The 57,671-nt window shown below is 41.1% G+C and carries 47 protein-coding genes (1 of these 47 running past the window's edge); 37 read left to right on the top strand and 10 right to left on the bottom strand.

Annotation, left to right across the window (positions count from 1 at the left end):
- Together DD649_RS17130 and arnT are read left to right on the top strand one after the other, a co-directional pair.
- Positions 1 to 259, top strand: partial view of a bifunctional O-acetylhomoserine aminocarboxypropyltransferase/cysteine synthase gene (locus tag DD649_RS17130; RefSeq protein ID WP_294109801.1) — the 3' end only. The gene continues 1,016 nt to the left of window position 1, outside the view; 259 of the gene's 1,275 nt are visible here — the last part of the coding sequence; its start codon lies off the left edge, out of view; the stop codon is at positions 257 to 259.
- Between the two features lie 465 nt (positions 260 to 724).
- Positions 725 to 2,371 carry a lipid IV(A) 4-amino-4-deoxy-L-arabinosyltransferase gene (arnT, locus tag DD649_RS17125; RefSeq protein ID WP_336430994.1) on the top strand — a complete coding sequence of 549 codons (1,647 nt, stop codon included), beginning with the start codon at positions 725 to 727 and terminating at the stop codon, positions 2,369 to 2,371.
- 62 nt (positions 2,372 to 2,433) lie between these two features.
- Here arnT and DD649_RS17120 read toward each other — a convergent pair whose 3' ends face one another.
- From DD649_RS17120 to DD649_RS17110, 3 genes are read right to left on the bottom strand one after another with little or no spacing between them, the layout of a single operon-like run.
- Complete coding sequence (locus DD649_RS17120) at positions 2,434 to 2,610, bottom strand: hypothetical protein (protein ID WP_294109797.1); 177 nt, start codon at positions 2,608 to 2,610, stop codon at positions 2,434 to 2,436.
- Positions 2,610 to 5,711: a MexW/MexI family multidrug efflux RND transporter permease subunit gene (locus DD649_RS17115; protein ID WP_294109795.1), complete on the bottom strand. Its 3,102-nt coding sequence runs from the start codon at positions 5,709 to 5,711 to the stop codon at positions 2,610 to 2,612. The genes DD649_RS17120 and DD649_RS17115 overlap by 1 nt, the downstream gene beginning before the upstream one ends.
- Positions 5,712 to 5,721: 10 nt before the next feature.
- Complete coding sequence (locus DD649_RS17110) at positions 5,722 to 6,831, bottom strand: efflux RND transporter periplasmic adaptor subunit (protein WP_294109851.1); 1,110 nt, start codon at positions 6,829 to 6,831, stop codon at positions 5,722 to 5,724.
- A 331-nt stretch (positions 6,832 to 7,162) separates the two neighbouring features.
- Here DD649_RS17110 and soxR point away from each other — a divergent pair, with 331 nt between their 5' ends.
- From soxR to DD649_RS17080, 7 genes are all read left to right on the top strand, one after another.
- Positions 7,163 to 7,660 carry a redox-sensitive transcriptional activator SoxR gene (soxR, locus tag DD649_RS17105; protein ID WP_294109793.1) on the top strand — a complete coding sequence of 166 codons (498 nt, stop codon included), beginning with the start codon at positions 7,163 to 7,165 and terminating at the stop codon, positions 7,658 to 7,660.
- A 198-nt stretch (positions 7,661 to 7,858) separates the two neighbouring features.
- Positions 7,859 to 8,698, top strand: a complete 840-nt coding sequence (locus tag DD649_RS17100; protein WP_294109791.1) for an SDR family oxidoreductase — start codon at positions 7,859 to 7,861, stop codon at positions 8,696 to 8,698.
- Positions 8,699 to 8,733: 35 nt separating this feature from the next.
- Entirely contained in the window at positions 8,734 to 9,978 is a 1,245-nt protein-coding gene (locus DD649_RS17095) for a styrene monooxygenase/indole monooxygenase family protein (RefSeq protein ID WP_294109789.1), read from the top strand.
- A 15-nt stretch (positions 9,979 to 9,993) separates the two neighbouring features.
- Positions 9,994 to 10,530, top strand: coding sequence for a flavin reductase family protein (locus DD649_RS17090; protein WP_294109787.1), 537 nt, complete (start codon positions 9,994 to 9,996; stop codon positions 10,528 to 10,530).
- Between the two features lie 14 nt (positions 10,531 to 10,544).
- Positions 10,545 to 11,327 (top strand): cyclase family protein, encoded by a 783-nt coding sequence (locus tag DD649_RS20160; RefSeq protein WP_336430993.1) that lies wholly within the window; start codon positions 10,545 to 10,547, stop codon positions 11,325 to 11,327.
- Positions 11,328 to 11,330: 3 nt separating this feature from the next.
- Positions 11,331 to 12,944 carry an NAD(P)/FAD-dependent oxidoreductase gene (locus tag DD649_RS17085; RefSeq protein ID WP_336430992.1) on the top strand — a complete coding sequence of 538 codons (1,614 nt, stop codon included), beginning with the start codon at positions 11,331 to 11,333 and terminating at the stop codon, positions 12,942 to 12,944.
- A 75-nt stretch (positions 12,945 to 13,019) separates the two neighbouring features.
- Entirely contained in the window at positions 13,020 to 13,913 is an 894-nt protein-coding gene (locus DD649_RS17080) for a transporter (RefSeq protein WP_294109782.1), read from the top strand.
- A 153-nt stretch (positions 13,914 to 14,066) separates the two neighbouring features.
- Here DD649_RS17080 and DD649_RS17075 read toward each other — a convergent pair whose 3' ends face one another.
- Complete coding sequence (locus tag DD649_RS17075; protein WP_294109780.1) at positions 14,067 to 15,056, bottom strand: AraC family transcriptional regulator; 990 nt, start codon at positions 15,054 to 15,056, stop codon at positions 14,067 to 14,069.
- 858 nt (positions 15,057 to 15,914) lie between these two features.
- On the opposite strand from DD649_RS17075, the gene DD649_RS17070 reads away from it, so the two are divergent.
- The 11 genes from DD649_RS17070 (at position 15,915) to DD649_RS17020 (ending at position 30,012) form a co-directional block, all read left to right on the top strand.
- Positions 15,915 to 18,113, top strand: coding sequence for an indolepyruvate ferredoxin oxidoreductase subunit alpha (locus DD649_RS17070; protein ID WP_336430998.1), 2,199 nt, complete (start codon positions 15,915 to 15,917; stop codon positions 18,111 to 18,113).
- Positions 18,114 to 18,123: 10 nt separating this feature from the next.
- A complete protein-coding gene (locus tag DD649_RS17065) occupies positions 18,124 to 19,683 on the top strand; it encodes an indolepyruvate oxidoreductase subunit beta family protein (protein WP_294109776.1) in 1,560 nt (519 codons plus the stop codon).
- A gap of 10 nt (positions 19,684 to 19,693) precedes the next feature.
- On the top strand, positions 19,694 to 20,113 hold the full coding sequence (locus tag DD649_RS17060; protein WP_294109774.1) for a thioesterase family protein: 420 nt from the start codon (positions 19,694 to 19,696) through the stop codon (positions 20,111 to 20,113).
- Positions 20,114 to 20,141: 28 nt separating this feature from the next.
- Complete coding sequence (locus tag DD649_RS17055; protein WP_294109770.1) at positions 20,142 to 22,451, top strand: bifunctional salicylyl-CoA 5-hydroxylase/oxidoreductase; 2,310 nt, start codon at positions 20,142 to 20,144, stop codon at positions 22,449 to 22,451.
- 29 nt (positions 22,452 to 22,480) lie between these two features.
- A complete protein-coding gene (locus DD649_RS17050; protein WP_336430991.1) occupies positions 22,481 to 23,608 on the top strand; it encodes a cupin domain-containing protein in 1,128 nt (375 codons plus the stop codon).
- A gap of 138 nt (positions 23,609 to 23,746) precedes the next feature.
- Positions 23,747 to 24,658 carry a fumarylacetoacetate hydrolase family protein gene (locus DD649_RS17045; RefSeq protein WP_294109766.1) on the top strand — a complete coding sequence of 304 codons (912 nt, stop codon included), beginning with the start codon at positions 23,747 to 23,749 and terminating at the stop codon, positions 24,656 to 24,658.
- Positions 24,659 to 24,688: 30 nt separating this feature from the next.
- Entirely contained in the window at positions 24,689 to 25,720 is a 1,032-nt protein-coding gene (locus DD649_RS17040) for a carbon-nitrogen hydrolase family protein (RefSeq protein ID WP_336430990.1), read from the top strand.
- Positions 25,717 to 26,472, top strand: coding sequence for an Asp/Glu racemase (locus DD649_RS17035; protein ID WP_294109762.1), 756 nt, complete (start codon positions 25,717 to 25,719; stop codon positions 26,470 to 26,472). The genes DD649_RS17040 and DD649_RS17035 overlap by 4 nt, the downstream gene beginning before the upstream one ends.
- Before the next feature lie 85 nt (positions 26,473 to 26,557).
- Positions 26,558 to 27,049 carry a MarR family transcriptional regulator gene (locus DD649_RS17030; protein ID WP_294109758.1) on the top strand — a complete coding sequence of 164 codons (492 nt, stop codon included), beginning with the start codon at positions 26,558 to 26,560 and terminating at the stop codon, positions 27,047 to 27,049.
- 285 nt (positions 27,050 to 27,334) lie between these two features.
- Positions 27,335 to 28,981 (top strand): Na+/H+ antiporter, encoded by a 1,647-nt coding sequence (locus DD649_RS17025; RefSeq protein ID WP_294109756.1) that lies wholly within the window; start codon positions 27,335 to 27,337, stop codon positions 28,979 to 28,981.
- 461 nt (positions 28,982 to 29,442) lie between these two features.
- Positions 29,443 to 30,012 carry an ATP-binding protein gene (locus DD649_RS17020; RefSeq protein WP_294109755.1) on the top strand — a complete coding sequence of 190 codons (570 nt, stop codon included), beginning with the start codon at positions 29,443 to 29,445 and terminating at the stop codon, positions 30,010 to 30,012.
- A gap of 77 nt (positions 30,013 to 30,089) precedes the next feature.
- Here DD649_RS17020 and DD649_RS17015 read toward each other — a convergent pair whose 3' ends face one another.
- Entirely contained in the window at positions 30,090 to 30,710 is a 621-nt protein-coding gene (locus DD649_RS17015; RefSeq protein ID WP_294109754.1) for a flavin reductase family protein, read from the bottom strand.
- 690 nt (positions 30,711 to 31,400) lie between these two features.
- On the opposite strand from DD649_RS17015, the gene DD649_RS17010 reads away from it, so the two are divergent.
- From DD649_RS17010 to DD649_RS16970, 9 genes are all read left to right on the top strand, one after another.
- Positions 31,401 to 31,688, top strand: a complete 288-nt coding sequence (locus DD649_RS17010) for a helix-turn-helix transcriptional regulator (RefSeq protein WP_294109752.1) — start codon at positions 31,401 to 31,403, stop codon at positions 31,686 to 31,688.
- Positions 31,689 to 31,862: 174 nt separating this feature from the next.
- Positions 31,863 to 32,414, top strand: coding sequence for a fimbrial protein (locus DD649_RS17005; protein WP_294109750.1), 552 nt, complete (start codon positions 31,863 to 31,865; stop codon positions 32,412 to 32,414).
- 61 nt (positions 32,415 to 32,475) lie between these two features.
- Positions 32,476 to 33,057 carry a fimbrial protein gene (locus DD649_RS17000; RefSeq protein WP_294109748.1) on the top strand — a complete coding sequence of 194 codons (582 nt, stop codon included), beginning with the start codon at positions 32,476 to 32,478 and terminating at the stop codon, positions 33,055 to 33,057.
- Positions 33,058 to 33,130: 73 nt separating this feature from the next.
- On the top strand, positions 33,131 to 35,713 hold the full coding sequence (locus tag DD649_RS16995; RefSeq protein WP_294109746.1) for a fimbria/pilus outer membrane usher protein: 2,583 nt from the start codon (positions 33,131 to 33,133) through the stop codon (positions 35,711 to 35,713).
- 52 nt (positions 35,714 to 35,765) lie between these two features.
- On the top strand, positions 35,766 to 36,521 hold the full coding sequence (locus DD649_RS16990) for a fimbria/pilus periplasmic chaperone (RefSeq protein ID WP_294109744.1): 756 nt from the start codon (positions 35,766 to 35,768) through the stop codon (positions 36,519 to 36,521).
- A gap of 56 nt (positions 36,522 to 36,577) precedes the next feature.
- Entirely contained in the window at positions 36,578 to 36,982 is a 405-nt protein-coding gene (locus DD649_RS16985; RefSeq protein WP_294109742.1) for a fimbrial protein, read from the top strand.
- A complete protein-coding gene (locus DD649_RS16980) occupies positions 36,975 to 37,502 on the top strand; it encodes a fimbrial protein (protein WP_294109740.1) in 528 nt (175 codons plus the stop codon). Before DD649_RS16985 ends, DD649_RS16980 begins: the two co-directional genes overlap by 8 nt.
- Complete coding sequence (locus tag DD649_RS16975) at positions 37,502 to 38,032, top strand: fimbrial protein (RefSeq protein WP_294109737.1); 531 nt, start codon at positions 37,502 to 37,504, stop codon at positions 38,030 to 38,032. Before DD649_RS16980 ends, DD649_RS16975 begins: the two co-directional genes overlap by 1 nt.
- Before the next feature lie 14 nt (positions 38,033 to 38,046).
- Complete coding sequence (locus tag DD649_RS16970; RefSeq protein WP_294109735.1) at positions 38,047 to 39,129, top strand: adhesin; 1,083 nt, start codon at positions 38,047 to 38,049, stop codon at positions 39,127 to 39,129.
- A 7-nt stretch (positions 39,130 to 39,136) separates the two neighbouring features.
- Here DD649_RS16970 and DD649_RS16965 read toward each other — a convergent pair whose 3' ends face one another.
- A complete protein-coding gene (locus DD649_RS16965) occupies positions 39,137 to 39,910 on the bottom strand; it encodes a helix-turn-helix transcriptional regulator (RefSeq protein WP_294109733.1) in 774 nt (257 codons plus the stop codon).
- Between the two features lie 192 nt (positions 39,911 to 40,102).
- On the opposite strand from DD649_RS16965, the gene DD649_RS16960 reads away from it, so the two are divergent.
- The 7 genes from DD649_RS16960 to DD649_RS16930 all read left to right on the top strand — a co-directional run bounded on the left by DD649_RS16960 (position 40,103) and on the right by DD649_RS16930 (position 46,213).
- The gene (locus DD649_RS16960; RefSeq protein WP_336430989.1) at positions 40,103 to 42,523 is read left to right on the top strand and encodes a DMSO/selenate family reductase complex A subunit; all 2,421 of its coding nucleotides are present in this window, start codon (positions 40,103 to 40,105) and stop codon (positions 42,521 to 42,523) included.
- Entirely contained in the window at positions 42,520 to 43,161 is a 642-nt protein-coding gene (locus DD649_RS16955) for a DMSO/selenate family reductase complex B subunit (RefSeq protein ID WP_336430988.1), read from the top strand. Before DD649_RS16960 ends, DD649_RS16955 begins: the two co-directional genes overlap by 4 nt.
- A complete protein-coding gene (locus DD649_RS16950; protein WP_294109729.1) occupies positions 43,158 to 44,036 on the top strand; it encodes a DmsC/YnfH family molybdoenzyme membrane anchor subunit in 879 nt (292 codons plus the stop codon). Before DD649_RS16955 ends, DD649_RS16950 begins: the two co-directional genes overlap by 4 nt.
- A 178-nt stretch (positions 44,037 to 44,214) precedes the next feature.
- Positions 44,215 to 44,784, top strand: a complete 570-nt coding sequence (locus DD649_RS16945) for a molecular chaperone TorD family protein (protein ID WP_294109727.1) — start codon at positions 44,215 to 44,217, stop codon at positions 44,782 to 44,784.
- Positions 44,785 to 45,013: 229 nt separating this feature from the next.
- Positions 45,014 to 45,433: a DoxX family protein gene (locus DD649_RS16940; RefSeq protein WP_294109725.1), complete on the top strand. Its 420-nt coding sequence runs from the start codon at positions 45,014 to 45,016 to the stop codon at positions 45,431 to 45,433.
- Positions 45,434 to 45,647: 214 nt separating this feature from the next.
- Positions 45,648 to 45,917: a type II toxin-antitoxin system Phd/YefM family antitoxin gene (locus tag DD649_RS16935; RefSeq protein WP_294109723.1), complete on the top strand. Its 270-nt coding sequence runs from the start codon at positions 45,648 to 45,650 to the stop codon at positions 45,915 to 45,917.
- 2 nt (positions 45,918 to 45,919) lie between these two features.
- Positions 45,920 to 46,213 carry a type II toxin-antitoxin system RelE/ParE family toxin gene (locus DD649_RS16930; protein ID WP_294109721.1) on the top strand — a complete coding sequence of 98 codons (294 nt, stop codon included), beginning with the start codon at positions 45,920 to 45,922 and terminating at the stop codon, positions 46,211 to 46,213.
- 101 nt (positions 46,214 to 46,314) lie between these two features.
- Here DD649_RS16930 and DD649_RS16925 read toward each other — a convergent pair whose 3' ends face one another.
- Genes DD649_RS16925 through DD649_RS16915 form a run of 3 tightly spaced genes read right to left on the bottom strand, consistent with a single transcriptional unit; the run spans position 46,315 to position 49,483 of the window.
- Positions 46,315 to 47,109, bottom strand: a complete 795-nt coding sequence (locus tag DD649_RS16925; protein ID WP_294109719.1) for a nucleotidyltransferase domain-containing protein — start codon at positions 47,107 to 47,109, stop codon at positions 46,315 to 46,317.
- A 25-nt stretch (positions 47,110 to 47,134) separates the two neighbouring features.
- Positions 47,135 to 48,361 carry an RtcB family protein gene (locus tag DD649_RS16920; RefSeq protein WP_294109717.1) on the bottom strand — a complete coding sequence of 409 codons (1,227 nt, stop codon included), beginning with the start codon at positions 48,359 to 48,361 and terminating at the stop codon, positions 47,135 to 47,137.
- A gap of 3 nt (positions 48,362 to 48,364) precedes the next feature.
- Positions 48,365 to 49,483: a slipin family protein gene (locus DD649_RS16915; protein WP_294109715.1), complete on the bottom strand. Its 1,119-nt coding sequence runs from the start codon at positions 49,481 to 49,483 to the stop codon at positions 48,365 to 48,367.
- A gap of 490 nt (positions 49,484 to 49,973) precedes the next feature.
- Between DD649_RS16915 and rtcR the strand changes: the two genes are divergently transcribed.
- Positions 49,974 to 51,557, top strand: coding sequence for an RNA repair transcriptional activator RtcR (rtcR, locus tag DD649_RS16910; RefSeq protein ID WP_336430987.1), 1,584 nt, complete (start codon positions 49,974 to 49,976; stop codon positions 51,555 to 51,557).
- A gap of 60 nt (positions 51,558 to 51,617) precedes the next feature.
- Here rtcR and DD649_RS16905 read toward each other — a convergent pair.
- Positions 51,618 to 57,671, bottom strand: a 6,054-nt coding sequence (locus DD649_RS16905) for an invasin domain 3-containing protein (RefSeq protein ID WP_294109710.1), incomplete at its 5' end; no start/stop codon positions are given.

The raw sequence follows: 57,671 nt of genomic DNA, 5'->3' as shown, positions 1-57,671 counted from the left end.
TTTGTCATTTGGTATTAAAGGTGGACAAGAGGCTGGTGGGCGTTTCATTGATGCACTAAAATTAATTGTGCGTTTGGTTAATATAGGTGATGCCAAGTCTTTGGCTTGTCATCCAGCGTCAACTACGCATCGTCAGTTGAATGATGCCGAGTTAGCACAAGCGGGTGTTTCGCGGGATATGATTCGTTTATCGATTGGTATTGAGCATATTGATGATATTTTAGCCGATTTAGCACAAGCGTTAGATGCTGCTAAATAAAGATTAAGCTCAAAATTTAGTTGGTTTTTCATTTTAAACCATCAATTAAACAACTGCTATTAGATGATTTTTATTATCAATAGCAGTTTTTTATGGGCACTATTATATGGGGCTTAGGTGTTTAACGCTTATTTTGACTATGTATGACAACTAATATGATATTCATATGACATAGAAATGAGCATTTATATGAATTGAGTGAAAATAGCAGCAGGAGCGCTGAACTATTTTTTTTAGGTTGAGTCTGATATGTTGATTCTTATCTTCATCTTATCGAAGTAAATGTTGTTTTCATTTATTGATTGTTTATACACAGCAAGATTACTAAAAATAAATTGTTGATTTGTTTATATGGGGTTTAGTAAAGCCAACGATAATGGAAATGATTGGAAGATCATGAGCATTAATCTTGTGTTAAAGCGTCCCTAATTATTAGATATTCATAAAAAGAATGGTTGAGATGAGATGATTATGGCAAATAATAAAATTGCCTATTTAAAATGGTGTCTGTTATTTGGATTTGTACTAGTAACTTATTTTATCCCACTTAATGGCCGGTTGCTTTGGCAGCCAGACGAACTACGTTACGCAGAAATAAGTCGTGAATTGATCCGTAGTTATAATTGGAGTGTACCGGAACTGCTTGATATACGTTACTTTGAAAAACCTATTTTTGGTTATTGGGTTGGTGCCGTATTTCAAATGTTGTTTGGTGAAAATAATGTCTCAGTACGGCTAGGTGCGGTATTTAGTACATTATTAAGTGGTTTTTTTGTCTACCTCAGTGCAAAAATGGCTTGGAAAAAAGAAAATATCGCTTTTAATGCCGTTTTTATTTATCTCTCTATGTTAATGGTATTCACCATTGGCACTTATAATATCCTAGACCCCATCGTAACAGCATTTATTACGATGATTATCTTCTTTTTTCAATGGGGATTAACCACAAAGTACTTTTCTCATAAACTTATCGCCTTTATTTTTATTGGTATTGCGTGTGGCTTAGGGGTATTAACCAAAGGTTTTTTAGTTTTAGTATTACCTACATTGGTATGTTCGGTTGCGGCTATTTATTTTAAACAGTTTAAAGAAATATTTTTCTTTTCATTTGTCGCTATATTTACGGCTTTTCTAATCTGCTTACCTTGGGCTTTTGTTATCGCGAGCCGTGAGCCTGATTATTGGCATTATTTTTTCTGGGTTGAACATGTACAGCGTTTCATGTCTAACGACGCTCAAAATAAATCGCCAATCTGGTTTTACATCCCTATCTTATTAGCCGCTGTTATTCCTTGGTTAGGATACTTATTTGCTTCCATTGCTCATGCATGGCGCCAAAAAGGCATTCATCTGTATTTTCTGCTCTGGCTAGTCATACCTTTCCTCTTTTTCAGTATTACAAAAGGAAAGTTACTTACCTATATTTTACCCTGCATTGCACCTATTGCTATTTTAATGGCAGCTTATATTGATAGTGCTTTTTGGCAGAAAAAAGTGGGTACTGTGCGTCTTAATGCCTGTATCAATATCGTATTTGGCCTGATAGCCACTATTGCCATTATTGCTTCACCATATTTCCCTAAAATTAATGTTTATCAAATAGATGAAAGCAATAAGCTATGGTTAGCCGCAGGTGCATTTATATTTTGGACGCTTGTGGCTTTGGTGTCGTTTAAACCAAAGTTTTGGTATCTCGCCGCCGCGTGCACTTTGGTGCTGAGCTTGAGTGTTGGTCATGTTATTCCAAAGTATATTGAAAGTAACAATACTCCGCAAAATGTGATTGCTAAGTACCAAGACAAGCTGTCGAAAAGAGCTGTTCTGTTGACAAACAATGTGGGACTTGGGACGTCATTAGCATGGGTATTAAAACGTAGTGATATTACGATGCTTCATCAAACGGGTGAGTTAGGTTATGGATTGAAGTATCCTGATGCGGTAAATCGTTTTTATCGCTTAGATCAACTGACTAAGTTATTGGAAGACAATCATTATCGTGATGTTGCTGTCGTGGTTGATAGCTCTCAAGATACGATACTTGATGCATTACCCGGCAATCCAATTCTTATCAAAGAAGGTAAACTGGTTTTTGCTTTCTACGAAGGGCTTTAAATAGAAAACCGCATAATAAATTATTATGCGGTTTCTAACCTAACTACATCGACGTAGTTAGACTAGCGAACTATTTTTTGTATGCTATTTTCATTTCTGTCTGCAAGTTGTTTATTCTTTGTTGGCGCAGCAGGACCATGATAAATAAATAGCATTGCCATACTATTACTCATCTCATTGACGTCGATTTCATTGATGATGCGGTTATCCCTTTGATGACTTGTTAAAGAACTTCTCATTAAGATATCTCCTCAGTGTGTTTAATCAGACGATTGGCTTCTGCAAGCTCATAACGCCTTGGTGTCAGTGCGGTTGTACTGTGATTACGGGCAAGTAGTGAATAAATGGTTGGTAAAACAAATAGCGTGAACAAAGTACCCACTAACATCCCGGTTACAATAACGAGGCCTAATCCAAAGCGGCTATTGGCTCCGGCACCAGTTGCAAACAGTAAAGGCACTAAACCGATAACCATTGCCGCAGTGGTCATTAAGATAGGGCGTAACCTAATTTGTGCTGCTTTTAAGATAGCTTGGCGTCGGTCTAACCCTTCATGGGCTTGTAATTCATTGGCAAATTCCACCATCAAAATGCCGTGTTTACTAATAAGTCCTATTAGAGTGACCAATCCTATTTGAGTATAAATATTCAAGGTGGCATAACCCAAAGCGAGTGGGATCAAGGCGCCACAAATGGACAGTGGGACGGTAATCAAAATAATCAGTGGGTCGACTAAGCTTTCATATTGTGCTGCTAAAACTAAATAAATGATAAGAAGCGCCGCCATAAAGGCAAAGGCGAGGGTGTTTCCTTCTTGTTTATATTGGCGCGAATCGGATTGCCAGTCGTGGCTAAATCCTGCGGGTAATTCATTTGCGATAGTATCAAGGTAGCTAACAGCTTCCCCTAGAGTAACGCCTGGTGCAGGAATTGCTTGGAAAATGGCTGCGTTTTGTTGATTAAACTGAGTAAGTTTATTGGGTTCAACTTGTGTATTGATATCCACAACCGTTGAAAGCGGGATCATGGTGTCATTTTGAGCTTTTACATAGTGGCGTGATAGTGCTTCCGGTGTTAGGCGTTGGCTGCGAATACTCTGTGGAATAACATCATAAGAACGGCCATCCATACCAAAGCGGTTAATATAGTTTTCACCAACTAATAAGTTGAGTGATTCATCAATATTTTGCATGCTAATGCCTAGGCTATTTGCTTTGGCTCGATTAATACGGATCTCAACTACTGGATTGTTGTAGTCAAGGTCACTATCGACCACCATAAATAGGCCACTTTTCCGAGCTTGTTGTTTAATCTCCTCCATTGTCTTATATAACACTGGATAGTCTTGCGGGCTCCTTAATACCATTTGAATCGGTAATCCCCCTGTGGAGCCAGGTAAGGCCGGTAATTGAAAGACAAAAATACTGCTTCCTTCAACATCCCCTACCATACCCTGTAAATCGGACTGAATTGCGGATGCTGGGCGTTCACGCTTTTCCCATGACGACAAATTTGTGCCCCCAAAACTTGACGATGGGCCATCGGTACCATTAATGATCCAAGTGCTTTCGGTCTCGGGTAATTGGATGAAAACATCATGTAATTTGTGAGAGAAGCGTTCAACATATTCAAGATTGGCATGTTGCGGTGATTTAATTGCAGTGAGTACACTGGATTGGTCTTCAACGGGCGCAAGTTCGCGAGGGGCTGATTGATAAAGTAATGGCAAACTGATTACGACAGCAATCGCCAGAATACCCGTTATCCAACGATTATTGAGGGAAAAATTAAGTACAACAGTGTAATAGCGAGCAAGCGTAGCAAAGAATTTTTCTGCTATTCGTGCCATTCGGCCTTCATTTTGCTGTGAATTCAACATAAATGAGCTCATGACGGGGGAAAGCGTTAATGCCACGATACCGGAAACGATGACGGCACCGGCTAAAGTCAGTGCAAACTCTTTAAATAAAGCGCCTGTTAAACCCGACATCAAGCCAATGGGCGCATAGACCGCCGCTAATGTAATTGTCATGGCAATTACCGGCCCTGAGACCTCTCGGGCACCTATCAATGCCGCAAGTACAGGTGATTTCCCTTCTTCAATATGGCGATGTACATTTTCGACCACTACAATAGCGTCATCCACAACTAGCCCAATGGCTAGAACCATCGCAAGTAGCGTTAACAAATTGATACTAAAGCCGAAAGCCATCATTAGAGCTGCGGCACCGAGCATGGACAAGGGAATTGCTAAAATAGGAATAATGACACTGCGAATTGAACCCAGACATAGATAAATGACTACAATAACAATAAGTAATGCTTCAATTAAGGTATTGACCACTTGGCTTATGGAGGCCTTGATAAAGCGAGATGTTTCGAATGCCATCTCAATTTTCACTTCGGGTGGTAATGTTTTGATGATATCAGGCATTAATTTATTCATACCATCAACAATGACAAGGGGGTTTCCTGTTGGGGTGGCAAATAATCCTAAGTAAATCGCGGGTTCACCATTCATCAAACCACTGGTTTCGGTTGAAGATGCACCGAGTTCAATCGTGCCAACATCTTTTAAACGTACCAGACCATTGCCATCATTGCGTATGACGAGATCGCGAAATTCGTTAACGTTAGTTAAATCCGTATTAACGTAAACGTTAGAAAGCACGTATTCGCCTTTTACTTTACCGGGAGCGGCTTGGTAGTTGTTTTTGCGTACCGCCTCAGCAACATCAGCGGCAGAAAGTCCTCGGCCAGCAAGTTTATCGGCATCTAACCACAAACGCATTGCGAGTTGTTGCCCACCAAAAACTTGTACTTTAGCAACGCCTTCAATAGAGGAATACATTGGCTCGACGACGCGAGAAATGTAATCTGTTAAGGCTGGAATGGATAAATTGGTACTGGAAAAACCAATGTAGGCCACAGCAGTTGATTCTCCTGAGGAGAGTTCAATTACAGGGTCATAGGCTTCTTTTGGTAATTTATAACGGACCTGGTTCACTTTCGCCATGACTTGAGTAAGCGCTTGTGTTGAATCACGGTTTAGCGCCATACGTACAGTAACAAGGCTGCTTCCTTGTACTGATGAAGAAGATAAATAATCAATGCCTTCAACAGAAGAGACCGCTTGAGCAATAGGTTGAGTGACAAATCCCTGCATAAGTTTTGCTGAAGCACCAGGATATTGAGTTGTAATGGTAACAGTGGCACTTTCTAACTGTGGATATTGGCGAATAGGTAATTTACTTAATGCAAATAACCCGAGTAAAACAATTAATGCACTGACCACGAGTGCTAAAACAGGTCGACGAACAAAAATATCAGTAAATTTCATAGCGTCTTCCTTATGAACCTTGAGCCGTATCTATCATCGGTTGAGATAATGTATCTTGCGCTATAGGCGTGATTGGCGAACCATCATTTAGACGTAATTGCCCTGAAGTGACGACTTGATCATTTGCTTTTAAACCTTGTTCTATCTCGATTTTTCCATTCCAGCGTTGACCGGTTTTGACTGAAATTCGTTTTGCAGTCATGGCATTACCACTCCCCTTTGTAATAAAAACAGTGTCACCGTAAGCGGTATACGTTACTGCTGTTTCAGGGATCGTCAGCACTTCATTACTCACTTGGCGAACAACATTAACATTGGCATACATGCCAGATTTTAATGTGCCATCGCTATTATTTAATGTGGCTTGTAGGGCGATAGTCCGTGATTTGCCAATGAGTGGGTCAATAGCGGTAATGCGAGCGGGAAAGACTTTTCCGGGGTAAGCATCGACAGAAATATCAACAAGTTGTCCTTGGTGTAGTTCAGGTGAAGCTTGTTCGTCTAATGAAAAATTGAGCTTTAATGTTTGAGTATCAACGAGGCTAGCAATGGCTTCCCCAGGGCTTAAATATTGTCCATCATGCACTTGACGAATACCAATGACGCCATCAAAAGGGGCGTGAATAGCTTTTTGGGCGATCAAGGCATGGGTTTGTAAAATAAGTCCTTGGGCGATATCTCGTTCTGCTCGGGTACTATCAACTTGAGCCTCTGCTACTAAGTGCTGAGTTGCTAGTGAGCGTGTTCTATCATACAAGCGTGTTGCATTGCGCATTTGTGCTTGATAGCGAGTCAAATCAGCTTGTTCGACGGCATCATTGAGTTGAACTAAAAGTTGGCCTTTTTTAACTTGCTGACCAGATTCAAAATAGATTTTAGTAATACGACCTTGAGTTTCCGCGGCAACAAAAACTTGGTTGCCAGCTTCTAATTCGCCTACGCCATAAAATGTACGAGGGGCACTCGCTAAAGTGACGGGTGCTAAGGCTACTTTGACAGAAGGATATTGATAAGCGGTTTGTTTATTTTCATCATGTTGTGCATAAGTCGAATAGATGGCTGCGCCACTACCTATTGTGAGTAATATTACACAGAAGGTTATTATTGTTTTTTTATTCATATTTTTTTTAGTCATTCTAGTTTCCTACTACTTTTACGCAGTTTGCGTGAAATACAGACGCCGAAAATGTTCAGTAATAGCCACCACTATTAACTCACCCATAAGTGCACATGTTCGATTGCCCAAAATATTGTGATTTTGGCTAAGCTGGTTGAAGCAAATAAAACTAAGATCAACACCTGAGTAATAATCCACACTTGTTGCTCTCTAAAATTTTGTTGATTATCGATGACATAGTGCCTCCCCCTTAAAAATAACTTTAATTGACAAGTGCAGAGTGGGGCACTATAAAACCTTAAGTTAAGTTGAGGTCAAGCAAAGGTGTATGAAAATGGAAAACAAAGACACAAAAACGATAAAAATAAGGGAAGTCAAAGAAGAACCCATTGATTTTAGTAGGGCTTTAACGGTAGGTGAGGTTGCGAGTCGTTCTGGAGTGGCGGTATCCACGGTGCATTTTTATGAGTCAAAAGGATTGATTCAAAGTACCCGAACACAAGGAAATCAGCGACGTTTTCCACCCATTGTGCTGCGTTATATCGCTATTATTAAAGTCGCTCAAAGTACAGGTATCCCTTTGAAGGAGATTCAAGATGCGCTGGGACGTTTTCCGGCTAACAGTAAGCTAACTTCTGAGCAATGGAAAGAGATGTCAACGCAATGGAAAACATCTTTAGATCGACGAATCAAACAGTTAACTCGTTTACGTAATGAGTTAGATCACTGTATTGGCTGTGGCTGTCTCTCACTCAGCGATTGTCCATTGCGCAACCCTGAGGATTTTTTAGGAAGTCGAGGCCCAGGAGCACAAATTTTAGAACGTCCATAAAGCGATTATGGCGCAATATTTTATCCCTTTTTCTTTTCATAGTGGTAACTCACACTTTTCATTTTTTGGATAGCCACTGCTTAATGTGGCTATTTGTCTAATTATATCATCACTTTATTTCTCAAATTGCCGCGCTGATTGGATAATCTTTGCGTATAGCGGCTACCGATTTTTCCTTTTTTTGCGCAATGATAAGTCATGTTAATTATTTGTGAGTGCATTGTTTCGAATGAGCAAGAAGAGGGCACAAAAATGAAAGGTTTGCAGGGGAAAGTTGCAATTGTCACCGGAGGCGCAACTAAGATTGGCGCAACAGTGGCGAAAATATTGAGCTCTTATGGTGTTAAAGTCACCATTTTTGATATCGATAGAATTAATGGCGAAAAAGTCGCTCAGTCTGAGCCTAGTATCGATTTTTTAGCGGTTGATATTACTGATGATCAACAGCTTAAACAAGGTATTGATAGAGTTGCGCAAAAATATGGTCAACTCGATTTTTTAGTTAATCTGGCTGCCACTTATCTTGATGAAGGCCAGTCATCCACAAGGCAGGATTGGCTCACTGCTTTGAATATTAACGTTGTTAGTGCTGTCATGGCGGCACAATTTGCTAAAGCGCATTTTGTAAAAGCAGGCAAAGGCGCGATTGTTAATTTTACCAGTATTTCATCTTCTGTCGCCCAGACAGGCCGTTGGCTTTATCCCGCATCAAAATCAACCTTACTTGAAGTGACACGCAGCCAAGCGATGGATTATGCCGCCGAGGGAATACGAGTGAATTCGGTATCTCCCGGTTGGACATGGTCTCGAGTGATGGATGAAATTACGGGTGGCGATCGTCAAAAAACAGACCGCGTTGCGGCTGATTATCACCTATTAAAACGTGTTGGCGACCCTGAAGAAATTGCTCAGGTGGTGGCTTTCCTACTTTCTGATCTGGCAAGTTTTGTTACTGGCGCAGATTACGCTGTCGATGGCGGTTACTCCGCTATGGGGCCTGAACAGGCTAAACCCGCAATTCCCCGTCTTGCTGAATAAGACATCATCATTTTAATTTCATTGAGGAATAAACTATGCGTCGTATTGCAATCGTAGGTGGTGGTCAAGCGGGTATGCCATTGGCTTTAGGCCTCTTGAACAAAGGTTATGAAGTCACCGTCGCCACTAACCGTACACCGGATGATGTCAAAAATGGTCGCGTGATGTCTAGCCAATGTATGTTTGATATTTCACTGCAATTTGAGCGTGACCTTGGAATTAACTTTTGGGAAGACGAATGCCCACCCGTTGAAGGTATTGGCTTTACCGTTCCCCACCCAGAAAAACCGGGTGAAAAAGCGATCACATGGCGTTCTCGCTTAGATAACTATGCACAGGCAGTTGATCAACGAATCAAAATGCCTTACTGGATGGAGCTATTTGCCGCTCGTGGCGGTAATTTGCGCATCGAAGATGTGGGTGTTGCTGAGCTTGAGCGTTTAGCTGAAACTCATGATTTAGTGATACTGGCAGGTGGTAAAGGCGAGATAGTCAAACTTCTCGAGCGTGATGCATCTCGCTCACCCTATGATAAGCCACAGCGCGCATTAGCGCTGACTTATGTTCATGGCATGTTACCAACGCCAGAATATTCACAAGTCTCCTTTAATTTGATCCCCGGTATTGGCGAATATTTTGTGTTTCCCTCACTTACTAATAGTGGCGATTGTCACATCATGGTATTTGAAGGCGTTCCGGGGGGGCCGATGGATCAATGGAATGAAGCGCGTACTCCACAAGAACATTTGGCTTATAGCAAAAAGATCCTCAACACATATTTACCTTGGGAAGCGGATCGTTGCCGCAATATCGAGTTGACCGATGATAACGGTATTCTGGCGGGTCGTTTTGCACCAACGGTACGTAAACCTGTTCTGACATTGCCATCGGGCAAGGTAGTGTTCGGATTAGGGGATGCATTAGTGACCAATGATCCACTCACAGGACAAGGTTCTAACAATGCCACCAAAGCGTGCAAAGTCTATTATGACGCGATTTTAGCGCATGGAGACAAGGCTTATACCGCGGAGTGGATGACTGAAACATTCGAGCAATTCTGGAAATACGGCCGCAATGTTGTGGAATGGACTAATTCGTTATTAGCCCCGCCAGAGCCTCATATTTTGCACTTATTAGGTGCGGCGCAACAATTGCCATCACTCGCCCATACTATCGCGAATGCTTTTAACTATCCGCCAGTATTATTCCCATGGTGGAAAGATGGGCAAGCCTGCGAAGCCTATATTCAATCTCAAATGATGGAAGAAGCCCGCGCTTAACGGGAAGGAATCAGTATGTCTATGATTGCAGAGGATACGCTAATGTGTGACAGCCAATGGGGTCATACCGAATTTGAATCAAAAACGTTGCGCAATTTACTTGGTTGCTACCCGACAGGGGTGGCAATCGTCACGACGCGTACTGCGGATGGTCGTGATGTTGGGTTGACCATTAACTCATTTGCATCCCTTTCACTCGATCCTCCGCTAGTGTTATGGAGTTTAGTTAACCATTCGCCGAACTTAGCAGCATTTCGTGATTGCCAGCATTTCACTATTAATATTTTGGGTAAGGATCACCAAGAGCTAGCCATGCGTTTTGCGAATCCTCGTATTGAAAATAAATTTGAGAATGTTGCCATTCATATTACGCCAGAAGGTTTACCTGCATTACATGGGGCTATCGTCACTTTAGTTTGTGAAAATCACAAACAGGATCACATTGGTGACCATCTATTAATGGTTGGACATGTTCGCCGTATCGGCAGTGAAACGGGTAAACCTTTAGTTTTTCATAGCGGTGCTTTTACTGCTTTACATGACGCGCTCTAGGCGCAGGAGACACTATGGATCAGCAATTATTAATGTCATTTGCCACGCAATTACAACAAGGCAATATTCAGGTTATCGACCTGACACAGACGCTATCACCGTCTTTTCCTGCGCTGCAACTGCCGGAGCAATTCGGACAGGTATGGTCATTTAGTATGGAGCAAATCTCCCGCTATGATGACAATGGCCCTGCATGGTATTGGAATAATTTTAGTTGTGGTGAACATACTGGCACCCACTTTGACGCCCCGATTCATTGGATAAGTGGTAAAGATCAAGCCAATAACACCGTTGATACCATCCCTGTGCACCACTTTGTTGCCCCAGCTGTGGTTGTTGATGCGAGTAAAGAAGTGGCACAAAATTCGGATTGGGTACTGACTGTCGATTTCTTACAACAGTGGGAAGTTAAACACGGAAAAATTCCATCAAATGCTTGGGTTTTGTTTAGAACTGATTGGTCGAAAAAATCAGATAATCCAGAAGCGTATGTCAATATGCGTGAAGACGGCGCTCATACGCCGGGGCCTTCTCAAGAGGCGGTCGAGTGGCTTATTCATCAGCGTGATGTAAAAGGTTTTGGTGTTGAAACTATCAATACCGACGCAGGGCAATCCTACGCTTGGCCTGTGCCTTATCCATGCCACACTTTAATGCATGGCAATAACAAATATGGCCTGCAATGTTTGAAAAATCTCGATCAACTGCCTGCAACAGGAGTGGTAATTGTGGCTGCGCCTTTGAAAATTGAAGGCGGTTCTGGTAGTCCTTTACGTGTACTCGCACTTGTGGGGTGAGTTATGGCAACATTCTCCGATCCACAAGTCATTGTTGTTGGCAGTGGAATGAACTCATTAATGTGTGCCGCTTTATTGGCAGTACGCGGAAAATCGGTTTTAGTGCTTGAGCGAAATGAAAGCTTAGGTGGCTGTATTCGTACAGAAAATTTATTTGAAGGCTATACCCATGACCTGCTTTCTTGCTGGTATTCCTTATTTGTGGGCAGTCCTGGTTATCAAGAGCTCGAACCCTATTTAAAAAAACAGGGTTTGGAATTTGCGCAATGTGATTATTCAACCGGATTGGTTCAACCGGATGGTAAATCAATTGCTTTAAAACGTGATATTGCTGAAGCGGCTAAGCAACTCGATAGTATTGCTCCTGGTGATGGTTTGGTCTTTCGTCGGATGGCCGATAAATTATTTACAGAAGATGCGGCGCTAACTTTTGGTTTGTTAGGACAGAATCCGTATAGCGGTGGCATGTTAAAGCTATTGTTTTCCGAGTGGCGTAAACGTGGCGTTGATGGGTTGCTTGATTTCGCTAAGTCGGGTGTTGAAAGTTTTCGTCGTTGGTCTGAACGTGAATTACAGCATGATTTTAGTCGCGCGCTGATGGCTCCATGGGTGTTGCACACTGGACTCGGGCCTGATGAAGCTAGTTCAGCGTTGATTGGTAAGCTTACTTTTGCCGCGGTTGTTGCAGGTGGAATGCCGGTTGTTAAAGGGGGAAGTTTCCGTATTGTCGAGGCTTTTGCCAAAGTCATTGAAGAGCACGGCGGTCAATTACAAACGGGAATGCATGTTGAGAAAATTATCACTCAAGGCAGTGGAAAAAATAGTCGAGCGACGGGTGTCATTGCAAATGGTGAAGTGTTCAATGCCACTGAAAGTGTGGTGTGCAATGTGACGCCGACTCAGTTGTATGGCTCATTGCTTGATGATGTTTCTCCCCAAGTGATGCAAAGCGCAAAAGGTTACCGTTATGGGCGAGCAGGTATGCAAATCCATTTTGCATTGAGTGCGCCGCCACCATGGTGTAACCCTGAATTGCGCAATGTGCCTTTAGTGCATTTTACGGAAAGCATGGAACAAGTTTGCCTATCGGTAACACAAGCGAATAATGGTTATTTACCTGACAGGCCGACTTTTGGTATTGGCCAGCCAACCGCATTAGATCCAAGTAGAGCCCCTGATGGTGGGTGGATCTTATGGATCCAGATGCAAGAATTACCTCGTCAATTAAAAGGTGATGCGGCAGGGGAAATTACAGTTCCAGCGGATGGTCGTTGGAATGAAACTGTCCGTGAAGCAGTCGCGGATAGAATCCAGCAACGTTTAGAGTTGGTCATGCCTGGTTTTACTTCCTTAATTGTTGGACGAAAAGTAATTTCTCCAGCAGATTTAGAGAATTACAACTGTAATCTGGTTGGTGGCGATCCTTATTCAGGAACCTGCTCACCTGATCAATTTTTCTGGTTACGTCCTTTTGCTGCATCAGGGCAAACAAAAACACATCAAACCGCAGTGAAAAATCTATTTCATATTGGAGCCTCAACTCATCCAGGTCCCGGTCTTGGTGGCGGCTCAGGATATTTAGTTGCTCAGAAATTAGCTGTAAAACGTAGAACATAATCAAATAAGCAATGGAAATGCACAATAACAAGCAAAGCACACACAGTAAGACAACCCACTATGGCAGGAAAAATGATGAATAAGAAAACAATCAGCAAGCTGGTAGCAGGTTCGTGTCTCGGCGCACTTTCATTGGGTGCTGTTGCAACCGAAGGGGGAGGATTAGGGATCTATCCTGACGGATTAGAGAATTTTATGTCAGGTGCGCTGCCACCGCCAGGAGTTCATGTATTGATGTACGGCGGTAATGCGCACTATGACAGTGTGCGAGATAACAAAGGCGATAAAATACCCGTTCCGGGTTTTAGTGTGAATGTGAATGTTTTAGCGCCGCGTTTAATTTGGGTTACTGATCAAAAGATACTGGGTGGCGATCTGGCTTTTCATACTATCGTCCCATTGTTAGATGTGACCGCAAAAGCGGCAGGGAAAAAAGATACCAGTCGAGGCTTGGGGGATGTTACTTTTGGTCCTGCATTGGGTTTTCATCCATCCGCTGATTTACATTATGTGGTTGGCTTAGATGCTTATGCGCCAACAGGAAAATACAGTAAAACAGATCCATCAAGCTTAGGTAAGAATTACTGGGCGCTACAGCCAGTTTGGGCAATTAGCTATATTCCACCCGTTGGAATCAATGCCGATTTAAAAATGATGTATGACTTTAATTTCAAAAACAATGATACGAAAACCCGCTCAGGGCAGGCCTTTCATACCGATTATGCATTAGGTTGGGGATTTGGTAATGGTTGGGTGGCGGGTATTGGTGGCTATACCTTCTGGCAAACAACGGATGATAGCGGTGACAATTCAGCTCAAGGTAAGGCTCGAGCCTATGCGATTGGACCATCAATTCGCTATGCGAATCCACAAGGCTGGTTGTTTACGGCTAAGTGGGAGAAAGATTTTGGTGTAAGAAATCGTCCAGAAGGTTCACAAATTTATCTAAAGGCTTCAATTCCATTCTAATTATTTTCAGTTATTAATGAGAAAGCACCGCCCTGTAAATGATCATGGTGCGGTGCTTTCTGGTGAAGAGTTTCTCTGATTAATAATAATTTAATGATTTGTTAATTAGCTTATGGATATTTTGTATTAATAATAATTAGCTATTTGGATTAATTAGGCTTTTTTCATACTTTGGCTTGGTGTTTCGCCATAACGATGTTTATATTCGGCGCTAAATCTGCCCATATGTGCAAAGCCCCAGCGCAATGCGACACCAGTGACATTTGTGGCTTCCCCAGATAACAATTCAGCGCGTACTCGCTCCATTCGTAAATCACGTAAATATTGCATCGGACTGATATCTAAAAACTCTTTAAATCCAGCATATAAGCTACGTAAACTGACCCCTGCAATATGTGCAAGTTGCTCAACCGTAATAGGTTCATGGGCATGAGCTTCTAAATATTCTTGGACACGGCGAACATGGCGAGGGCGAATTGTCGCTCTTCTTAAGCCCGAGTCTTCGGCGTAATTATGAATATGAGTAGATAATAATGTGACTGAAACTAGTTGTTCTACTTGAGTAGCGATCAATTTGTGTTGGAGTAGATCGGGCGTTTTTGTCGCGCATTCAATCAAATAATTCATTAGTGTGCGCCACGCAATGCAAGACTGCCAAGCAAACCCTAGTTCAAAAACTAAAGGCTTATCTAAGGTATGACCGAGTTGTCCAACCAAAGAACGTTCTAGTAGTGACCGTGAAATGCGCAGCATGAATTGGTCGTTATCGCTATTCCAACGCATTGCTGTGGATTCTTCAGGACTGAGTATTGACGCCATTTGTGGATTGGATTCTAGATGTTTTCCCCCACTTTCAATAATAGCACTTCCTGAGAGGGGCATTTGTACGAGAAAAAAATCTTGAAGTTGGCCCGGGACAATACAAACATCAGCGCCATATCTTAAACGGCTAAGGGAAATATCGCCCATTGGAATATAGTGCATACGCGCATCAAGGCGTTGATGTGGATTAAGTAAATGAAACTGATGGGGCTTCATGACTCGGCCTACCATCGATTTTATTTCTTCAGGGTCAGCAGAGGTAAAGAGTAACCGTTCTGAAGAACAGAGTTGGTTTTCTATGGGTGTTGTGTTGCTCAGCATCGGAGATACCTCCAGTTTAATGCTCTTCATACTTAAAGCTGTAGGGGTGTTGGCATCATAAAGCAACCCGAATCACATACTTATGTATGCTCATCGGGATAGCTTTTCTTGCCGCCTACCTACAACTTGAATTATTTAGAGCATATATCTGATGTTTATATGTATTATTATTTTAATAAAATCAAGGTGTTGTTTTTATTTTTTAGTCTATTGATTATCGATGATGCGAATTAGTTTATGTCTACAATTTTATGTTTGGTTTGAGTGAGTTGTTAATTTTAACCTAGTCCCATTATTTAACATTTCATTAAACTATTTGTAACTAATTGTGATTTGAACATAACATAAACAATTTGCCTTACCTAGCCGAATATGTGCAAAAACTATCCAGAAAATGCAAAAATACAGAAAGAGTATGGTTATTGTGATGTCACTAACAATATAAAAAATAAAGTTATTTTTTTGAAAAATAGCAAAATATCCATGATTTATCATATTGTTATATATATTCATCTAATAGTTAATATAGGAAACCATTTAATAAACTGTTTGCATGTGATTACTTAGCGTTATCAACTATTACCTTTGTATTTGTAGGGCTTAATAATGGTTAAGTGATGATTTATAGTGTTTTTTGCTTATTAAATTTTACTTCTCACCTCAACGCATATCCTTAGCAAATTGCAATATTTCCCTTATTTTACAGTCTATTTGTCCGTTATATGCATGTCCTATCCACTCTCTGCATAAATCTAATATCCATGATTAATCATGGATTGACCTATGCGTAACAAAAAAGATACAAATAAGAAACACAAAAAAGATAAAAACATTCTGATGTTGATTGGTGAGGTTAAAATGGCTGAGCGCTCGTTTGTACAAGAAGTTCAAAAATTACGACAAGGGCAAGGTGACGTTTTCAGCGGTGAAGGCATCCTTGCTGTAACAAAAGCATTACTAGAATCTGGTGTCTCTTATGTTGCCGGCTATCAAGGTGCACCAATATCTCACTTGATGGACGTTTTAGCTGATGCACAAGATATTTTATCTGAATACGGTATTCGTTTTGAAAATAGTGCTAGTGAAGCGACTGCTGCGGCAACACTTGCCGCTTCTGTTAACTATCCGCTACGCGGGGCTGTGACTTTCAAAGCAACTGTCGGTACTAACGTGGCGTCGGATGCCCTTGCGAACTTATCATCTGGTGGCGTATTAGGTGGCGCGCTGATTATCGTCGGTGAAGACTACGGTGAAGGATCGTCAATTATGCAGGAGCGTAGTCATGCTTTTGCTATGAAATCTCAAATGTGGTTGTTAGACCCTCGCCCCAATTTACCGTCGATTGTTCAAGCCGTAAAAGATGGTTTTGACCTTTCTGAAGCGAGTAATACTCCGGTTATGTTGCAAATGCGTATTCGCTCTTGCCATGTGCATGGTCAATTTGTTTGTGCTGATAATCAACATCCTAAATATACAGTTAAAGATGCACTCGAAAATCCAACTCGTGATGTCAGTCGGATAGTTCTACCGCCTGCGAGTTTTTTACACGAAAAAGAGAAAATTGCATCTCGTTGGCCAGCTGCAATCGAATTCATTAAACAGCGTGAGCTGAATGAGTTTTTTTCTGAAGATGCCGATGATGTGGGGATTGCATTACAAGGTGGTTGTTACAACACACTGATCCGCGCGTTGAATAAAATTGGGCTGGCGGATGTATTTGGTAACAGCCAAATTCCATTGTATGTCATGAACGTAGCATACCCATTAGTTGATGATGAGTTTGAACGTTTTTGCCGTAATAAAAAAGCCATATTAGTCCTAGAAGAAGGTCAGCCAAATTTTGTTGAGCAGAATGTCGCTAATATTTTGCGTCAGCGCGAAATTAGCACGGCATTGCACGGTAAAGATATGCTACCGATGGCGGGAGAATATAACACGGCAACCGTCTTGGCGGGTATTCGCTCCTTTTTTGAACGTTATGAAAAAATTGCACCACAAGTTAAAGCTGCCGCAAAACAAATTCGTATTCCAACTATTAATGTTGCAGCGCCACTAATTGAAGATTTAGAACCTGAGTATGTCAATGCCGCTGAACCAACTTTGGATGAGACTGTCCATGCGCGCCCACCAGGGTTTTGTACCGGTTGTCCTGAGCGGCCTATTTTTACTGCCATGAAATTGGTAGAACGCGAACTTGGTGAACATCACATCAGTGCTGATATTGGCTGTCATTTATTTTCGATTCTTCCTCCATTTAATTTAGGTAATACCACTATGGGTTATGGCCTTGGTGGGGCGGGTGCAGCGGCATTGAATGCAAAAGCTAGCAAACGAGCAATTTCTGTTATGGGGGATGGTGGTTTTTGGCATAACGGTTTAACCAGTGGGATTGCCAATAGTGTATTCAACCGTAGTGATAACTTAACTATCGTTATTGATAATAACTATACCTCAGCAACTGGTGGCCAAGATATTTTGTCATCGACTGCATTAAACCCAACTCGTAGTACAGGTCATGAAATTGAAAAAGCAGTGAAAGGGGTTGGTGTTAATTGGGTGAAAACAATTAAGCACACCTATGATCTTAAAACCATGACTAAAACATTGCGCGAAGCACTGACCACCAATGAAAGTGGGCCGAAAGTACTGATTGCGCAAAGTGAATGCATGTTGAATAAGCAGCGACGTGAAAAGAAAGTCGTTCGTAATAATATTGCAGCAGGTAAGCGGGTTGTTCGTGAACGTTTTGGTATTGATCCTGATACTTGCACGGGGGATCACTCCTGTATTCGTTTATCGGGTTGTCCATCGTTATCGATTAAACCAAGTCAAGACCCACTCAGAACAGATCCGGTCGCAACGGTGATGGACAGCTGTGTTGGCTGTGGTTTATGCGGTGAAGTTTCTCACGCCGCAGTGTTGTGTCCTTCTTTTTTTAAAGCTCAAATTATTACCAATCCAAATGGTTGGGATAAATTGCGCCACCGAGTTCGCGGTTGGTTCATTGGCTATTTACAACGTCGTGATTCACGTCGTCGTGAACAATTGAGTTTTTAAAGAGGCCTATATGACTGCTTATTCATCAACAATAAATTCATCAACGGCACATTCATCGTCAACAATGCAGTCGATGATCGCATTACAACCAATAAAAATCGCTATTTTAGCCATGGGCGGTGAAGGCGGCGGTGTACTCGCCGACTGGGTCGTCAATTTAGGCGAAGAAAACGGCTATTTTGCGCAAACGACCTCCGTGCCGGGTGTAGCACAGCGTACGGGTGCCACTATTTATTATGTTGAGTTATTTCCGGGTGCGGATAATCCGCAAACACCTACCCCTGTCTTGGCGCAAATGCCGATGCCCGGTGATGTTGATATTGTCCTTGCTTCTGAATTAATGGAAGCCGGTAGAGCGGTGCAACGTGGTTTTGTCACACCAGAGCGCACCACATTAATTAGTTCGACACATCGTGTTTATTCCATCACAGAAAAATCAGCGATGGGCGACGGGCGTGTCGATAGCAAAGCTTTAATACGTCATACAGGTCAAGCGGCTCGCCAATTTATTCATTTCGATATGGCTCAAGCGGCGCAAGACAGTGGCAGCGTGATCAGCGCTGTCTTATTTGGTGCCTTGTTTGGTTCTGGTGTATTGCCATTTAGCCGTGAACAATTTGAAGAAACTATTGTACGCGGTGGTGTCGGTGTAAAACCTAGTTTACGTGCTTTCACGCTTGGCGCTGAAAAAGCAGCGCAACCTGAAGAGGCTTATGTGTCTCCTGCTGCGCAACAGGTTGTTCATGCACCCAAAAATAAACTCGTTGCCGCATTATTGGCTCGTATTGAAACCGAATTTTCTTCTCATGTTCACTATTTAGCGATTGAAGGGGTTCGCAGGTTGATTGATTACCAAGACCCTGCATACGCCACTTTTTATTTAGAGCGGCTCAAAAAACTATTTGCCCAAGAAGGCGGCCAAGATGAGCGCTTGCAGCGTGCTCTTGTTCGTCATTTGGCACTTTGGATGTCTTATGAAGACACTATCCGTGTTGCTGATCTTAAAATTCGTGATAGCCGCTTTGCCCGAGTACGCAGCGAGGTACAGGCAAAAGATAACCAACTTTTGGACATAAATGAATTTATGCATCCACGTATTGAAGAAATTTGCGAGACGCTTCCCAACAATTTAGGTCGCTGGCTTATGCGTCCACATTGGTTTCACAAAGCGCTTCGCAAATTTGCACAAAAGGGCCGCACTATCACTACCAGTTCTCTCGGTGGGTTTTTACAGTTGTACCTACTGGCGGCTTGGCGGCGCGGAAGACGTTCAACTTTACGTTATCAATTAGAAAATAAGCGCATTGATAACTGGTTAATCGCCGTCGTTGACGCGGCTCGCACTAACCCTGCATTAGCCACGGAAATCGTGCAGTGCCAGAGAGTGGTTAAGGGCTATAGCGATACTCACGCACGAGGTTTGCGCAACTTTCAAACTTTAATGGAAATTGTTCAACGCCAAGGTAGCCAACTTTCACCCATTAATTTGCGAGAACTACGTGAAGCAGCACTTGCTGACGAACATGGCAACGAATTAAAAAAATGCCGCCAACGTTTGGCGATGGAATAAGGAAAATATCATGAGTCTGCTGAAATTTACTCGACCACATAAAATTCATTTCTCTGAGTGTGATCCGGCGGGAATTGTGTTTTATCCACAATATTTCGTGATGTTTAACAATCTATTAGAGCGTTGGATTGATGAGTTGATCCCCGAAGGTTTTGCTGGATACATCCTTGATCAACGCTTTGGATTACCTACGGTTCATCTAGAAGCTGAATTTAAAGCGGTTAGTCGCATGGGCGATAACGTGCAGCTTGAATTACAGGTAGAACGTATTGGTCGTAAATCGATAACGTTACGCCAAAGTTGTACCAGTTTAAGCGGTGAATTGCGTATGCAAGTTACGCAAACCTATGTCACAACTTCATTAGAAACGCATCAGTCGATAGCGATACCTGAAGCGCTTTATAACGCCTTAACCCAGCAACCGGTGTAACGGCACAAAGTCACAAAGGAGACATTCCATGAATATCGTTTGTATTGGCGGCGGTCCCGCAGGGCTTTATTTCGGGTTGCTGATGAAATTGCAAAATCCACAAAACCGTGTGGTGGTCGTTGAACGTAACCGTCCTTATGACACTTTTGGTTGGGGTGTCGTGTTCTCTGATGCAACGCTCAGTAATTTGCGCAAAGCCGATCCAGTTTGCGCAGAAACTATCTCCGCAGAATTTAGTCATTGGGATGATATCGATATTCATTTCAAAGGTACCTGCAATCGCAGTGGTGGTCATGGTTTCATTGGGATTGGACGTAAAAAATTACTCAATATTTTACAAGATAGATGTATTGAAGTCGGCGTTGAACTCGTTTTTGAAACCTTAGTTACGGACGATCAAGAAATTGCACTTCAGTATGATGCGGATCTACTGATTGCATCCGATGGGATCAATAGTGCAGTACGTACACGCTATGAAAATGTATTTAAGCCTGATATCGATCAGCGCCGTTGCCGCTTTGTTTGGCTAGGAACTAAGAAGATCTTCGATGCATTTACTTTTTTGTTCGCTGAAAATGAACATGGTTGGTTCCAAGTCCACGCCTATCAATTTGAAAAAGGGTTATCGACTTTTATCGTTGAAACAACGGAAGAAACGTGGCTCAAGGCGGGTATCGACCAAATGTCACAAGAGGATGGTATTGCTTATTGTGAAAAGCTATTTGCACCTTGGCTTGATGGAGAAAAATTGATTGCCAACGCAGCACACTTACGTGGCGCTGCCATTTGGATCCGCTTTCCTCGAGTCATTTGTGATAACTGGGTACATTGGACTACACCATCAAATGGTAAAGATGTACCGGTTGTCTTGATGGGAGATGCTGCACATACTGCACATTTTTCAATCGGTTCAGGGACTAAATTAGCCTTAGAGGATGCGATTGAACTTTGTGAAAGCTTGAAGGCAACCAACGGTGATTTACGCAAAGGATTAGCACACTATCAAAAAGTACGTAGCGTTGAAGTGTTTAAAATTCAAAATGCTGCGCGTAATTCTACTGAGTGGTTTGAAAATGTCAGCCGCTATGAAAACTTAGCACCAGAACAATTTGCATACTCATTATTAACCCGTTCTCAGCGTATTTCTCATGAGAATTTACGTACTCGTGATGCTAATTGGTTGAAAACCTATGAACAGTGGTTTGCACAGCAATCGGGGGTAATCTCTTCTGATAACCCAATCCCACCCATACTCACGCCTTATCGCTTACGTGATATCGAACTGAAAAACCGAGTTATTGCCTCGCCAACGATGCTTTATTGCGCAACCAACGGCGTAGTCAGTGATTTTCATTTGGTGCACTTAGGTAGCCGAGCACTCGGTGGGGCAAGTCTTATCATGACTGAAATGACGGCTATCGCACCCGATGCGCGTGCAACTCTTGGTTGCCCGGGTATTTGGAATGATGAGCAAGTCATCGCATGGAAAGCTGTGACTCAATTTGTGCATCAAAAAACGGATGCAAAAATCGGAATACAGTTAGGACATGCGGGGCGTCGTGGCTCAACTCAGCGTGGTTGGGAAAAAGAAAACTATCCATTAGCGAAAGATAATTGGCCGTTGGTTTCAGCGTCTGCATTGCCTTATTTACCTGATGTTTCTCAGATGCCATCAGAACTGAACGAAAAGCAAATGGCTGCAATTATCGATCAATTTGTTGCGGCAACAAGATGCGCAGATAGCGCGGGTTTTGATTGGTTAGAACTGCAAGCGGGTCATGGTTATTTACTTTCAAGTTTCATTTCACCGCTGACTAATCAACGTACGGATAACTACGGTGGAACGCTTGAAAATCGTTTACGTTTCCCGCTGGCGGTGATTCGTGCGGTCAGAAATGCATGGCCGCAAGGTAAACCACTTTCTGTTCGTATCTCTGCAACAGATTGGGTTGATGGCGGAACCACGGTTGATGAAGCGGTATTGATTGGGCAAGCCATGCATCAGGCTGGTGCCGATATGATTGATTGCTCCTCAGGAGAAGTTTCACCATTACAACAGCCTGTCTATGGGCGTATGTATCAAACACCAATGGCTGACCGTATTCGTAATGAAGGTTCAGTACCTGTTATTGCTGTTGGTGCTATCACTGATGCCGATCAGGTTAATAGCATTATCGCGTCAGGTCGTGCTGATTTATGTGCATTATCGCGTCCATTACTGGCAGATCCGGCATGGTTGCTTCATGAATGTGCCCGCCTTGGGTGGAATTCAGTCAGTTGGCCTGCACCTTATGAATATGGTCGCCAACAATTACTACAACAATCAAAAAACCGCTAAGCGCCTTAGCCGGATAGGAGGAAAACCTTATGAGTACTCAGTCCCATGATCAATACCGAGAAAGTGTCGCTGGACGTGCTGATGTTGAAGACACTCCCGAGCTGGTGGCGTATTACAAAGAGCTTGATGCATTAAAAACAGGTGCGTTATGGACTGTCGCTAACAAAATCGAGCCATGGCAGCCAAAATCGCAATCAGTGCCTGTGCTGTGGCGCTACCGTGAGTTACGTGAACATGTTTTACGTTCTGTTGAACTGGTTACACCAGAAAAAGCAGGGCGCCGAGTGATTTATTTAAATAACCCAGGGCGACAAGATGTTGCTGCCGCAGTGGGCTGGCTCTATTCAGGCTTACAAGTGATGCATCCGGGAGAAGCAGCATCTGCTCATGCGCATTCATCGTCGGCATTGCGTTTCATTATGGAGGGTCGCGGGGCTTATACCATCGTTGAAGGGCAAAAAATGATGTTAGAAGCTAACGATTTTGTCTTAACGCCTAATGGTACTTGGCATGAGCATGGCGTTGCCGATGATGGTTTACCGTGTATTTGGCAAGATGGTTTAGATATTCCATTAGTTAATGCGCTGGAAGCGGGTTTTTATAAAGTTCATCCAGATTTAAACCAAGTACAGACAAGGCCAATTGATTACCCCGTTGGCATGTGGGCAGGTACGGCTTTACGCCCACATAATATTGGTTGGGATAAACCGTATTCGCCCTTGTTTAAATATCAGTGGGGACCGACCTATGAAGCTTTACAGCGTGCTGCAAAAGTGGCGGATGGCTCTCCTTTTGATGATGTTCTCATGCATTACACCAATCCGCTAAGCGGGGGGCCTGTTATGCCAACGATTGGCGCGAGTATGCAACTTTTACGTCCTGGCTTTGTGGGGAAAGCTCATCGCCATACGGGAAGTTTTATTTATCAAGTGGCGAAAGGTCAAGGTTATTCAATTATTAATGGGCAGCGTTTTGATTGGCAAGAACGCGATATTTTTTGTGTGCCATCATGGATGTTCCATGAACACGTCAATACTTCGAACAACGATGACGCTTGTTTATTTTGCTTTAACGATTTGCCCGTTATGCATTCGCTTGGGCTCTATTACGAAGAAGCGCTGGCTGAGAATGATGGGCACCAGAAGATTATCAGCTGATCATTATACCCGTTGTGTTTCAAGTGTTGATGACCACTTGGCGCGAATTATTTTGGGTATGTTTTGATTATTTACATAAAGAATTTCTTTAAGTGACAAATTTGTTAGGTCAGTAAACCTAACTCAAGGAGAAGAATTATGCGTCTTATTACTTACCGTTCAGATATTACTGCTGCCGCACGTTTAGGTGCAATTGTTGATCAACAAGTGGTTGATTTAGCAAGATTGGCCGAAGAGCAAGGGCAGTATTTACCAGATAACATGTTGGATTTTATTGATTTAGGTCCACAAGGAGTACGTGCAGGCACTGAGCTACTCAATATTTATCAAGGGCAATTCCCAGCGGGGACGGCATGGCCGGTGCAGAATGTGAAGATTTTGGCGCCTATCCCTCGTCCGAGAAAAAATATTTTTGGGATTGGGCTTAACTATGTAGAGCACGTCGCTGAGTCTAGCCGAACGCTTGATACCTCAAAAGAGTTACCAAAAGAGCCCGTCATTTTTTCTAAGCCACCAACAACCGTGATCGGCCCTGGAGATGCGATTGAGCATAACAGCGCAATTACTCAACAGTTAGATTGGGAAGTTGAATTAGCGGTCATAATGGGAACTCGAGCAAAAAGCGTTTCTCATGATGATGCCCTGAGCTATGTCTTTGGTTATAGCTTAATGATTGATATGAGTGCGCGTGATTGTCGCCGTGCAGGTCAATGGATTTATTCGAAAGGCCAAGACACCTTCGCACCTTTTGGTCCTTGTATCGTCACAGCAGATGAGATCCCAGATCCACACACACTGAATCTCAGTTTGAAAGTAAATGGTGTGACTAAACAAGATTCAAATACACGTCATATGCTATTCAATGTAAATGCATTAATTGCAGATATCAGCAAAGGGATAACCTTAGAGCCGGGGGATATTATTGCGACGGGGACACCTGAAGGCGTTGGTGCGGGTCGTTCACCACAAGAGTGGGTGTGGCCAGGGGATGTGATTGAGGCATACGTCGAGAAAATTGGCGAGCTACGCCATCCCGTCGTTGCAATCTAATTGCAGTATCAACACCAAGGAGCGTGACTGATGTTAAATTTAGCGCAATTTAAAGCTGCGGCGGTGCAGGCCGCCCCCGTTTTCCTCGATACTGACGCAACCGTAGATAAAGTTTGTCGCTTGATTGAAGAAGCGGCAGATAACGGTGCAAAATTAGTGGCTTTTCCTGAAGTGTTTATTTCAGGATATCCTTATTGGAGTTGGGTCATGAACCCGATTGATGGCAGTCCATGGTTTGAAAAACTGTGTAAGTCAGCAATTGAAGTACCGGGGCCTGAAATTCAAAAGGTGGCTCAAGCGGCAGCTCGCCATCATATCAATGTGGTTATTGGCGTGAATGAGCGCAATCCTAATGGGGTTGCCACGTTATATAACACCTTAGTGACTATTTCAGATGAAGGTCGAATTCTTGGGCGTCATCGTAAATTGGTGCCGACATGGGCTGAAAAATTAACCTGGGCAAATGGTGATGCTTCATCGCTGAAAGTTCATCAAACCAGTGTTGGCCCCTTGGGTGCCTTGGCTTGTGGCGAAAATACCAATACATTGGCACGTTTTGCTTTGCTTGCACAAGGTGAGCTCGTCCATATCGCCAGCTATATTGCGTTACCTGTCGCACCGAAAGATTACGATATGGCAGAGGCTATCCGTTTGCGTGCCTCTGCTCATTGCTTTGAAGGGAAAGTTTTCACTATTGTTTCCTGCTCTACGGTTTCGCCAGAGATTATTGATGCTATGGCGGCAACACATCCAGAGTCTCGCGAATTATTAGCGCGCCCTAACAGTGCATTTTCAGGCATTATTGGTCCTGATGGTCGTGTTATCGGTGAGCCGTTGATTGATCAAGAAGGTATTGTTTATGCGGATATTGATTTAAATAAATGCATTGCACCACGCCAAATGCATGACATTACCGGACACTATAATCGTTTTGATATTTTTGATTTACAGGTTAATCGTCGTCCTTTAACGGCTGCTCGTTTTCATCATGATGGACAAGATGAAGATGAACTTAACCCATTTACACCATCAGATGATAATTCATTGGAGAAAGGCCTATGAGCCACGGACGCATTTTTCGTATCGGGCAGATAGTGCCCTCATCAAATACCACGATGGAAACGGAGATCCCTGCCATTTTACGTGCACGTGAAGCGTTGTTTTCAGAGCGTTTTACTTTTCATTCTAGCCGTATGCGTATGCAGAAAGTCACCAAAGATGAACTCGCTAAAATGGACTCAGACAGCGACCGCTGTGCGATTGAATTATCAGATGCTGCGGTTGATGTGCTTGGCTATGCTTGTTTAGTGGCGATTATGAGTATGGGTAAAGGGTATCACCGAGTATCAGAAAAACGCTTATTTCAGCGCACTGTAGATAACGGTCATCCTGCACCCGTTGTGACCAGTGCTGGTGCATTAGTCGATGGCTTACATGCGATTGGTGCGAAAAAAGTGTCTATTTTGACGCCTTACATGAAGCCGTTGACGCAATTAGTGATCGATTATATTGAAAGCGAAGGGATCGAAGTTGTTGATAGTATCTCATTAGAGATCCCCGATAATCTGGAAGTGGGTCGCCAAAACCCATTAGCACCGGTTGAAATTACGAAGAAACTTAATACTAACGTCGATGTCATCGTGGCTTCTGCTTGCGTACAAATGCCATCATTACCTTCAATTCAGTTGATTGAGGATCGAGTGGGTTTACCCGTATTATCCTCATCGGTTGCAACAACCTACATGATGTTGAAAAAATTAGGTTTAGACACACGAGTTGATGGCTTCGGTTCGTTACTTAGTGGAAAGTTTTAACTAAATTATGTTAAGAGTTAAGTTTCCTTCTGCTACTCTTCTAGTAACAAATGCAATAATGCATCAAGAGAGGCAAGAGGGCGAGATGTCAGATTCAAAAGTCTTTGTTGATAATTATCTACCTGCCCTATTGGGGCAGGCATGGATGTTAGTTTCATCTGAATTTCATGCGGTTGTTGAGGCTCATGGTTTATCTGTCTTAGAATGGCGTGTACTTTCAACCCTTGCCAATAATGGCTCTATGGGGATCACTGAGCTTTCACAAAAAACAGTGAGTAAACAACCCACTATTACCCGAGTGCTACAGCGATTAGAGCAACAAGGGCATGTGATTAGACATAATAATCACAGTGGTAGTGATCGACGCGTTACTTTAGTGAGTGTTACTTCAAGTGGTATGCAGTTAGTTGAAGGGTTACTGGTTGAGGCTCAGCTACATGAACAGGCGGTGCTTGCTCCATTAGGGGCTAGAAAAAGAAAAATGCTAAAACAAGTACTACAAGAGCTTATCGAACGTCATTCAGTTGATATAAATAAGGTCGATAAAAATGTAACTGAGCAAAATGATCTTGAATAAGATTCTCTTGAAAACGACAAACTAGTCAAATAATGACGGTTTGGTGCGACTATTGATTGCACTCGCTAGATTGTAAGATAAAAAATGAATATGATTTTTAATATCAATAAGATATAAATAAATAATATTAGAGAGGGTAGAGCGGATAATATCTTGTAACACAATGATTGATATGGTTGTTTCTGATTTCTTTATTTTTTTTATCTCATCATAAATTGCGACTTTACATTGATTCAATTTATCTATTTACTGATCATCAATGATTAGCTAAACATGGAGCAATCGATGTCGGTAGTGACACTTGTACTCGTTTTTTTATTAGCCGTTGTTGTGAGCGTATTTGTCTCACGCTTGCTAAAAGATATTATCCCATTACCCCTTATTCAGATAGCGTTGGGTGCAGGGTTATCTCTGTTCGGATTTACGGTTGAGTTTGAACCTCATTTATTCCTATTTTTATTTATTCCGCCACTGCTCTTTCTTGATGGTTGGCGCATTCCAAAAGAAGCGCTATTTCAAGAGATCAAACCCATTATGTCACTGGCAATTGGTTTGGTTGTCGTTACAGTTATCGGTATGGGTTTCTTCATCCATTGGTTGATCCCTGCGATTTCATTGGCCGTCGCGTTTGCATTGGCGGCAATATTGTCACCCACAGACCCAGTTTCTGTCTCTGCGATGACAGTAAATTCCCCTCTTCCATCACGTATGGCTCATATTCTTGAAGGTGAATCGTTGCTCAATGATGCAACAGGGCTAGTATGTTTTGGTTTTGCGGTGTTAGCGGCCACAACGGGTGTCTTCTCTTTAGTTTCAGCTGCGGGCCAGTTTGTAGTGGTGGCTGTTGGCGGGATTTTAGTGGGCTTATTGGTCGCGTGGGCAATAGGTTGGTTAAATCAATTTTTAGTTAAGCGTACGGGTGAAGAACCTGCTATTCAGATAATGATCAGCTTGTTAATGCCATTTACCGCTTATCTGGTCGCTGAACATTTACTTGTTTCTGGGATTTTAGCTGCGGTGGTTGCGGGTATCGCAATGCACTATGAAAAAATTGCAGGTCGTATGCAAGCGGCAACCCGTATGCAAAGTAAAGCGGTTTGGGATACGGTACAAACTGCATTGAATGGTATGATTTTTATCTTATTGGGCGAGCAGCTGCCGGGTATGTGGACAAACATGCCACAGGTCGCTGAGGCCGCGGGAGCGAGCCACCCATGGATGTTGTTTGTCTATGTTGCGGTGATAACTATTACGTTGGCAATACTACGATTCAGTTGGGTATGGATTTCAATGACATTAACCGTCTTCCATAATCGCCGCCGTGGTAAAGAAGCTGACGTAATGCATATTCGCATGATGGCGATTATGGCAACCGCAGGGGTTCGGGGCGCAATTACTTTGGCGGGTATTTTAACGCTGCCATTATTGATGCCTGATGGTTCCTTGTTCCCAAATCGAGATGTTGCTATCTTTTTAGCTATGGGTGTTATTTTGTGTTCATTACTGATTGCCAGTATTGCACTGCCTATTTTGACTAAAGGATTAGTACAAGACTTACCTTATGATAATGACGAAATTCGTGCACGTTTGGCGCTAAATGAAGCTGCAATGGCACATTTACGCGAGTTAATGAATCATCCGTCGGAAGATATGGATGAAATCGCGATGCGGACAGAAGTTGGTGCTCAGTTATTAGAGATCTATGGTAGACGATTAGATAACTCAGATGAAACTGAGTCAGATGTCTTTGATTTACATAAGATGATTGATATGGAGCGCAATATGTCTCGTTCAGCGCTTAAAGCTAAGCGTGATGCTCTATATCAAATGCGTAAAGGTAAAAATATTAATGAACGTGTTTATCATCGTTTGCGTGATGAGCTTGATTTAAAAGAAGAAACATTAAATCATCATAAAAATAATAAACACTAATTAGTCTTGAGTTTTATGATTAGAACGGTCAGAGAGATGTTGTGCTCTGGCCGTTTTTTATTTATAAGTTATTACAAATAATCTTTTTTAATTGGACGAGCTCACATAATTCTTTCTGAGATTTTTTGCACTATTTATAATTTATTTTGGGTTCATATTTAATATTTTTACTATTTAAGCGGTATTTTTGGTCATTTAATCTTCTTATTATAGTATTAAAAGTATCAACTATGACTCTTTTAGAGGTTATAATTCATCCGTATTATCAATTGAATTTGACAACCAACATTGAATTGATAATGTATTAGTTAATTGTTTTTAGGAAAAATTATGTCATCGTTTGTCGCTTATTCAGTTGTGATTATTACCATCACTTAGTGGTGGGGATAAGCTGCATTCTAAACCCGCCAGATAGGCGGGTTTTTTGTTCCTGTCTGGTTAATTGTCAGTAGGAGTTATTTATGTGTTCAATGAAAAATGGCCAGAAATTAGCATCTGACCCCGAGTGTAATCTACAACCAACGGATACTCTTGAGGAGATGATTCAAATGATCAGTGATGCAAGATTGCATTTTTTATGCGGTAAAATTGCATCGGGAAAATCAACCTTATCAAGCAAGTTGGCGAAGCGCCCTCAAACTATCGTACTCAATGAAGATGAGTGGCTGACAAAATTATATCCGGGTGAAATTACTGAACTCGCTCATTATGTTGAAAAAGGCACGTTAATTAAAACGTTGTTAGAAAATCACATTAAACAGCTTATCAGTGCGGGACTCACCGTGGTAATGGATTTCCCAGCTAATACACCAACACAGCGGAAATGGTTGAAATCACTGGCAGAAGTATCGGCTGTTCCATATGTTTTTCACGTATTATCGGTTGATAATGATGAGTGCAAAAAAAGATTAGTGGCGCGTAACTTAACGGGTGAAAACCCATTTAAAACGTCTGAGGCAGCATTTGATTTGATAACCAAACATTTTTCCTATCCCGATAGTCAGGAACAGCTCGTGTGTAAATTTTATTAATGAGCTAATAATGAGTTTGAGCGGCTGATTGTCTATGCCTATAGTATCAGTCGCTTCAACGGGTAAGCTGTGAATCATTATTTAGGGCGATACATTTTAACCTTCTGTTGCTGTTCTATCCAATAATAATCTGCCGGTCCACCTGCACGCAGTAAGGGTTTTTGTTGCGCACTATCATATAATCCATTTTCTAATGTTGATTCATCAATATGCACCATAACTACCTCTCCCATAACCATCCAAGTATCGAGTAGATGTCCACTCGCATTTTTAAGTTGTTGGTATTGTGTCACGACACATTCCATCGAGACTGGCGTCTGAGCAATACGAGGTGGTGTAACTATTGTTGAAGGGAGGGTAGATAATTGCGTTAAAGCAAACTCACTTTCACCTCGTTCTAATGTTGCGCTACTCATATTCACTTGCTCACTAAGCTCTAGCGTTGCAAGGTTATAAACAAATTCGCCAGTTTCAATTGCATTGGTAACGGAGTCTTTTTTTCCGACACTTGAGAAAACGAGAATCGGTGGTGAGTAATTAAAAATATTGAAGAAACTGTAGGGTGCGAGATTAGTTCTTCCTGACTTGTCGCAAGTCGATATCCAGCCAATAGGGCGAGGGGCAATTAGGGATGGGATTGGATCATGGGGCAAGCCATGGCCAAGGGTGGGCTGGTAACTATAAAATTTAATTGTCATTAATTTCTCCTTTTATTCTATTTTAATGGATAACAACATAAGAAGTAGAGTCAAAAAGTGAAAAATGCAGTCAGTGTATAGAGTTAGCATTAAATGGATAACTAATTATATTAATTAGCTTAATTAACAGTTAATAATTATTTTATATCAAATAATTATATCTTGTAATTAATTTTATAGATGTATTGCACTTTTTAATTTAACTTTGGCTGAGCGTTGCTCTTACTCAAATATTGTGTTGGTATGATTTATTTAATATTGTTTTTTATTTTTCCTGAAATTTTAAACTGATTTTTAATTGTTATTTATAAGATAATAGTTTCATTTTGATAATAAATAATAACTGTGATATCGGTCGCATTAAATAATATAATTAAATGATTTTTTTATTATACTATGATTTTTATTTGTTTTTTATAGCATTGATTTTTATATGTATTATTATTTTTTTTATTTTTCCATATGTCTATTTATTATTATTCGATAGATATTGGCTATTGAATTATGTCTATTCGATCGATACAAACGTATTTACAGGTTGAATTGATAATTTTATATTTTGATAAGGTTATATTTATTTTAATTTCAAGTTTGTTCGTTTTTTAAAAATTAAATTTATTCTTAATTTATTTTTAATCGTTTATTAATGGCTATTAAATGATTTTAAATTATTATTTATTGGTTTCTAATATGATGAAAAATAATATTCTATTACGTAAAGATATTGGTTCTTTTTTAAGATCTGCAAGAATAAATAAATCACTAACTGGATTGCAGTTAGGCGAAATTTTACATGTTAGTCAACAACAAATATCCCGCTATGAAAGAGGAGAAACAAGTATCAATATTGAGACATTAGATATTTTATTGGCAGTATTAGATAAAGACTGGCCAGATTTTTTTTTCCAAGTTTTGGCGAATTACTCTGAAGAAATTGCCGATATGAAGATGCAAAATGATTTTATTTTTCTAAATTAAATTTGTTTAATTTCAATGAATTATTTTTTAAATAATATTCAGATTACTGATTTTTATTTTATATGATGTCTATTTATTAAATATTGAAGTGTTAAATAAATATGAAATTTACACGATTAATTTTTTGATGGTGTATTTATTTTCAATCAAATTTTTAATTAAAAGGATAAACGGATGAAATTAATTAAATTAGCGCTAATAACAGCTTTTACGGTATCAACTCTATCTTTCAGTGCCATGAGTGAAAATGCAGGAACACTTGATTTTACTGGAACGGTCGTGAGCTCTCCTTGTAATATCGCTCAATCTTCCTTGAAGCAAGTTATTGATTTTGGGCAATTATCTAGGCGAGCTCTTGAAAATGGTAGAGTTGCTGAGGTTGATTTTGATATTAAATTTACAGGTTGTGACTTTACTGATTTCAATAAGGATTCCAGCGGAAAACCCATGGTAGTTAAATCGATGGAGCTAGTTTTTACAGGGCAACGTTACGCCGATCTTACCAATACATTACTGTCTACTTCTGCGGGCAATACTAATAATGTTGGGATAGGCATTGATGGTTTTGAATTCGGTAAAGCGAAAGATGTTTTACCACTGATTATTAATAAAAAAGGGGATAACACATTATCGTTTAAAGCATTAGCAAAAGCGGTTGATACGACTAAGGATGTTGCTGAAGGTAAATTTAATGCCACATCCAATTTCCGCATTACTTACCAATAATGATGTTGGATGCCCGTCAGTCTATATCTGGCGGGTAATAAGCGGATGAATGGAGGAGATTATGATTGTTTATCAAAATCTTGGGAGACGCATAGCGCTGTTAGTAATTATTTATATTTTTACGAGTTCTACTGCGCATTCAGTTAAAAAATTAAATTTTCAAGGTATCGATATGCTGACGTTGATCATGGGGAGTGTTATTGCCACGCCATGTTCGATCGTGATGGAAAATCGTTATCAGACTATTAATTTCTCATCACTGACACTCACTATGCTATCTACTGAGACTGCTCGAGAGTTACATAATCAGCCCTTTATCATTGAACTACGTGATTGTGGCAGCGCATTTTCTTCTTTGGATCATAAAACTTGGACCATACGTTTTATGGGACACAGCGCGGAATATATTCATGCTTTTGTATTACAGGGGGCTTCCCAAGGGTTAGGGGTTTCTGTACTGGATGACTCGCTCAATATTCTCGTTCCTGGGCAAAATTACCCATTATCTAACAATGTATTACGGCAAAGTAAATCGGGACAAACACTCTTTTTACGCTATTTCTTACGTTTAGAGCTGACAGGGCAACCTATTGAAGCTGGCAGCTATCAAGGGCTAATCCGTTTTTTCATCGATTATCAATAAAACATATATAGATATTTTGGCGAAATTCTCTTTTTGGGGAAGCATTCTTATCGTATTTGGGATGGTATAGAGCATGACGTTCATATTTAGCTTCAAATATAAAAAAATCAGACTGGTTGTTGTGTTCGCGCTTAGCATTATTTCATGGGCCGTTTATGGTACTGAATTTAATACGGAAATGTTGGATGCCGAAGATATTCAAAATATTGATATGAGCCAGTTTTCCGTTGCGGGATATGTACCCCCCGGCGACTATGTTTTGACTATTTTTGTTAATGGCTTACGTTTAGGGGCTCCTCGTGAGGTCTCCGTTTATAAAGATCCCGCTAATCCTCTCTCTGTTTTAAAACATTCAATTTATAAGCAAAAACAGCCGACAGCAGGATTTTCTCAGACGATCTGTATTTCCCCTGATTTACGCGATTTAATGGGATTAAAAAGTAGTGCAATGGAAAAATTAATGACTTCTCATGAAGGGAAATGCCTTGATTTTTCTGCATTAACTGGGGCTCAGTTAAAAGTAGAACTTGCCACATTATCATTAAAAATCACGATCCCTCAAGTTTGGATGGAATATCGAGACCCTTTTTGGGTGCCTCCTGCACTATGGGAAGAGGGGATGAACGGGGGATTTATTGATTATAATGTTAACGCATCAGCAACGAAGGAAAACGAAGGAACTAAGCGTGTTTATTTATCCACCAATGGAACTTCAGGGATAAATATAGGTGCTTGGCGTTTGCGGGGTGATTTCAATGCAACGTATCAAAAGCAGCGGGGTGGATATTACCCTCAAGAAGCACATCAATTTGATTTTACAAGGTTATATGCTTTCACCTCATTAAAAGAGTCAGCCGCTATCCTAACATTGGGAGAAAACTATTTTTATTCTGACATTTTTGAGTCTTGGCAATATAGCGGACTTTCTCTTGAAAGCGATGATCGCATGTTGCCACCTAAATTGGTGGGATATGCTCCTGAAATCATAGGTGTTGCAAATACTAATGCCATTGTGATTGTGCGTAGCCAAGATAGAGTTATTTCAGAAACGGCTGTTCCGCCTGGACCATTTCGTATTCAAACGTTAGATAGCGGAGTTAGGGGGGTATTGGATGTCACGGTACGAGAAGAAAATGGCGAAGAAAAAAAATTCAGCATAAGCACCGCATCATTGCCTTATTTAACCCGTCCGGGGCGGGTAGTCTATAAATTGGCAGCAGGTAAAACGCGTTACAATAATCGTCATCTCACCGGTGAACCTGTTATTAGCAGCGAACTTTCTTATGGCGTATCAAACGCGTGGTCTTTATATGGAGGTAGCCAATTAAATACTGACTACCAAAGTGTTGCACTAGGAATTGGACGTGATTTATTTGCAGTTGGAGCTGTATCAATCGATATAACGCAATCATTTGCACAGTTCACAGATGACAGATTACAAGGCCGTTCTTATCGGCTTAATTATGCAAAATCATTTGATGATGTACGTACTGATATTACTTTTGCGGGTTATCGTTTTGCGGATAAAGAATATCGGACATTAAATCAGTTTATGGATGAAGATAGAACCAAACAAGTAACACGGGCGGCGAAAGAAAACTATCAAGTTTATCTTAATAAGTATTTTGATCATTTTAATCTCTCAATGAATTATCAATACAGCACTTATTGGCAGGGTGACCCTCAAACTCAATATGGTCTATACGCCAATACTAATATAAGTTTTCCTCAGTTATCTCAACATAATGCCAATGTTTCTTTATCGGCGACTAGAACAGAACGTGATAATGGTTATGAAGATGACGCAATTAATTTGTATTTAACAATCCCTTTGTATAGCGGTCATAGTTTGACTTTTTCTGAGCTTTATTCACGTTCAGCGGGTAATAACCAATTTAATCATAATGTGGGTTATAGCGGTTATGGGGATCAAGAAAATTATAATCTCAATATGGGATATAACCATGGGCAGAATATAGATAGCCAATCTAGTTTCAGTGGTTTTTATTCAAAAGATTTATCCCAAGCCAATATTTCTGCTAATGCCAGCTATGTTCCTCATCAATATCACAGTATCGGCGCATCAATAAATAGCGGTATCACATTGACCTCTAAAGGCGTAGCGCTGCATCGCTCCGCGAATGGTGACACACGTTTGATGGTCGATACGCCAAATGTTAGTGGAGTGCCTCTTGATAATGGCGTGATTAAAACCAATGCCTTTGGCCTAGCCGTTATTCCTAATGTGAATAGTTATCGTAAATCAACTGCATCAATTAATACCAGTAAGTTACCCGACAATATAGAAACGCTAGATTCAACTATTGATATCACTCTCACTAAAGGGGCGATTGGTTATCGCAGTTTTTCTGTGCTGCAAGGGGAAAAGTTGTTTGCGATTTTGAGACTGAATAATGGCAAAACGCCACCTTTTGGTGCGAGTGTGCGTAATGATGAAAACCAAGAGTTGGGTATTGTGGGGGAGGATGGTGTGACATGGATAGTTGGAGTGTCTTTACAAGAAAAACTGTCTGTTTATTGGCATAACCAAAAACAGTGCGAACTTGTATTACCTGAAAAACGCCATCCAACGTCAGATATGCTTTTGTTACCTTGCACGCCAGAAAACACACCGGCTCGAGTATTCGAAAGCTAAGTAATATTTTGCATCTAATTACATGATTCAATACATTTTTATGAGGTTAGTTATGTTAAGCATAAAGATAGGTGGCAAGTTAAGTGGGTTAGTTTTTTTCGTTACCAAAGCTTTATTTGTCGTAATTACTGTATCTGCTAGTGCTTATGGTGCAGTGACATTGGATAGAACACGCATTATTTTTCAAGGAGATAAAACTTCAATCAATATCAGGGTCGCCAATGATAATCCAGAAGAGGCGTATTTAGCACAGAGCTGGATAGAAGATTTACAGGGGAATAAGTTAACGAAAGGCGCTTTGCTAGCAACGCCGCCTTTGCAGCGAATAGAACCTAATAGCCAAAGTTTAGTTCGTTTAAGTGCGACGCCATTATTGAGTCAATTACCCCAAGATAGAGAGTCAGTATTTTATTTTAATTTGCGAGAAATTCCGCCGAAATCCAATGAAGACAACACGTTACAGATTGCATTGCAATCACGAGTCAAATTGTTTTATCGCCCTGCGAGTACCTTGGCTGAATCAGAAACTAAGTGGCCTCATAAAGTGACGTTACAAAGAATTCATAACGGTTATCGGCTCAATAATATTACGCCATTTAATTTAACTGTGATTGGTTTTGGTAATAGCAAACAACAGTCTGAGCAAAGCGCTTTTCAAGTCATGATGGTTTCTCCAAAATCGACAAAAGATATTATATCCGATGCAATATCAAAGCCTTATCTTACCTATATCAATGACTATGGTGGTAAACCTACATTGGCTTTTAGTTGCCAAGGAGAGACCTGCACCGTAACAGGAGAGCAGTAATTGTTATATAAAAATAGGTATTTTTACTTGTTACGGGTAAATGCTAAGGAGGGATGATGAACCAAATCATGAAGTGCTCACTGATTTTTATGGGTGGAATTTTAAGTTATTCCACAATGGCAGAAAACCTTGATATCAATATCACCGAAAAAGAATCGAATTTCGAATCGTCACTGCAAGGGTGGTTGAATGTGAATGCCTGTGTGTTTAATGCGCCATGCAACTTACTTGTAAAACAAGGATTGAGCTTGACTCATTGCGGAGCGGGAGAAGTTTTTGATGATGTGGCGATCTGTCATGCAACGGCTAAAACACCGGTAATATTACAGTTTTATGATGTACGGCAGGGGCAAGTTATTCGTCGTTATTCACTTGGTTTATTCAATGGTAATAATGCAATAAAGCTACCTTTTTTAGACGCAAAGCGAAGCATTTTGCGATTAGAGGTTATCTATGAATAAGCTGATTGCCTTGTTTTGGTTGTTGATGATGATTGGGTTTTCTCATCATGCACCAAGTTCCGGCCACTTAGATGTGGAATTTAGCGGTGTGCTTGTGCGAGGTTCTTGCCAATTGACCGCTGAGTCCATCAATAAAAAAATTCGGTTAGATAATTTGCGGTGGCAATTTATCAATGAAAATGAATCGAGTGCGGTTACGCCATTTTCGATCGGCATTGAAAATTGTAGTCAAACTGATTTAAACAAAACAATTAAATTCACTTGGCAAAGTCATCAGCTGGTCAATATTAATGGTAACAGTTACATCTCCACCCAAGGTTCCAGTGGCGTTGTTTTAGGGTTGGTCGATAGCGAGGAAAAGCCCATTGTTTGGAATACCGCAATGGAGATCGGCGCGGTTTCTACCGTCGGGAGCGAGCAACAAATAGCCTTTGGGGTATTAGCACGCAAACCTGCATCTGGTGAGGCGAATGTTGGCGATTTTTCAGGTCGAGTGACATTTGCACTGGAGTATGAATAGTGAAATTAATCAATAAATTAACTAAATATTCTTGGTGCTTGTTATTGCTGACTTCCATGGGGCAAGCCGATGTACTCGTCGATGTCACGGCCACAATGATTTCGCCTGCATGTGATATTCGCAGTGAAGACAGTAGTTCACCATTAAAAATTAGCTTTGGTATTATCAAGATAGATAATCTTAGTGATTTAAGCGTGATGCAAAATTTTCCTCTCTATATATCGGGTTGTCATATTAATAAAGATTTAGCGATTATGTTGGAGCCTAAAAATGATGGCTCATTAGTTTATAACGGGAAAGCCATTTTAGCGACGAGTACAGATGGGCTAGGTATTGATATCAGTGATATTACCGGCGGTAAGGTTCGTTCATTGAATGTAGGGATCAAACAGTTGGTTTACCCTGAAAAAATCGATGCAACGCAGTATCGAATGGACTTGCAAGCTCAACTGGTGAATACGGTTCCAGTGAGCCAGTTAGCCGTCGGAAAATTCACCTCAACCATGATGGTTTTAGTCACTTACAACTAGTGGAAATTGGCGCTATGTTTAATCTTAAATCAAAAATTAGCACTTACCCAATCAGTTTTTTTCTTCTCTTTTTTATTTTATACAGTGTAAAAACTAACGCGGATTATGCAGCAAAAATCCAAAATCCAACGGCGGGCTATTTGATTAAATTAGATAGTAATAGCGTGATAGAACCAACTTCACATAGGGGGACAGATGGTAAAAATTATTATCGAGTTGGCCAGCCAATTGTGGTGGAGGGAGGCGGTTCATCAGTGAGTGTGACTGGGCTGGTGGATTGTGTTGGTCGAAGATGGGGTGACAGTAATACTCAGATTCTCTCTGACAATGCATTTCATCGTTTATTCATGTATGTGCCAACCTTGGGAACAAATATAGAAGGAAAAGTGGCTTATCATATTAACAGTAATTTAATGATGACTGTTGAGACCCGAATCATGAATTGGCTGAATATCAACGCGGGAATGTGTTCATATTCCTATCCTGGCATGACAAGACCGGCATCGAACTTTACGAATCAATTTCCTATAACGATTACTTTTTATATTAATGAGCGAATTATTGATGGTCAATTGGTAATTGCGGAAATGGATCTTGGCGGATACGTTCGCGCATTTACAGCACAAAAAACTGTTCCACCTTATGATAGTTGGCCACTGAATGAGTCGACTGTTCCCATGCGATTAGCAGCTTCCCAACTTAATGTGGGCGCATTATGTTCAACAATGACCAGCACAGGGCAGGCAGGTACGGTGAATTTACGTCATGGGCAATTAAATAGCCTAAACTATGACAGTACCGTCATGGAAAAAATTACCTACAGTTGTAAGTTTGTTTCATCGACGAGAGTTCACTTGAGGCTTGATTATACAACAGATGATGACCCACAAAAGCGTCTGCCTTTGACCAATGACCTCAATCAGAAAATTTACAGCCAATTAGTGCTAACAGATGAATTGACGGGGCAATCAGGTACTGATTTCAGATTGGATATTCATGGGTCGAGAGAGATCAATATTCGTAGTCGTATTCAAGGGGAAAATGCAGATGCAGGGGATTACCATGGCTCTGCATGGTTGATTGCGACTTTTGATTAACCTGTTTTTATTCACCAATTCGTTGAATAAAACTTGAGGGTGTTTGCCCTAACCATTTTTTAAACATCGTTGAAAATGAGCCCACACTGCTGTAACCCAAGTCAAAAGCCACTTCAGTAATCGATTTTCCTGCTGAAATATGGGTTATTGCGCTAAGCAAACAAGCTTGTTGTCGCCAGTCAGAAAATGACAATCCTGTTTGAGCGCCAAAAAAGCGGCTAAATGAGCGCTCGCTCTTATGGACTTTTTCTGCCCATTCTTGGGGTAAAGAGGTAATTTGCGGATTTTTAAGAAATTCACGGCACAGCTTAGCTAAGGTTTCATCTCGTGGAATGGGGGCGAAAAAAGGTAAAGGTTTAGCTTGGGTAATTTCATGCAAAATAAGTTGGATCATAATGCCATCACGGCCGTGAATATCATATTCGATAGGCATATCGACGGATTCAAGTAATAGCTGACGTAGTAATGGCGATACTCTGAGCACCTCACATTTCTGGTTTTGGCGCGGCGCGGCTTTCGGTTCGATATAGAGACTGCGGGTACTGACGTTGAGCATTCGTGTTTCGTGTGGCGTGTTTTCAGGTATCCACACACCACTATCGGGGGGAATGACCCATTCGCCATCTGCGGTACTGACTTCAATTAACCCTGTGGCTCCATAGAGAAACTGTGCTCGACGATGAACATGGGAATTTAGCAACACATTAGGCAAATAATCGGTTCCGATAGCGAGTACATCGCGTTCGATGGCATCGACGGTTTTAAGTGGAATATTTCGCATAGTGATCTTTCTTGGCTGAGATTCAAATATTGTTGCTTAATTTGTGAATTTTGGCAATCTCGATAACAATAACCTTACAATTAGAGTGGTTGGCTGAAATTCAGATCTGTTTGTCTGTTTTTCGAAAGTTGGCAAACACATAAATGTTTACCCTAGCGCGGCAACTTAATGCATGCCAAAGGTAGGGTTATCATGAAAAATAAAACTAATCAGGCTGGTACCCATGAGCCCCTGATTGAACCTCTCACCCGTCGTCGCTTTATTCAAGGCAGCTCTGCACTTATGGCTGTCCCGTTTATCGCGTCTCAATCTGTCGCTTCAATTGCAGAAGACGCCTCGGTCATTCCAACAAAAACAATCATAAAGGATGATGAACGGGTGGTATCGACCTGTAGTAGCTTTGACTGCGGTGGGAAATGTGATATTCGAGCTCATGTAAAAGCCGGAGTAGTCACTCGTATAAGTACAAGACCAGATGCTGATCTAGATGAAGAAATGCCAATCATGCGGGCTTGTGTACGTGGACGTAGTTACCGTAAATTTGTTTATCATCCTAATCGCTTAAAGTATCCGATGAAGCGAGTTGGCAAGCGGGGGGAGGGGCGCTTTGAGCGTATTAGCTGGCAAGAAGCAACAACGCTGATTGCAGAAAATATGCAACGGATTAATCAGCAATATGGGCCTGCTTCTCGTTTCGTTAGCTTAAGTACGGGGGTGACTGGTGGCATTTTCTCGGGTGCCAATATGCTACGCCGCTTATTTAATCTTACAGGTGGATTTCTGGAGAATTACCATTCGGTGAGTAACGGCAACACCATGGCGGTGACGCCTTACACCTATGGCACTTCAGCTAGTGGTAGCACTCTTGATACTTTAGAAAATACGCCACTTGTGATCCTATGGGGGCATAACCCGAATGAAACTATTTTTGGTCATACCAATCATTATTTTCAAAAAATGAAAAAAAATGGCACCAAATTTATTGTTGTCGACCCTCGCTATTCAGATACTGCGTCGTCATTAGCCGACCAGTGGATCCCGATTTTACCGACGACTGATAACGCCATGATGGATGCGATGATGTACGTGATCATCAGCGAAGGGCTCCATGATCAAGCCTTTATTGATAAATATACCGTCGGATTTGCTGAACACCAAATGCCAGAAGGTGTGCCAGAAAATGAGTCATTAATGGCGTATTTAATGGGTCACAAAGATGGCATAGCCAAAACCCCAGAATGGGCAGAGCCAATCACGAAAGTACCTGCTGAGACTATCCGACAGTTAGCTATTGAGTATGCAAGCACCAAACCTGCTGCGTTAATGCAAGGTTGGGGACCACAGCGTCATATTTGTGGTGAACGTTCTGCTCGTGGAGCAACACTACTGGCGACCATTACTGGTAATGTCGGAGTGAAAGGCGGATGGGCAGCAGGTTACGGTATGGCTGTTACGCCTGATTTGCGCAAAACATTGGCAGGACCAAGCCTATTTGAAAATCCGGTTAAGGCGAAAATCAATATCACTAACTGGGTGCAAGCTTGTGAAAATAAAGATCTTGTTACGCCTAATAATGGTTTAAAAAATGCCGAAAAGCTCGACACAGAAATCAAAATGATTTTCTCGTTGGCGGGCAACTACATGACTAATCAGAATCCAGATATTTTGCATGCAGCTAAAGTTTTAGAGGATGAAAGTAAGGTTGAATTTATCGTTTACAGCGACCTTTATATGACGCCAAGTGCGAAATATGCTGACATTTTGCTGCCTGAAACCAGTTTTATGGAACGTTGGAATGTGGGGGGAACATGGGGAACCGGTAACTACATTATTTTATCTGAAAAAGTGATTGAACCTGAATTTGAACGCCGCAGTGATTATGAATGGCTGCGTGAGGTTGCCGATAAACTGGGCGTGGGCGAACAATTCAGTGAAGGTCGCACGGAAAAACAGTGGATAGAGCATTTAGTTAACGACGCTCATGATAAGCGTCCTGAAGATGGCATTCCAACCTTTGATGAGTTACTGGTTAAGCGTCGCCACTTACTCAAACATCAGCCTCATACTGGACATGTTGCATTTGAAAAGAATATCAAAGACTTAGTCAATAATCCGTTTGAAACACCTTCAGGTAAAATTGAAATTTTCTCTAAGCGTCTACATGACCGCCATGATGTGGATATTCCTGCATTATCCCATTATGTACCTGCTATTGAAGGACCTGAAGACACACTAACTTCACGTTACCCATTGCAACTGATTACTTGGAAAGGGCGAAATCGTGCCAATTCCACCCAATTTGCCAATCCTTGGTTACAAGAAGTCCAGCGCCAAGAGCTTTGGATAAACCCTATTGATGCAAAGCGAAGAAATATTGCTGATGGTGATAGCGCGAAAGTGAACAATGACCGCGGTATCACTATGGTGCCAGTAAAAATCACCCAGCGCATTATGCCTGGTGTGGTCGCCTTGCAGGCGGGGGCATGGTGGATGCCGGATGAAAAAGGCATCGATCAAGGTGGGTGTGCCAATGTTCTCACTTCGGCGCGCAGTACCGCCATGGCACACGGTAATGCGCATCAAACCTTATTGGTGGAGGTAACGAAAGCATGAGTAAATTCCTTGTTCACCCAGCGATTAGCGATAAGCAGCTTGGATTTTATATTGACTCGGCACGTTGTTCTGGCTGTAAAGCGTGTCAGGTTTCTTGCAAAGATAAAAACGAGCTCGATGTGGGGCGTAAGTACCGACGTGTTTATGAAGTTGCTGGGGGCGAATTTATCGAAAATGGCACTGGCGGGTTAGTGAATAACGTTTTTGCTTATACGTTATCCATTTCATGCAACCATTGCGATGACCCAATGTGTGTGAAAAATTGTCCGACGACGGCAATGCATAAACGAGAGGGTGACGGCATTGTGCTCGTCAATACGGATAAATGCATCGGATGTGGTACTTGCGCGTGGTCTTGCCCCTATGGCGCACCGCAAATGAATCCAGAAACCAAACAAATGTCGAAATGCGATTTTTGTATTGATTTACAACTAAAGGGCGAGCAGCCGGTATGCGTGGCGACTTGTCCTTTAGGGGCGATTCAGTTCGGGCCGATTGATGAGTTAAGACAGCGTTATGGCCATCAAGCGGATGTGAAAGGGTTGCCAGACTCTTCCATTACTCACCCGAATTTAGTGATTCATCCACACCAAGGCGCAGGGCGTAGTTCGAACCATCATCAAGGCGGCACAAAATGAATGAGTGGTCATTATTGTTATTCACATTTTTAATGCAGGCATCTATTGGTTTAACGGTGATGCTAGGGCTAAATACTAGAAAATTAACCGTAGTATTGGAAGGCAAGAATCAGTCATCTTTTTTACTGTGGTATTTATTTGTTGCCTGTATTTTTGCAGGGATTGGATTGCTGTCCTCTATCACTCACTTAGGGGTTCCACTTAATGCGCCTAACTCTTTATTAAATATTTTTTCATCGTGGCTGAGCCGTGAAGTGGTGTTTACCGCCACCTACTTTTCGCTTCTTGGACTCACTTTCTTATGGTTATGGTTTAAAAAACGGTTGTCATATGTGTTACTCGGGCTTGCCATTATTGCAGGGCTGTGTGATGTGTATGCTATGGCATCAATTTATCGTTATACCTCAATGTTAACGTGGATGAATGATAATACCTATTTGATGTTCTATGGCACGATGTTAACTCTAGGTGCCGCGGGCTATTATTTACTGGTTAATTTATTGCTGACACTTAATGCTAGTTTCACTGCGGCACAAATTTCGACTCGTGGATTATGGATATTGTGGGGTGTGATAGGAATAAGTTTATTTATTCGTTTGGTCTATCAACCTGTCTATGAAAGTTACCTAGTACACGCAAGTTATAATAATGAATCAATCACATTTCCTATAGATTCTATTCATGCTTACCAAGAAATTTGGTCACTGCGCATCAGCAGCTGGCTTATCGGAATATTAGGGGTATTTATTTTAGGCTTTGGTTTATTTCGTCAAATAAAATCCAGTTCAAAAGGGCAGGAGTATGTAGTTGCTGGCTGTTGCTGTGCTTTAGTGGCGGAGTTTATGTTGAGGTACTGTTTTTACGTTATTCACTAATACTCGTCATACTTCGTGTTGTCGCGGTGTTGGCTTCATTCAGCTACCTCGGTCACATACTTTTGTATGCTCCCAAGGATAACTTCATTTTGCCGCCTAGCGACAACACGAATTATTTGAGTATTAATATCTATTTTGATTATATTAAAAAAATCAATAAATCAAAGAGTTAATTTTTATGATCCATTTTTCACATTATGCCGCGGCATTTAATATATTAGGGACCTGTTATCTTTTTTCACCAGAAGATGAAACCAGCCGATATGCGATGAATTTTTTTAAAACCCCTGATTTTGCTTCTCAGTGGCCATGTAAAATAGAGAATCAATTGAGCAGGGAAATAACTCAAGCGCTTAATATCGATATCAAACAGCTTCATCGCCAATGGACAGATTTATTTATTGGCCCAGAGGCGCTACCTGCGCCGCCTTGGGGGTCTGTTTATCTCGATCCTGAAGGTGTCTTACAAGGCTCTTCAACAGTAGCATTGAGTGAGTTTTTAAAGCGGGAACGTTTAAAAGTACAAACCCGATACCCAGAGCCTTCAGATCATATTGGATTGATGTTGTTTCAAGCGGCAGTATTGGCTTCACAGGTGAGAGAAACGGCGTTGAATGAGCTGCTTGTCGATCACTTAAGCTGCTGGTTACCACAATTTACTAAGCAACTTAATGTGGCTACGGTTAGTCCTTTTTATAGTGCATTGACGAAATTAACACTCACAACGGTAGTATCATGTCGCTGGTAATGTATTTAATTTAGTTAATATCTTTCAAATTTTTTGGATTAAATTTAATGAGTTAAGCGTAATATTTGAATGATAAAAAAGTAAAATACAAATAATTATAGAATAGTTGATTTAGCTATAATAAATACAAATTAAAATGATTCTTATTTTACCTTTCTAAGCCATAATGCATTTTTTAAGTCATACTACTTAGTAGTAGGTATCTATAATTAAAAAGGGGTGTGCTGTTATGGGACTATTTAATCGATTATTATCTCATGAAGATGCAGGAAAATTACTATTACGCTTGTCTGTTGGTGGCTTAATGCTTTTTCATGGTATGAGCAAATTAATGACGGGCGCGAGCGGTATCAAAGCATTGCTCGCTTCTTATGGCTTACCTGAATTTATTGCTTACGGTACTATTGTAGGTGAAGTAATTGCACCTATCTTTATTATTCTGGGTATTTTAACGCGCCCGTCAGCGTTGCTGGTGGCGTTTACCATGTTTGTAGCATGGTTAATGATCGGTATGGATAAAACATTTTTACTCGATAAAACCGGAGCATGGGCAATCGAAAGCCTCGTTTATTTCTTTGTGAGTGGTATTGCTTTAGCATTTTTGGGTGCGGGTAAATATTCAGTGATGCGAAATGCGTGTTGGCGTTAATTTAGTTTAAGTTTTGTTTTTTTGAATCTTATTTTTTATAAAGGCCATCAATACATATTCTGTACTGATGGCTTTTATTTTGATACGTAATTTTGATGCGTAATTTTATGCGTAGTAAAGAAATTCAAATCAAAATGGGATTTTTGAAATATTGGTTATTTAGGCTGTTTTGGCTATAATGACTATTCGAGCCATTTTGTACAGTAGGTGATGTATGGAAACAATTCCCGCACAACTCGCTAAAAACCAATTTGGTGATTTGTTGATGAAAGTTCAACGTGCACCTGTTGAAATAAGCAAGCACGGTAAACGTGTCGCTGTTGTTATCTCTCCAGATGAATATGACCAGCTGATGCAGCTAAAATTGCAGAGTTTAAAAGCGGTTTTGGCTGAATCTATTACGCAAGCAGAACGTGGAGAATTTCATACTATTGACGATGTGTTTGCACCATTGACTGCGGATGAACTTGAAAATAAGGCTTAAGGATGAGCGTTAGATTTACGTATAAAGCAAAAGAACATATCCGCTCAATCAAGCTTTATTCTCTGCGTCGATGGGGAGCTAATGTTGCTGAGGCTTATGCAAATTCTTTGCGTGTGACAATGACGAATATATTGGCTCATCAGCCATCTCTTGGTCGTGACCGTAGTGAAGATTTGCATTTAGGCGTTTTTAGTTTTCCTGTTGAAAGCCATATTATTTATTATCGAAAGGCACCGGAAGGTATTGAAGTGCTGGCAGTATTACATCATACACAGGATCCAAACTCTCATTTATAAAAATCCGGGTGGTAATACGCTTTGTTGTTAATTATTTAATATTATTAAAGAAAAAGACCATCAAAAAATTTCTGATGGTCTATTTTTTTGAAAAATACCAGTTAATGACTTTCTAACACGGTTTTACGAAAAAATTCATCTAATAAACGGCTGTCACGACAACCTGGCTCAGGAAATTGCATTCGCTCTGCGTTAGCGATAGTCTCTGATACGAGTTGGTCTATAGCTGGTCGTCTTGCACCATAATGACTTTCGTCTGCTTGGCTTTTTATTACCAACAACTCATCAATTTCTAACCGTACTAATTTATTTGTAACCGTTGCATTAACGAGCTCTGAAAACTCCATTGGCGGCATACTCTTACTCCTTTCTATCCAACGCAAAGCTAATACCGCACGTAGCAAATAAAAATATTTTTTAAGGCGAACTTGTTCACCTTTAAAGTCAGTATGTAAGTTACGTTTACTGATTGATAAGTAGTGGTAACGTGACTTTAACGGTGAATAAAATTGCGCTGCCAGTTGCTCCAATTGAGCAAAAAATGCCTTATCTTTAAAATAAACAATTGGTGAATGCAGCCACTCTATTAATGCAGGGTTAGAGTTACGCATCAATTTCAATGCCTTAGATAACTCCCAACCAGACACATCTAGCTCATCATCAATCGGTTTTTCTATCACATCGCGTTTTTTATCCAGTGTTAGGTACCAATCAAGTTTATGCACATAGATAAACCTGACATCATAGTCGCTGTCGCGGGAGGCAAAACCCCAGCCGCGACTACCGGATTCACACGCAAACAGTATTTTAACGTGATAAGTCTCTTCTATTTCTTTGAGTGTTTTATGTATCCGTTCCTTCATTAGCACGGATACGCTTTCATGGTCAGTTTCCATGCTTTCTCCTATTACTTTTTTATATTTATCCCTTCACACACACGACTTGGCGTAAGGTGTGAACAATTTCTACCAGTGATGATTGCGCCGCCATTACCGCGTCGATGTCTTTATACGCCATAGGTATTTCATCAATCACATCACTGTCTTTTCGGCACTCAACATGGGCGGTAGCCATTTTTTGGTCACTGACTGAGAAACGTTTTTTGGCTTCTGTTCGGCTCATCACACGGCCTGCGCCGTGGCTACAGGAACAAAAACTCTCTTCGTCACCTAACCCGCGGACAATAAAGCTTTTTGCCCCCATTGACCCTGGAATGATCCCCATTTGACCTTTTCGTGCCGATACCGCACCTTTTCGTGTCACTAAAACGTCTTCACCAAAATGTTGCTCTTTTTGCACATAGTTATGGTGGCAATTGACCGCTTCTTGCATTGTGGTAAAAGGTTTTGGGATCTCCCGTGATAGTGCCTCTAACACGCGGTGCATCATCACTTCACGGTTATGGCGGGCAAAGTCCTGCGCCCAACCGACCGCTTGCATATAATCATTAAAATGCGTACTACCTTCTTCGAAATAGGCCAAATCTCTATCGGGCAAATTAGCGATATGCTGTTGCATATCTTTTTGCGCCAGTGCGATAAACAAATTACCAATCGCATTTCCGACACCTCGCGACCCGCTATGTAACATCACCCACACGCGGTTTTGCTCATCCAAACACAGCTCAATAAAGTGGTTTCCCGTTCCCAGTGTTCCTAAGTGTTTGTAATGGTTGGTTTGGCGTAGTTTTGGGTATTTATCACAAATACGTTTAAACTCTTCATCTAAGTGTGTCCAGTGGGTATCGACAATATCTGGAGTTCGATACCAAGCGCCTTTATCACGTCCATGTCGATGTGTGGTTCGACCGTGCGGAACCGCAGCCTCAATAGCAAAGCGAATATTTTGCAAGCTATCCGGCAAATCAGATGCCGTTAAGGAGGTTCGCACGGCAATCATTCCACAACCAATATCCACACCCACCGCCGCAGGGATAATCGCCCCTTTGGTTGGGATCACGCTCCCAATGGTTGAACCTTTCCCCACGTGCACATCAGGCATCACAGCAAGGTGCTTGAAAATAAACGGCATTTTGGCGGTATTTTGTAGCTGGATTACAGCTTTCGGGTCAACAGGAACCCCATTGGTCCACATTTTTACTGGTGCGCTATTTTCTTGAATCAATTCATTGAATTTATTGTTTATCATTATTTATTCCTTAATTTTTACTAATCCGTTTAATACTTGGTCTAAACCGCCATAAACTGAAATTTGGTCGATGCGATGCGCAATGTTTTCTAAGGTTTCAAGCTCTTTTAAACGCAGTGCAACTGGGTTGTTTTCCATCACTTTTGCGGTATTTAGCAATGAACGCGTCGCGGCAGTTTCTTCTCGGCGACGAATAACATTGGCTTGGGCGGATTTTTCTGCTTCAACTACTTGAGATAAAATCGTGCGCATATCTCCCGGTAAAATAATGTCTTTCACACCGATGCTGTCGATTTCCAGACCAAAGCTAGCCGCACTTTGGGCAATTCGTGCCAATATTAATTCATCTATTAATTGTTTGTTTTCCAGTAATTCATCAAGTGAACGGGTGCCGACAATTTCTCTTAATGCAAATTGTAGCTCACGGTACAGATAATCCACAGGCTGGGTCAATTTCGAGAATGCCATTAAGATATCTGCATAACGCCAGTTAGCCGAAAGATTGATGCGTAACGTCACTTTATCTTTAGTTAAAATCTCTTGTCCGCTCACTTCAAGGGATTGCAAGCGGGTGTCTATTATTTCAACTTCTGGTTTGTGGTTGATTTTCCAATAACCGTAAGTTCCTGGTTGTAATAAATTTTGGATCTCACCATCAATTTTTAACATACCGACATGCCATGCAGGGACTTGGCTAATCAAGGCCAACTCATTGCCTTTAATACGTTTTTTACCCATTAGTCGTGACACAAATACGGTTTCAATTACACTATGTTCTGTTGATTGCAGTTCTACTTTTAAGTTATTGCCATTTTTCCAATACAACCGACGAGTCGCGGGTGGCAATATTTCGCTTAAGCTATTGTGTAAATAAATAAATCCGATTTCATCATCAGATAACGCTACATCAAGGCAGTGCTCATCAACCCAGTCAGGGTGAAATTGGCGCAAGTGCTCCGCGAGTTTTTCCTCAATAGGTTCATTGTCGAGGGTGAACAGTGACACGGTCAATTTGTTAAACCAATCATATAAACGGTGCTCACCCGCAGTCAGTAATTGTTTAAAATCTCCATTTTTAGCGGTCAATGCGATTTGTCCCTGAGCGATATTTATTTTTTTCATTATTTTATCCTTTTTTAAAATTTATCCGGCACTGAAGAAAAAAGCGAAGTGGTGAGGGGAAAAATAGAGTGCCTGACTGGGCTGTCTAAATTTCTGCTCATCACTCGGCGTGGCTCTCGAGTGGCGGCTTTAAGCTTAACTTCAGCTTAGTTTTATACAGTTGGATTTGTATTTTTTTCAGGAGTCGAACCTGATAGCGTTGCTATTACCATAAGGTATCTTCCTGACGGCGGCATACAGACCATGTAGTGACTCGGGTCACCATGTCTGCACCGGTTGAACGCGAAGTTCAGACAATTTCCGGCAGTGGATGAATTTATTATTGCCAGAAGCGTGCCAACTTTGATGAAGAGACAATAAATGTTTGTATTAAATTGAAAAATAAAGATTAAATATTTATTGTTGAATTTGGCTAACATTACCAAGAGAAATGAATTAGGCTATTTATTATCTTTCTATATCGTCATTTATAAATTTATATAAACTCATTATGAATAAAAAACGTAAAGTGGTCATTGGTGTATTGGGTACAGTTCTTGATAGGCGAGGTAAAAAAGCTAATCGCTGGACAAAATGGCGCCCAACGGTAGGCCTGTGCCAACAACCTGAGCTTGATATTGATCGGGTTGAATTGCTGCATCAGGTCAACGACCATTCAATGGCAAGTCGGGTCAAAGATGATATTGAAGAAACCTCGCCTAATACTGAGGTGATGCTGCATGAAGTGGACATTGCCGACCCGTGGGATTTCGAAGAGGTGTATACCTCGCTATTAGATTTTTCGGCAAATTATCCATTTGATACCGATAATGAAGAGTATCTGGTGCATATCACGACCGGTACCCATGTGGTTCAAATTTGTTGGTTTTTATTAACGGAAGCTCATTATTTACCTGCTAAATTAATTCAAACCTCACCGAGTCAAAAGGGGAGAGAGAAAGATCCGATAGGTATTCACACGGTGATTGATCTTGATCTCAGCCGTTATACTCATATTACCAGCCGCTTCGAAAAAGAGCAGCAGCAGCAGGTGTCGTTTTTAAAATCCGGTATTGCGACCCGAAATGCCGCATTTAACGCCATGATTGAACAAATCGAGCGGGTGGCATTGCGCTCAAAAGCGCCGATTTTACTGAATGGGCCTACGGGAGCGGGAAAATCGTTTTTGGCGCGACGTATTTACCAGTTACGCGAAAGCCGTCATCAAGTAAAAGGGCGATTTGTTGAAGTAAACTGTGCCACTTTGCGGGGTGATAACGCCATGTCGACGCTATTTGGCCATGTAAAAGGTGCGTTTACTGGGGCGCTAAATGCACGAGGCGGTTTGTTAAAAGAAGCCGATGGCGGCATTTTATTTTTAGATGAAATTGCAGAACTTGGCCTTGACGAGCAGGCGATGTTACTCAAAGCCATCGAAGAAAAACGTTTTTTCCCCTTTGGTTCAGATAATGAAATTTACAGTGATTTTCAACTGATTGCCGGCACCCATCGCAACCTTGCAGAGCAAGTGGAGGCGGGTAAGTTTCGGGAAGATTTATACGCCCGTATCAATATGTGGACCTTTGCCTTGCCGGGGTTAAAAGAACGTCGTGAAGATATTGAACCCAATATTGATTATGAATTAGCCAAATTTTGCCAAGACCAGCAAAGCCAAATCCGTTTTGATAGTGAGGCTCGTAACGTCTATGTGAAGTTTGCTTGTTCCCCACAAGCCCAGTGGCGTGGCAATTTCCGTGAACTTGGCGCCTCGATTAACCGGATGGCTACTTTTGCCGAACGTGGGCGCATCACTAAAGTGGTTACCGAGGAAGAAATTAGCCGTTTGCAGTCTCAATGGCAGCCAAAATCAACAAATACATTACCAACGCAAATTGGTGAGATTGATTTATTCGATAAGCAGCAACTGGCAACGGTACTGGAAGTTTGCCGCCGTTCATCATCTTTGTCAGAAGCGGGGCGTGAGCTGTTTGCGGTATCGCGGCAACACAAAAAACAGCCCAATGATGCAGATAGGCTGCGAAAATATCTCGCTAAATTTGAGTTGGATTGGGATGGGGTGAAGGCGGGGGATTGAGGGGCGTTATATTGCTAAATCGCAGAAAGAAAAATCCCCGCCGAAGCGGGGATGTGGGGGTTAGTATTTGATCATACAAAGTGATTTCACCCATACACCATAGGCAGGGGAATTACCTGAAGTAATCGAGTTGCTAGTAATCTTTTTAGTTAGGTTGTTTGTCCAGTATTCACCGGGTATATGCGCATCATGGTAAGTATCTATTTTTTTCAGGGGGTTCTGAAGTAACGTTGCTAATTTTGATTCATCAGCAAGGTTGTCTCCGTTATTTAGACACTCTCGACTAATATCATTTTTTAGTAGAGCCGTTTGGTTCGAGGGGTAGAAATATGTATTTATTGTTATCGTTGCGCGTATAGCTTCAAGTTTATAGCTATTTTTATTCGGCCTAGCGACTAGTTTGATGACATTTTTTTGACGATTTGGTTTATTCTTTATATAAGGGACCGAATAGGTACCAAAGCCTATTACATCTGGATGGCTATTCTCCCACGTGTAATTAGTATAATCCTTTATCGTCGAATGGAAATGAAAATACTGTTGGTCAAGTACTACGGTGGGGTAGGTTATATTTTGGAAAGAATAGAAATAGATATCAATCTCTTGTTTTGCGCCCACATAATTAATTGTAGCAAAATCAAGGGATACTGTTACTTTTTCTGCCTTTGAGCTTGATACAGATGCAGTATATACACCTGATGTTGTGGTTTCTTGCATAATAGCGTGATTTAAAACTCCACCGTTTGAAGTGAGCTTTGGTTTTTTACCTGAAATAAATGTTCCATTTTTATCAACTAATTTTAAGGTTATTGTGGCGTTGTTTTTACCATTACCTTCAACGGAATCGGTATCAACAGATAGCTCACTTTTCCCGCTGTCAAAAACAGGGGCGCCTGCTTGGATGTTGATTACTTTTGTCTCCGTTGTTTTGGCAGTATTATTGATACTAACTGTTAATGTATGCTTTCCTACAATGTTAAACTTAGTGTCGCTTGAATAGATTCTATTGCTATGATCAATCCCTCCTATTGAGGGTAAAGTTTGCTTGTCACTCGATAAAGTAATGTCACTTGGACTGACATTCAAAACATCGTTACCATGTTTATCTTGTAGCTTGATAATTACTGAAACGATCTGTCCAGCTTCCAGGGGGCCAAAAGTGCTTATCACAATGACGTCAACACTCTCTGCGCCTTGCGGAGCCATAAATTCGATCTCGATAGGTTTTATCAAACGGCTAGTATTAACTACCACATCTAATTGATGTTTACCGACTTTTGTCGATTGCCAATTTGTGGTGTATTGCCCGTTAGAGCTTTCTGTCCAAGTGATACTTTCTTCTTTGCGATTATGTCTTAATTGAATATCTTGATTAGCAACATTAATAACACCATTGCCGAACTGATCTTTGAGTTGCAATGTCAGTGGAGTATCCACACCTAATTTGGTGGTTTCTGACATACTTAACTCAACTTTCGCAACATTTTTAGCGCCTTCCAGTGGTTTCACATCAATGTCGATATTTTTTACCTGACCATTTACCTCAATCGATAAAGTGTGTGCTTTAACTTTCTCTAAGGTTATCTGAGCGGCATAGATACTATTGTGTAATGGTGTTTTCACCCACGATGCTTTCGTGGTAATGGTGCTATCAGTATTCTTAAACTGAATATCTTTAGGTGCAACATCTGCTACTTCATTGCCATAGTTATCCAACAAGGTGAGGGTTAACGTAGTGCTTTCACCCGCATTCATTGAAGTTGCCGCAGTGGTTAACATAATCTCTTTAACGTTGTTAGCTCCTTTCAGTGGTTTCACCTCAATGTCGATATTTTTTATCTGACCATTTACCTCAACCGATAAAGTGTGTGTTTTAACTTTTTCTAAGGTTATCTGAGCGGTATAGACACTATCGTGTAATGGTGTTTTCACCCACGATGCTTTCGTGGTAATGGTGCTATCGGTATTTTTGAACTTAATGTCTTTCGATGTAACATCTGCCACTTCATTGCCATAGTTATCCAATAAGGTGAGGGTTAACGTAGTGCTTTTACCTGCATTCATTGAAGCTGCCGCAGTGGTTAACATAATCTCTTTAACGTTGTTAACTCCTTTCAGTGGTTTCACCTCAATTTCGATATTTTTTACCTGTTTATTTATCTCAACCGATAAAGTGTGTTGTTTAACCTTCTCTAGCGTGATTTGAGCCGTATAAACACTATCGTATGATGATGTTTTTACCCACGATGCCTTAGTGGTAATAGTGCTATCTGTATTCTTAAACTGAATATCTTTAGGTGCAACATCTGCCACTTCATTGCCATAGTTATCAAGCAAGGTGAGAGTTAATGTGGTGCTTTCACCTACATTCATTGATGTTTTCGCGCTAGTTAATTTAATCTCATTAACATTGCTAGTACCTCTCAATGCACTCACCGTAATTTCTTTTGCATTAACATTCTTGTTATTAACCGTTGCAGTTAATGTGTGTTTACCCACTTTGGTTAATGGTAAAGTGGCTTTATACACGCCTGCCGATTCCATATTCCAAGCAATACTGCGGCTATCGATAGGTTCTGAGGTATGGCTATCTTTTAACGCAATATCAACTCCAGTAACACCTGTGACTAAGTTGCCATATTGGTCTTTCAGTTCTAAAGTTAATCCAACTTTTTTACCTGCATCAAGCGTATTACTATTTGTGGAAAGTGTTGCGGCTTTCACCACATCTTTTCCGCTTGGGTAGGTGGCTTCTACGGTTTGAATGCGGCTTGGTTGGTTATTGACTGTGGCTTTAAACTGGTAATTACCGACAGTCTCTAACCGTTGTTTGGTGGTATACACGCCATCTTGCTTAGTTGCCCATGTAGCTTTGATAGCTTTACCATTATTGATGAGCTGAATATCACTTGTATCGATATTAATAACACCGTTATCAACGCTATCAGTTAAAGCTAATGTCAATAGCACTTCTTTGCCTGCCTCAATGGTACCTTCATTGGTTTCAAGTGTGCTTTTATAGACCTTACTTGCACCTTTGGCCGGGGTAACCGTTAACTCAAATTTATCGCTGAGTATTTTATCTGCCGCCACTTGAATCGATTGTTTACGCAGTTTATTCATGGTGAGTTCTTGAGTGTATAGTCCACCACTAAGTTCTTTCCATATGGAGGCCGATTGCAAGTCAGTCAATAACGTCAAGTTCGACGATGCCCTAGTCAGTTTGTTACCAAACTTATCTTTTAGACTTACTGTTAGGGTGACTTTCTCTGCTGAATTTACTGTGTTGCTTTTTGCACTATGAGTGATAGATAGGGTGTCTAATGAACCACGCAAACCATCTTTATCATAAGAGCCAATAGGAATTTCTGTTGGTGCGTTGACTTTCCAATCGACTGTTTCTGACTGGCCGTTGACTTCGACGATGATTTTATAGTTACTCATTGTGGCTGGAGGGAGCGGAGCGACATATCTATTTATATTGTTTTTTTCCATAAATATAATGTCTTGTTTTTTACCATCAATTGTTACAGTTATATCGCCACTGCTGATATTTTTAACTGGGTTGTTATAAGCATCAGTCAAGCTAACGGATAGTGATGATGATTGTCCTGCATCGCTGTTGGCTATCGGTGAAATGGTGATTGTTTTCACAGCATTTTTACCCATAGGTGAATTGACCGTGACAGTGGTCATATCTTTAACCTGATCAATACTCGCCGTGAGTTTGTGATCTCCAACTTCACTGAGTGTGATAGTGGTGGTATAGAGGCCTAAACTATGGACATCTTCATTCCAAGTTGTTGAAATTTCGTTATTACCATTGCTAAGAATAATAGTTTTGTTGTCGATATTGATAACAGGATTATCACTAATATCAGTTACTTTAAAGGTTAGAATAACGTCATCACCTGCGGTGATAGTTTTTAGGCTGGTCGTTAATTTCGCACTGTGTGCATTGTCTTTACCTGCCGATGGCTTCGCATTAATTAATATATTACTGCTTGGTATTAGATTTACAGTGGCTCTCAATGAGTGCATGCCATTCATTGTGATGATGGTCGAGGCGGTGTAAATACCGTTTCCTTTTGATGTCCAGACTAAACCTGTGAGGTTTTTCTTAGTATGCGAATCATTAATGACGATATCATTCGCATTAACTCCTTCAACGCCATTACCCCATTGGTCGGTTAATGTGAGTGTCAGTTCGACTTGGTTGCCTACTGTCAGTTGATTGGTACTGGTTTTGAGCTCGACAGTTTTAACATGGGTTGGACCTACTGGTGCGCTGACATTAATCGCCAGTAGTGTATTTGCTCGGTTGTTAACTCGACTTACAAAGGTATTTTTCCCTTGTTGATGCAATGGGAGCGTGGTGGTGTAAATACCTGCACTTTTCTCTAACCAAGTTAGTTTAGAAACAAGTGTATTGTTATGCTCTAATTGAATGTCGTTGGTTTGTACCTTTTCAACACCATTGCCATGGCTGTCAGTCAGTGTTAATTGTAGTTCGACTGAATCATTCACAGATAATTTACTGTTAATAACGTCTAATTTCACGTTTTGAACGGCAGATTGGCCTTCTGGTGAGCCAACATCAATGTTTTCTTCTTTATTAACACTATTGACTGTCACTGTTAGCGTATCTTTACCCCGTTTTTTCAATAATAGCTCGGTGGTGTAAGTGCCGTCTGCATTGTCTTTCCACACGACGGAACCGGTTTGTTTATGATTGATTACAATACTTGTGCTCTCAATTCCCCTTAAGGTATTGTCAAAATAGTCTTTTAAGGTAACGGTGAGCTTTAATTTATCACTCGTTTTAAGATTAGCCGTTGGGGTAGCTGTGAATAACATTTTCGCCACCACACCACGTTTATTTTGATCGCCGCTACCATTACCATTGATTGCAACTAGGGTGCTCGGTTTTTTGACAGTCCATAGTTTAGGAACTGAATCGTGATTATTGACGGAGACAATAAGGTCATATTTGCCACTTTGTTGGCCTGGTAGTGTGCCAATGTAGTTACCATTAGGTTGTAGAGATACGGGAATTATCAATGTGTTGTTATTACCGACTTTAACTGTTACCTCTTTGATACCTTCGATAGGGTGGCCATTTGAGTCTGCTAGTGAGACCGCTAATGTGCTTTCTGCCCCTGCTATAGGTTCGAGTATAGCGAGGATCTTAATTTGAGTAACTTTGCTGTTGCCTACGGCCTTTTCAACTAGGATACGGAGAGTTTGACTATTGATGTTATTGGCAGTAGCAATTAGCTCATCGTTACCAAGCGTATCTAACAGGAAACTCGCGGTATAAGTACCATCTTGTTTATCAAGCCAAGTCACTTTACTTGTTTGGTGATGAGATAGGGTGCCTTTATTGAGCGCAACGCCTTGTAACTTATTATCAAATGCATCTTTTAAGGTGACGGTCAGGTTTACTGTATCTCCTGATTTGAAACCTTTAGTTGGTGAAACGGCAAGTTCAACCGTTTTAACAACACCAGAAGTATCTTGAGCACCGGAGCCATCGGCTTGAGTTGCCTTGATGGTTGATGGTGAGTTTACTATCCACTTTTGTTGCTCTGTGTGGCTATTAGCAGTGACTTTAACGTTGTAACTTCCTGTTTTACTTGCTGGTAACGTCGCGGTGTAAGTGCCTTTGGTGCTAGTTTCAGTGAACTTGATGTCTGCTAATATGTCGTTGATAGTGATTTTAATGTCATTAGCCATCTGGGCGACACCAAGTTGATTGGCGTCTTGCATTTTTACTGTGATGACACCTGTTTTGCCTGCCGCAGAAGCGGTAATCGAGCCAATGATAACTTTATCCACTTGAGTGATTAGGTTGGCATTTGCCACAGTAATAGTGATTGGCACACTCTCTTTTGAGTTAACGGTGGCTTTTAAGTTATCACTTCCCAAAACTCTTAACGGTAATGTAGCGGTATAGCTGCCGTTATTGTTGTCAGTCCATGTCACCGTACTACCTTGTTTTTGTTGCAATATGATACTGGCGCTACTGACACCTTTAAGTGGATTACTAAACTTATCTTTTAAGGTGATGGTCAGTTGCAGATTGTCACCTGATTTAAAATCAGTGCTTGGTTT

The organism is Providencia sp., assembly GCF_003533305.1.
Lineage (GTDB): Bacteria > Pseudomonadota > Gammaproteobacteria > Enterobacterales > Enterobacteriaceae > Providencia.
This window is presented reverse-complemented; position numbering and strand designations above follow the sequence as displayed.

Coding starts and splice junctions, on each gene's coding strand:
- DD649_RS17025 (WP_294109756.1), top strand. CDS start 27,335: ATGTCGGTAGTGACACTTGTACTCGTTTTTTTATTAGCCGTTGTTGTG.
- DD649_RS17000 (WP_294109748.1), top strand. CDS start 32,476: ATGATTGTTTATCAAAATCTTGGGAGACGCATAGCGCTGTTAGTAATT.
- DD649_RS17095 (WP_294109789.1), top strand. CDS start 8,734: ATGCGTCGTATTGCAATCGTAGGTGGTGGTCAAGCGGGTATGCCATTG.
- DD649_RS17080 (WP_294109782.1), top strand. CDS start 13,020: ATGAATAAGAAAACAATCAGCAAGCTGGTAGCAGGTTCGTGTCTCGGC.
- rtcR (WP_336430987.1), top strand. CDS start 49,974: ATGAATAAAAAACGTAAAGTGGTCATTGGTGTATTGGGTACAGTTCTT.
- DD649_RS16955 (WP_336430988.1), top strand. CDS start 42,520: ATGAGTAAATTCCTTGTTCACCCAGCGATTAGCGATAAGCAGCTTGGA.
- DD649_RS17030 (WP_294109758.1), top strand. CDS start 26,558: ATGTCAGATTCAAAAGTCTTTGTTGATAATTATCTACCTGCCCTATTG.
- DD649_RS17050 (WP_336430991.1), top strand. CDS start 22,481: ATGAGTACTCAGTCCCATGATCAATACCGAGAAAGTGTCGCTGGACGT.
- DD649_RS17070 (WP_336430998.1), top strand. CDS start 15,915: ATGGCTGAGCGCTCGTTTGTACAAGAAGTTCAAAAATTACGACAAGGG.
- DD649_RS16940 (WP_294109725.1), top strand. CDS start 45,014: ATGGGACTATTTAATCGATTATTATCTCATGAAGATGCAGGAAAATTA.
- DD649_RS17115 (WP_294109795.1), bottom strand. CDS start 5,711: ATGAAATTTACTGATATTTTTGTTCGTCGACCTGTTTTAGCACTCGTG.
- DD649_RS17085 (WP_336430992.1), top strand. CDS start 11,331: ATGGCAACATTCTCCGATCCACAAGTCATTGTTGTTGGCAGTGGAATG.
- DD649_RS17005 (WP_294109750.1), top strand. CDS start 31,863: ATGAAATTAATTAAATTAGCGCTAATAACAGCTTTTACGGTATCAACT.
- DD649_RS16920 (WP_294109717.1), bottom strand. CDS start 48,361: ATGATAAACAATAAATTCAATGAATTGATTCAAGAAAATAGCGCACCA.
- DD649_RS17120 (WP_294109797.1), bottom strand. CDS start 2,610: ATGAGAAGTTCTTTAACAAGTCATCAAAGGGATAACCGCATCATCAAT.
- DD649_RS16935 (WP_294109723.1), top strand. CDS start 45,648: ATGGAAACAATTCCCGCACAACTCGCTAAAAACCAATTTGGTGATTTG.
- DD649_RS17090 (WP_294109787.1), top strand. CDS start 9,994: ATGTCTATGATTGCAGAGGATACGCTAATGTGTGACAGCCAATGGGGT.
- DD649_RS16995 (WP_294109746.1), top strand. CDS start 33,131: ATGACGTTCATATTTAGCTTCAAATATAAAAAAATCAGACTGGTTGTT.
- DD649_RS16990 (WP_294109744.1), top strand. CDS start 35,766: ATGTTAAGCATAAAGATAGGTGGCAAGTTAAGTGGGTTAGTTTTTTTC.
- DD649_RS17110 (WP_294109851.1), bottom strand. CDS start 6,831: ATGAATAAAAAAACAATAATAACCTTCTGTGTAATATTACTCACAATA.
- DD649_RS16945 (WP_294109727.1), top strand. CDS start 44,215: ATGATCCATTTTTCACATTATGCCGCGGCATTTAATATATTAGGGACC.
- DD649_RS20160 (WP_336430993.1), top strand. CDS start 10,545: ATGGATCAGCAATTATTAATGTCATTTGCCACGCAATTACAACAAGGC.
- DD649_RS16970 (WP_294109735.1), top strand. CDS start 38,047: ATGTTTAATCTTAAATCAAAAATTAGCACTTACCCAATCAGTTTTTTT.
- DD649_RS17015 (WP_294109754.1), bottom strand. CDS start 30,710: ATGACAATTAAATTTTATAGTTACCAGCCCACCCTTGGCCATGGCTTG.
- DD649_RS17020 (WP_294109755.1), top strand. CDS start 29,443: ATGTGTTCAATGAAAAATGGCCAGAAATTAGCATCTGACCCCGAGTGT.
- DD649_RS16965 (WP_294109733.1), bottom strand. CDS start 39,910: ATGCGAAATATTCCACTTAAAACCGTCGATGCCATCGAACGCGATGTA.
- DD649_RS16950 (WP_294109729.1), top strand. CDS start 43,158: ATGAATGAGTGGTCATTATTGTTATTCACATTTTTAATGCAGGCATCT.
- DD649_RS16980 (WP_294109740.1), top strand. CDS start 36,975: ATGAATAAGCTGATTGCCTTGTTTTGGTTGTTGATGATGATTGGGTTT.
- DD649_RS17100 (WP_294109791.1), top strand. CDS start 7,859: ATGTTAATTATTTGTGAGTGCATTGTTTCGAATGAGCAAGAAGAGGGC.
- DD649_RS17075 (WP_294109780.1), bottom strand. CDS start 15,056: ATGCTGAGCAACACAACACCCATAGAAAACCAACTCTGTTCTTCAGAA.
- DD649_RS17040 (WP_336430990.1), top strand. CDS start 24,689: ATGTTAAATTTAGCGCAATTTAAAGCTGCGGCGGTGCAGGCCGCCCCC.
- DD649_RS16960 (WP_336430989.1), top strand. CDS start 40,103: ATGAAAAATAAAACTAATCAGGCTGGTACCCATGAGCCCCTGATTGAA.
- soxR (WP_294109793.1), top strand. CDS start 7,163: ATGGAAAACAAAGACACAAAAACGATAAAAATAAGGGAAGTCAAAGAA.
- DD649_RS17035 (WP_294109762.1), top strand. CDS start 25,717: ATGAGCCACGGACGCATTTTTCGTATCGGGCAGATAGTGCCCTCATCA.
- DD649_RS16985 (WP_294109742.1), top strand. CDS start 36,578: ATGAACCAAATCATGAAGTGCTCACTGATTTTTATGGGTGGAATTTTA.
- DD649_RS16925 (WP_294109719.1), bottom strand. CDS start 47,109: ATGGAAACTGACCATGAAAGCGTATCCGTGCTAATGAAGGAACGGATA.
- DD649_RS17045 (WP_294109766.1), top strand. CDS start 23,747: ATGCGTCTTATTACTTACCGTTCAGATATTACTGCTGCCGCACGTTTA.
- DD649_RS17055 (WP_294109770.1), top strand. CDS start 20,142: ATGAATATCGTTTGTATTGGCGGCGGTCCCGCAGGGCTTTATTTCGGG.
- DD649_RS17065 (WP_294109776.1), top strand. CDS start 18,124: ATGACTGCTTATTCATCAACAATAAATTCATCAACGGCACATTCATCG.
- DD649_RS16915 (WP_294109715.1), bottom strand. CDS start 49,483: ATGAAAAAAATAAATATCGCTCAGGGACAAATCGCATTGACCGCTAAA.
- DD649_RS17010 (WP_294109752.1), top strand. CDS start 31,401: ATGATGAAAAATAATATTCTATTACGTAAAGATATTGGTTCTTTTTTA.
- arnT (WP_336430994.1), top strand. CDS start 725: ATGATTATGGCAAATAATAAAATTGCCTATTTAAAATGGTGTCTGTTA.
- DD649_RS17060 (WP_294109774.1), top strand. CDS start 19,694: ATGAGTCTGCTGAAATTTACTCGACCACATAAAATTCATTTCTCTGAG.
- DD649_RS16930 (WP_294109721.1), top strand. CDS start 45,920: ATGAGCGTTAGATTTACGTATAAAGCAAAAGAACATATCCGCTCAATC.